The sequence below is a fragment of the Jeotgalicoccus sp. S0W5 genome (assembly GCF_011634875.1).
GTDB classification, from domain to species: domain Bacteria; phylum Bacillota; class Bacilli; order Staphylococcales; family Salinicoccaceae; genus Jeotgalicoccus; species Jeotgalicoccus marinus.
The window spans coordinates 725,348-776,378 of the sequence record NZ_SIRQ01000003.1 but is presented as its reverse complement, the minus strand read 5'-3'; the positions used below and the strand labels follow the sequence as shown (position 1 = coordinate 776,378).

Sequence of the window (51,031 nt, the reverse complement as noted above, 5' to 3'; positions counted from 1 at the left end):
GGAATGAGCCCTTATAGGGCTGAAAAAAAGCCACCCGTTATACGGGTGGATACTTACTTACTCAGCGTCCTCAGAAGACTCGCTATCTTCGCCTGATTCAGCATTTTCACCGGACTCACTGTCGGTTGATTCTTCATTTTCTTTACTAGGCTCTCCAGCATTTTCTTCTTCGGCTGCTGGATCTTCAGTTTGAGCGTTTTCCAGTGCTTCATTCGCATTTAGGAAGGTGTCTTCAATATATGTTTGAATTTCTTCATTTTCAAACTCTACTTCATATTCTTCTAGAAGATCTTCATATGCTTTTAGTGCTTGTTGTGGATCTTCTTGAATGCTCTGGTTAACAAGTTGCGCCTTAATTGTGTTTAATTCTTCTTTTGGTGTATCTTCCAGTGTGGCATCTTCACGAAGTATAATATGGTAACCAAACTGTGATTCGACTGGTTCTGAAATCTCACCAGCTTCTAAATCAAATAGTGCAGTTTCAAATTCTTCAACCATTTGTCCTTCTGGTACATAACCAAGGTCACCACCATTTTGTGCACTACCTGTATCATCTGAGTTTTCTTTAGCAAGTTCTTTGAAGTCAGCACCTTCATCTAATTGGGCTTTCAGGTCATCTGCTTTTTGTTTTGCTTCTTCTTTAGTCAAACTTTCTTCCGCGTTTTCTTCATCTTCTGCGGGTGCTTCGCCTTCTTCACCGAATGAAACGAGAATGTGAGATGCTTTTCTGACATTTTCAAATGCTTCTTCATCAGTTATTTCTAAGTAATCCGCAAAATATAAATCGTTATATGCGTTAGAAATGCGCTGTTGTTTATAAGAATCAACTGTCATTCCTGGTTGAGATTGTTGTAACATCATGGAAAAGTTTTCTTCTCCACCATATTGTTCAATTTCTTCTTCTACTTGTGCTGTTAACTCTTCTCTATCAATTTCTTCTGAGTACTTATCAGAAAGGATTTGGTCTAATACTAATTGGAAAGTCTGATTAGCGACTTGATTCGTACCAATTTGATTTAATACATCGTCTGTAGTAATATCACCAGCTTTACTTGAAGCTAGAACATCTCCGTATTCAACTTCACCTTGGTCTGTATTTTCTTCAGATTCATTACTTTCACTGCTATCATTACTACAAGCAGCTAGACTGACCAAGCCAATCCCTAAAATAAAAGGTGCTAATTTCTTCTTCATCTCAAATTCTCCTCCTAGTTGCATATACAAGAAATAATATAACACACAAAAAAGGCAGCATACAAACGTAAGCTGCCTGATGTTTAAATAGTCTGTTATTTTTCTTCAGTTTCCGATTGATCTTTCTTACTTGGTGGGCCTTCTAAAGCGCCATCTACACGGTTTTGAACATTTTCAATATTAGTCTGTAAACGTTCAATATTTGGGTTGATGTCTGCTTGGAAGTTAGAAATCATCGTTTTAACTTCATCTCCAAGTGTTGAGAAAACCTCACTTGATTCATGCTTTGTTTTAAGGAAAGCATTTTTGATTTCGTCACCTTCGATTTTTAACTGATTAAGACCTGACTGTAAATCATTAGTGCCAGATGCTAATGAATTTTGTAAGGCTTTACCGGACTTAGGAGCGTTCAAGAATGCAATAAGTAAACCTCCAGTTAATCCAACAGTAAAGCCGACTCCGATATTTTTAAGTTTCATATTATACACCTCTCATTGTTTCTTACATACCCTGTCTCGGCGTTAGTTATGCATTTAATGAATTTTTAATTGCATCAGCTACTTCACTGCGAACATCGGTAGAGTTCTCTTCTTCAGGTAAGTCAACCCACTTATAACCAAAACCATCATGTGCTTCTTTATATCTCGGGATGATATGGAAGTGTAGATGGAAGACTGATTGTGATGCGTAAGCACCGTTGTTTTGAACAACGTTAAGTCCGTCAGGGTTAAACGCGTCTTTGACTGCATTAGCCACTTTTGTGACAACCTTGATTACTTTTGCACCTGTTTCATCATCTAGGTTGTAAATATTTTCTATTACTTTTTTAGGGACGACAAGTGTGTGCCCCTTAGCAACTGGAAAGGCATCCATAAATGCAATGACATCATCGTCTTCATAAATAATATTTGCGGGTACTTCTCTGTCGATAATTTTTTCAAAAATAGTCTTAGTCATCTCAATATCCTCCATAGCTCTCTTTATGATATAGTTTTACTTAAGTATCAGTATACAAATAATTAGAACGATTTAAAAGGAAGTCAAACAATGGTCTTAAATATAAAAAATCTAACAGGTGGCTATTCAAAGGAACCTGTCATTCATGATATTTCATTAGATATAAAACGTGGGGAAATCATTGGTCTCATTGGTTTAAATGGTGCCGGTAAAAGTACCACAATTAAACATATCTTAGGTCTATTAAGACCGCATTCCGGATCAATAAAGGTCATGGAACGTACATTAGAAGATGATGTAGAAGCTTATCGGCGACATCTAGGTTATATCCCTGAAACTCCAATACTCTACGAAGAGTTAACACTTAAAGAGCACATCAATATGACAGCGATGGCTTATGGCCTTACACCTGAACAAGTTGAAGAAAGAAAGGGTCCACTTTTAAAAAGATTTAGGCTGGATGATAAGGAAGATACATTTCCTAGTCATTTTTCCAAGGGGATGAAACAAAAAGTTATGCTCATCTGTGCCTTCATTGCTGAACCAGATCTTTATATTATAGATGAGCCTTTTTTAGGGCTAGACCCATTAGGAATTGAATCACTTATTGAACTCATGATTTCTGAAAGAGAAGAAAACCGATCAATGTTAATGAGTACACATATTTTATCGACAGCTGAACGATACTGTGATCGATATATCATAATAGATAAAGGTCGTAAAATTGCCGATGGTAATTTAGAGGAGTTAAGAGCGTTAACTCACTTGCCGAATGGGACGCTTGATGATGTCTATATCAAACTCACTGGTGGTAATCACCATGAGTAAAGCGTTATTTGAAGGACGAATGACCGAAGACATCAAATTAAGGAGCTATTATGGAAAGTTTATATTTAACAGTCACTTTTTAGTATTTTTAATGATTGCTGCAGGTGTCATGTTATATACCTTACTCGGCTTGAGAGAAACTCTAAGTCCAGGAATACACATTGATTTAATCTGTGCGATTGTACTTTCCATTTTTATAAACCCAAAATATAGAAGTTTATTAAAAGAAGCGGACATGTTGTTCTTACCACCTTATGAAAAGCATATGACTGCCTATTTTAAACGGGCAGATATTTACAGTTTGTCACTCGGTATTGTTCCGCCAATTGCAGTGTCTATTGCAGTAATGATTCTCTTAACAATTGGTCATGACCTAACTCATATTATCCTCTTTTTCTTTGTTGCATTGATCTTGTACTTCAATACGTTTTCGATTAAGAGATTAGCAGTTAATACTGAGCTGAAAAAGTGGATGGTAAATTTAATTTTATTCGTATTAAACTTTGTTAGCTTATTTTTAATTCAACAGCATTCATTGTTCATTATTTTAGCACTCGCTATTGTTGTCCTTAGTCAAGTCAGTGTGAGGAAAATACGTTTTAAGACCTTATCATGGTTGAATTATACAGCCTATGAACAAGAGGAGTCACACGCTTATTTCCAAGTGGTCAGCATGTTTACGAATGTAAAACAAATTGATAAGAGCTTTAAGCGACGCGCATATTTAGATCTATTATTACCAGATATGAAGGGTGAAAAGTTTAATAAGAAAAATATGTATGAGTATCTATTTTACCGTTCTTTTCTAAGAGATCATGATTTACCTATGATTGTGCTTAGAATTATCATATTATTCTTTATCATTATGTTTTGGATTTCAAACTTTTATATTTCACTCGTATTTTCACTGTTTGGTATTTATATTATTGTCTTGCAGATGTCTCAAATTTATACGAATCAAGCCTATCTTTTATGGCCAAAAATATGGCCAGTAAATCGTTCATACATTCAAGATAGTTACATTAGGTATTCTCATAAAATGGTTCTATTGATATCTATAATCTTCACATTAATGTTTATTATTGTAGAATCTGAGTATTTTTATATAGGACTATTATTCCCGTTATGGGGTCATGTGTTGAACAGATTCTTATCAAGATCAATTTACAAAAAAGAAGAAGAACTAAGTGATTAATCACTCAGTTCTTCTTTTTCTTCGTCAGAGAAGACATTTTCATTAATTGTGTAATAGGTTTTAGATGATAAGAAATCTCCAAAGAGCGACTCTTCTGTACGGAATTTTTTAAGAGCCTCTGTTGTCAGGTATTGTTCGTGAATATCCGTATATTTAAAGTCATCGTAAATAGATAAGTCTGCCCATTTAATTAGTATCATATAAGTTTCTTTTTTCTCATTGACCCCAACACGATATGCAAGAACGCCATTTATGTCAGCTAATGCTTTCGCTAAATCTAAAACATGTGCACGGAGTGAGTGGAATCCATCTCCTGCAGAAGGGATATAATACATTGTCATCGGTCCATCTGCATCGAGACCACCCATATTTTCAAAAATCTCATATGTCATTTTAGTGGAGAATACTGAGTCTTCATTATTATCTTCATAGTACAAAATAGCATCAGTACCTCTTGAGCTAATGGATGTTTGGTCATATTTCTCATGAAGAGATGTTAAATAATCTAATGTGCCTGTTGTTAAATGCAAATACAATTTCTTCACCTCATAAAGTCTTATTAATTTTTATATACCTGCTCAATAGTGACTTTAAACATAGTCACAAATAGAACGAATTTTTGACAACTTCGAGCTAAATAATAATAGTTCTAATGAATGTGATAAAATACTATAGTGTATAAAAAAATATTAATAGGGGGAAACACTGTGTTTAATGATACTATCATTCGGGCAGCGCGCGGCGAGAAAACAGAGCATACGCCGGTTTGGTTTATGAGACAGGTTGGGCGTTCACAGCCAGAATATAATAAAGTGAAAGAGAAGTATTCACTGATTGAAATTACTAAACAACCTGAACTCACTGCCTATCTAACTGCGACACCAGTAGACAACTATAATGTTGATGCTGCGGTACTTTATAAGGACATCATCACGCCACTTGCACCAATTGGAATTGATGTGGATATTAAAGCTGGTATTGGTCCAGTAATAGAGAATCCGATTCGAACAATTCAAGATGTAGAAAAACTAGGAGAGCTAGACCCCTTTAAAGACTTAGATTATGTATATAAGGCGATCCAAATTCTAACTCAAGAAAAGTTAAATGTCCCTTTAATTGGCTTCTGCGGTGCACCGTTTACTGTAGCGAGCTATATGATTGAGGGCGGTCCATCAAAAAATTATCACAAAACTAAAACAATGATGTATACACAGCCAGAGCTGTGGTTTAAATTGATGGATAAGCTAGTTGAAACAAGCATTACTTACTTAACAGCACAGATTAAAGCAGGTGCTGGCATTATTCAGATATTTGATTCATGGGGTGGTGCCCTTAATAAAGCTGACTATAACTACTATCTTGCACCGGGTATGAAACGTATTATTAAGGCAGTAAAAGCACAAAATGTGCCAGTTATCATTTTTGGAGTCGGTGCAAGTCACCTAGCTACAGAATGGGACAAATTAGGTAGTGACGTGCTTGGACTCGACTGGAGAATGTCAATTACTGAAGCACGTGAACTTGGAATTACTAAAGCTTTACAAGGAAACTTAGATCCAGCGATTCTCTTATCCGACTGGAATATTATTGAAGAACGTGCCAAGAAAATTGTTGAAGAAGGGCAAAGAACAGGGCACATCTTCAACCTTGGACATGGGGTATTCCCAGAAGTGAATCCAGAAGTACTAAAACGTTTAACTGAACTAGTACACACATATAGTAAAGGACTGTGATTTTAAAATGAGTGAAAAAAAAGCATTATTAGTTATGGCGTACGGAACGCCTTACAAAGAATCGGATATTGAACCATACTATACGCATATTAGACATGGTAGAAAACCAAGTGAAGAAGCTTTACAAGACTTAAAGGATCGCTATGAAGCAATCGGTGGTATTTCTCCTTTAGCAGATACAACAGAACGCCAAGCAAATGCATTAGTAGAAGTACTGAACAAACAAAGTGATGATGAGTACGAGCTGTTTATTGGCTTAAAACATATTCATCCTTTCATTGAAGATAGTGTAAAAGAAATTAGTGAACGTGGAATTAAAGAAATTCATACGGTTGTTTTAGCACCGCATTATTCTAATTTCTCAGTCGGTTCTTATAATAAACGTGCCAAAGAAGAAGCTGAAAAATATGGTATGACGGTTAAATCTGTCGAATCATTTTACGAGCAAACACCATTTATAGATTTCTGGGTGGATGCTTTAGAAGGTACGTTTAAAGAAATTCCTGAAGAAGAACAGAGTAAAACTGCAATTGTTGTGAGTGCACACAGTTTACCTGAGAAAATTAAAGAACATAATGATCCGTATCCAGACCAATTAGTAGAGACTAAGAACTTATTAAAAGCACGATTTAATAAAGGTCATTACTTTGTAGGTTGGCAGTCTGAAGGGAACACGCCTGATCCTTGGTTAGGGCCAGATGTTCAAGACCTTACTCGTGAATTACACAAAGAACATGGATTCGAACATTTTGTTTATTTACCACTCGGTTTTGTATGTGAACATTTAGAAGTACTTTATGATAATGACTATGAATGTAAGGTCGTAACTGATGAAATCGGTGCAACTTACCATAGACCGACAATGCCGAATACAGATGAACGCTTTATTCAAGCGATGGTAAACGAACTCGTTAAACTTTAATTTAGATAGTCAGGATGTGTAATAATGAAAAAAGTTGCCATAATCGGTGCAGGTATAACAGGCCTCTCTGCAATGTATTATCTTTTAGAAGAAAGTAATGATTGTCAGGTAGAGTTATATGAGGCGTCGAATCGAGCGGGTGGTAAAGTCAATACACATATAAAAGATGGCTACACAATTGAATTAGGACCAGAGTCTTACCTGGCTAGAAAAACAGTAATGACTGAACTAGCAGAGAAACTAGGGCTTCATACGACATTAGTAAGGAATCAGACAGGTCAAGCATATATCTATGCTAAAAATCAATTGTACCCTGTACCTAAGGGAACTATGTTAGGTGTTCCTTTAGAATTTAAATCTTTACTTGATACGGACTTAGTTTCTTGGCCGGGTAAATTAAGAGCGACGATGGATTACTTTAAAACCGCCTTACCTTTATATAAAGATATTTCTGTTGGTGAATTCTTCAGAGCTCGGCTTGGGAATGAAGTTTTAGAAAATATGATTGAGCCACTCTTATCTGGTGTTTACAGTACTGACATTGATCAATTGAGTTTAATGTCGACTTATCCAAATTTTAAAAAGACTGAATCGTATTACGGTAGTTTGATGAAGGGGCTTAATTTAGAGCGAAGAAATAAACCACAAGCACCGAAAACGAAAGTCGGGCAATTCTTGCAGTTTTCAGGTGGCTTACAGTCCTTTATCGACCGCATGGTAGAAGTAAACGAGGAACAGGGCGGTAAAATTCATTTCAATAGTGATGTTGAGGCAATCACTAAAAATGATCATGGCTATACCTTGACTGTTAACGGTGAAACAAGTGATTATGATGAAGTCATCGTTACAACACCGCACTTCCAATATAAGCGATGGTTTGATGATAAGGAATTTGAGTACTTTAATCACATGCCGGCAACGAGTGTTGCAACTGTAGTCATGGCCTTCGATGAATCTCAAGTTCAAAATGCTATTGACGGTACAGGCTTCGTTATCAGTCGTAACATGGACACTGTAATTACTGCTTGTACTTGGACGAATAAAAAATGGGCACATTCCACACCTAAAGGTAAGGCTTTATTAAGAGCTTATGTTGGACGACCAGGTGACTACATTGTTCATGAACGCTCGGATGCAGATATTGCTAGATTGGCTAGAGAAGATCTAGATAAGATTATGGATATAAAAGGTGAAGCGGAGTTTGAAATAGTGACGCGGATGCCATATTCCATGCCAAACTATATTGTCGGCCATAGGCGAATGATCGATGATATACAGTCTTATGTTAGTCAAACCTATCCAGGTTTACATTTAATCGGTGCTTCCCACTATGCAGTAGGGCTACCGGATTGTGTTCAGACTGCTAAAGATACTGCAGAGAAAATAATGAAAAAGTAATGTGATTTTATGGCCTGTTTCTATTATAATTAGTAACAGGTCATTTATTTTAAACAGGGGGAAATACAAATGAAATTTATTTCAAATAATGACATCACAGATCCTATGATTAACCTGGCAATGGAGGAGTACATTTTAAGAGAAATTCCAACAGATGATTCTTATTTTCTTTTTTACGTGAACCAACCTTCTATTATCATTGGTAAAAATCAAAATACCATAGAAGAAATTAATGTACCTTATATAGAGGAACATGGTATCAAAGTTGTCCGTAGAGTTTCAGGTGGTGGGGCAGTATACCATGATGAAGGTAACTTGAATTTTAGTTTTATTACTGAGGATGATGGAGATAGTTTCCATAACTTTAAGAAGTTCACCCAGCCGATTGTAGATGCTTTAAATGATATGGGTGTTAAAGCTGAATTATCTGGCCGTAATGATATAGAAATTGAAGGTGGCAAAAAGGTATCAGGGAATGCGATGTTCACACAAAAAGGTCGTATGTTCTCACATGGTACTTTGATGCTTGAGAGTGATATTTCAGAGGTACAAAATGCCTTGAAAGTAAACCCTAAAAAGATTCAGTCTAAGGGCGTAAAATCTGTTAGCGCTAGAGTAGGGAATATCAATGATTACTTAGAAGAGAAAATCGATATTGAAGAATTTAAGAAGAGAATTTTATCGAACATATTTGGTGGCTTAGAAAATGTTGAAGAATATAAGCTAACAGATGAAGACTGGGAAAAAATTAATAAATTGTCCAAAGAGAAATATCAAACTTGGGAATGGAACTATGGTAAAAACCCTAAGTATAATTATGATAATTCTCATAAGTACGACGCTGGATTATTAGATGTACGTTTAGAGGTAAATGGTGGACGTATTGAGCATGCCAAAATCTTTGGAGACTTCTTTGGTGTAGGGGAAGTCATCGATATTGAAAATCGATTAATTGGTGTTGAACATAATAGAGCAGCAATTGATCAGGCCTTGTCTGATATTGATATCAGTCATTATTTAGGACGTATTACTAGAGATGAATTTTTAGACTTAGTTTCTTAAAAGTATTTAGTACTGTAGAGTGGGAATATATATGATAAAAGCACCAAATTCTCATTAGAGAATTTGGTGCTTATTTATGTAAATTCTATAGTTGTTTCATTAAAGTTGTATACTTATTAAATTTTTCTTCGTCTTTTTCTATAAGTGATTCTTCGATTTTACGGGAATATAAGTCGTAATTAAAACGGTACATTGATTCTTGTAAAACCAAGTCTGCTGATAAATCATTTATAGTATTAAGAAAGCCTCTTAATTGATTGGCTGGATATACAGGTCTCCCCATAATTGATAACCCCTCTCGATTACTAACTTAATTAAAGTATACACACCATTCTCAATTAGGTCAATGATAATGAGAATCGTAAAAGCAAATTTTCTGACAAGTATGTGATAAGTTAATATAACAGTATTTAATAATAGTTAACAAAATTTAAAATATATGTTATATTATTTTTAAGTAAATAATTTGGAGGTCCCATGACAAGACAACACTACACTATAAATGATAACACTATGTATGTAGTTGCGAAGGAAGATGGCCGTTATGTTGAAAGTACAATCTGTGAGCTATATGGTGATCCTATTAAATGTCTTAGAAGTCCAAATAAAGTGATTGAATATAACTGTAAACTCCATTCTCAAAGCTATTCAGCTAGAAAAGAGTTGTCTAGAAGTTTGACTGAGATCAGGTCTAAGCACCCGATAATTATCGATTTATTTGCATCATATATTTATTTTTGTACACATTCAGATAGGGTGCAGTCTAACAGTTGGTTCAATTTAAAGTACATACAAAATTATTATCCCTATAGAGGACAAACCTTAGTCAAGTTTGAAAATAATGAGGAATTAGTAGTGGATATTTCATATGCTTCTTATAATAAGCAATATTTAAATGCAGTGAAATTATATTATAAATTCAATCTTGAGAAGGAGAAATATTATAAGAAAAATCAAAAGCGTGAAGCATCGTTATATAGACATCAATCAAAAGAAGAAGATGATATGTTATATATTAATGAAGCTGCCAAGGCAACTTATATCAAATTGATGAGAAGCATAGATGAAATTAATACAATTAATTGAGTTTGAAGTTATAGTTAATACATTCAACAAAATTGTAAACTTTTCTTATTTAATATTAATTTATTGTTGATATTGTTTAGCTGAGTTGTTATAATAAATATTGTTCGTTTGAAAGATACATAATATTCCACAGTAGCTCAGTGGTAGAGCTATCGGCTGTTAACCGATCGGTCGTAGGTTCGAGTCCTACCTGTGGAGCCATTATGGAGATGTACTCAAGTGGCTGAAGAGGCGCCCCTGCTAAGGGTGTAGGTCGCGAAAGCGGCGCGAGAGTTCAAATCTCTCCATCTCCGTTCATTAAATACTTAAACCCCGTTAAATCATCGTTAAACGTTGATATGACTCCATCTCCGTTCATTAAATACTTAAACCCCGTTAAATCATCGTTAAACGTTGATATGACGGGGTTTTATTATATTTGCATGAATGATTAGAAGTGATTAAAGATGAGTAGAGTTGGCAACAAATTGACAACATTGTCGTTGACAAGCAGATTCTGACAATCGCCTGTCAACTTATGTCGTTTGGCATCGTGTTTAATATATTTAAAGCATTGCTTTCATCATTCTCATATGTTTCTTCAAATATATGATTGTACACATCTAATGTAATTCGAATACTTTTGTGTCCTAATCGTTTACTAATGTAATGAATAGATACTCCATGATTGTAAAGATAACTACAATGAGTATGTCTTAGTGCATTTATTGTAATCTCTTTATCGATGCCAAGATACTCTCTTGCACGACTGAACATATCATTCGCAGTCCTGTATGCAATATTAAAGATATATTCTTGCTGATCTAATTCCATTGCTTCTATCTCATGTTTAATATGTGCCATATCATTGCTTGCCAGTGTAATAGTCCTTGGTGATGCTTCTGTCTTTGTACCATTTAAAAATAGTTTGTTGTTCTCAAAGTCGAAGTATTCATATTTAATGGTGTTGACTTCACTAAAGCGACCGCCTGTCACGTGTGAGATGAACAATAACAATGCACTTTTCGCACGTTTATTCCTAAAGTATTCCTTAGTATCTACATATTGTTGCAGTTGCATATACTTATATTCTTCCTTTTTAGGAGCCACTGTGCCCCAAACCTTCGCTCTATATGTTGGATTGCGTGGAATCAATCCATTGTAGACCGCATCTTCTAAACATGCTCTTACCTGTTGGTGCATCTTCAACACACTATTCTTAGTCAAACCTTCTGCGTAGTGATTGATAAATGACTGGTACTGATCTTGGTCTAAATCTTTTAGCCGCATATTCGGTGGAAAGTAATCTTCCATTTTCTTTAAGGTACTGATAAAACGGTTGTATGATTTATCTGATACGATATTCAGCTTATATGTGTCTACCCAACGCTCGTAGTAATCAAATAGAGATTCATTGGAGCTACTATCTACACCATGAGCTACATCAGTTATTATTTTCTGTATACGTGCTTGTGCTTCCTTCTTAGTCGCAAAACCTTGTTTTCTATACCGTTTGCCTTGATAACTAAAATTGTATCCCCACTTACCATTTACCTTTTTAGGTTCCATTCTATCCCTCCTAAAACTCTATACCAGACACTTTAGAGTGATTGACTAGCATGTCTATCCTTTTAAGTGCAACGTCCTCACACACGCCAAAATACGCCATTAAATCCGTTGCCTGATAGAGTCTGTTTTTGGTGATTAACTTTTCTGGCATCTGCAAGAGTAGTCCAAACTTTTCAGCTTCTGCTTCTTGGTACTCGTTGTATGCTCTAGGCATGTTGTGCTGTTGAGTCGCATGTAAAAACATGTGTCCTGCTTCATGACAAAATGCTTTAAACATCTCATTCCGTTTATCAAATTTAAGCCCGATAATGTCTACACCTGCTTTCTGTACATAAAAGTTAGATTGGTGATTGTAGAGTATGTGTACATCAAACATGTACGCTAAATGTTCTATGTTCAGATCGTGTACATCTAATATGGATAAATCCACGATGTCATTTACTTTCTGTTCGATTCTCATGCAAAAACCCCTTCATTATAGAACGTATGTTCGGTTTAAAGTTTAAAAAATTACTGACCACAAATGGATACTAGTGGTCAGCTAGTGTGCTATTATGAAATTATAGGATGCTGGGCGCTCGTGGATAGGTTATTGTTTTTCTACTCACTATCTATGCGTTGCACTTTCTGATTACTTTTATGAAATTCATCAGCTTAGCTCAAGGTTGCCATATCAATATGACTTAGGTTTCCCTTGAATTCACCCAGTACTCAGCTTATTATTACTAATAAGCAGGGCATTTATTACCACGAATTGGCGATAATCCACCATTTGAATTTATCTCATAGTTTCTTAACGTAGATGCTGTTTGTTCTATTAATTCGTCAATATTATTTCTTGCATTATCTTTCATTGCATCAATCCCCTTCATCATGTCGTCAACTTGGAGAGTTTGATCAACTGACTCAGGGCTAATCAATTTTGTTACCGCTACGGTTTTTTATCCGTGGCTTCTTTGTGTTTCCACAAAGCTCAGCATATGTGTTCATCCTATAACTGACCACTGTATAACCAATGGTCAGTTGGTTGAAAAATTATTGTAAATTGATAATCCCTGTTTGAGTTCCAAATATACCTGACTGTACTTGTAGTTGTTTAGTCTGACTGTCTACAACTTCTTGTGTTACATCATAGACAATTAGTGCATCACGTGAAGATCCTGGATTCAATTCTTCTGCAAGCAATCCAAGATTATCAGGACTGATTGCTTGGTTAGCATAAGTAGAAGCAACGCTGTCAGGTTCATATACTGTTTCACCATCTACAATTTTGAAATACTCACTCATCATCGTGATAGCTTCATTTTGATTGTTCGTGACAGTTACGTCTAAAACAAGATAAGTGTCATTTGCATTAGATGTCATTACATCACCAACTGAATCTTGTTGTGTGACACCGTGAACTGTAAAGTCTAGGTCGTCAACTGTTAAAGTATCTCCAATTCCCACTGTTTCAACAGCTTCATTTTCTTCGACAACTTCTTCATCTTCAGATGCAGATTCTTCTTGTTCACCGCTTTCAGTTTCTACCTGTTCTTCTGACTTACTAGATGTATTTTCATCAGTTTCTTCTGTAGCTTCTTCTGGAGTCGTATTAGTAGCGTTATCCCCACCACCTAATATCGCACCACAAGCGCCTAATAGAATGAGTACACCGAAAATGATCAATACCCACTTCAAACACCCGCCACGTTTTTTCTGTGACTTCATTTCTTGCTCTGACATAACACAATCCTCCTATAATTCTAATATATGTAAAATTTCTTTATAAATAATAGGGCAATGCCCTGATTATCTCATTTTATAGACTTATAATGTTTTTATATTTTGAATGTGTTTCTTTATTAACTTTGCCTTTTTGACCGTTGTTTTAAATGATAAATGTCTGTTCCCAACAAACAGTTTTAGTATATTAACATCTATTTCAACTGAAGAAAGTTTGTGTATTGGCATAATTTCTAAAGTCATTCTTTTTCCTAAAGAAATAAAGTGAACATTTAAACTATCGATTATCATTAGACCATTTGTAATAGGTGTCCAGCTACTGAGCATTCTTATTTCTTTTTTGCCTTGTTCGATGTGATCTATAAACATTACAGGATTTTCTGAATTAGAATGTTTGTTTATATAGTGTTGGAACTCAGCGGTGTTGAAATATTTCTTATTAGACGATTTGTGAATCAATAGGTCTTCGTAGATATAAAAATTCTTTGATGCTCGTTTAATAAAATATTGAGTTTCAACAAAGTTGTCTAAAGATTCTAAGTCGCTTGTAGGTTCAGCATTTTCATTGTTTTGGGAATGGGAAGTAGTGCTTCCAGTAATGAACTTTTTCCAATCCACGTAAACACCTACTTATTTTTATTCTTCTGTTTATATGATAGAAACTCTATCTTTTCATTAATCTCTTTAATTAATTCCTGCTTAACTTCTTCAGGCAAAGCATCAAATGCTTCTTTATCCTCAAACATGAAGGCATCAAAATCATCTGATGATTCTTTAGGAGTTCTACCATTTAATTCATCTAATGTTATATCGAAGTAATCAGCTATTTTAATCTGCATTTCATTATCAGGTGTTCTTCTATTCTGCTCATAAGATGAGTATGTCCCTTTTACGATTCCTAATATATCAGCCATATCCTGTTGAGTCTTTTTCTTACTTTTTCTAAGCTCGACTAACTTATCGCCAATCATAGGTTCCACACCCTTTCTAAATAGAAGTATATCAAATTGTATTACGTTTTGTAGTAGTTAGTATAAAAATATTACGAAATGTTGTATTTTACGCTTTACAAGTACAACGAAGTGTTATATATTATAAATACAACGTAACGTTGTACTAAGGAGGTGACTAAATGGAGAAGCTTAAAGAGTTACGTGAAGAAAAAGGATACACCCAAGATAGTCTAGCGAGAGAAGTAGGTCTATCTAAAGGTACAATATCAAGCTATGAGCAAGGTTTAAGAGGTATTACGGTACCTAGTGCAAAGAAACTAGGACAAGTTTTAGGTGTCGAATGGCATATTTTTTTTGAAAATGAGGTAAGCGAAACGTACGACAAAGTTAATTAGGAGGGATAACATGAAAAAGTTATTAGTAATAGCAACTCTCTCAATCGCAGTTGCAGCTGTTATCAAGAGAGTTACTGAGAAGAAGAAAACGGCTCAAATCAAACTGAATTTAGGAAACGGAGATTATAAAACATTTACAAAAGGTTTCGTAGATCCAAACCAACAAGATGATATCCATAATTTCGCTAAAGCAATAAGAAGCAATATAAGTAACTTTAAAACATTAGCGAATGACTCTCTAAAGAAGTCTGAACAATTAGATGAATCTTTAAATGAATTGAGTGATTTTGTAAAGAAAATGACTAAATAGAATATTCCTTACCACAGTTGGAACATTTTAAAAGGTTAGATTCTACATTAATTGTTCCTTTTTCACCACAGTTAGAACATTTTAATTTCTCACTTTCTTTCATCATCGAAGCTTTGTACTTATCTATTAGATCGTTCGAGAAATTGTTGAGGCTTCTACTCAAATCATTCATTTTACGCTTTTTGACCATCATTATCACCACCTTCATAAGGTGAGTATAGCAAAGAAAGGAAGTAACAAATGAACTCTATTATACAAATCGAAAATAAAGAAGATTTCGGTCTTGTCGTAAGTAGCAGAGTCGTAGCGGAAGAACTTTCAAAAAGACATGACCATGTAAAAAGGGATTTAGAGAAAATTTTAATATCCCCAGATGTGGGGGCATTGATTTTCGAATCAGAATACAAAGATTCGAGAGGTCGTACCCAAAAAGAATATCTTTTAACCAAAGACGGCTTCACTTTATACATGTTCAATATTCAAGGTCATAACGATTTCAAAATGAACTACATCAATAAATTTAATCAAATGGAAGATGAGTTGAAGAACAATGCACCGAAACTTCCTACAACGTACAAAGAAGCATTATTAGAACTCGTTGCTAAAGAAGAAGAAAACGAACAACTGAGATTAGAAACAGAAATTAGTAAACAACGCATTAATGAATTGAAACCTAAGGCAAGTTATTACGACAAGATATTACAAAACAAAAGTTTAGTAACTATCGGGCAAATTGCAAAAGATTACGGAATGTCAGCTCAATCATTAAACAAACTTCTACATGATTTAAAGATTCAATATAAACAATCTGGACAGTGGTTACTTTACTCAAAATATCACAGTAAAGGATTAACTCACTCAGATACTACTGAAATTGAACATAAAGACGGTAGCACATCTGTAAGAATGCACACGAAGTGGACTCAGAAAGGCAGACTTTTCTTGTATGACCTTCTTAAACAAAACGAAGTATTACCAATGATAGAAAGAGAGGCATCTTAAGTGGATAACCAACAAATTAAAACCCTAAAAGAAATTAAGGACAGTATTCCACGAATCATATGCGATAGAAAAGATATCTATGAAATTTCAAATGAACCAATCGGAAGTGAATCAACGAAATTAACAAGAGAAGAGTGGTTAGAAGCCCACCTTCAATATGTGATGGATTCTATCGAAGTTATGTTTTATGGAGAATTAAAGCAATTTAGCTCAAAGGAGAAAGAGCAACGCTTAAAAGAGGATGGTAAGGACTAGCGACCAACTAGCCTTACCAATGAGTTATCAGTTATGCGACTAACTTAATTAACTCTAAATAGAGTATAACGACTAATCAAATCAACAATCAATCATAAATAAATGACTGGAGGACAATTCATGGCGAATGTAATTGCAAGTTATAGACAAAGAAACAACTTAACTCAACAGGATGTAGCGAATGAGCTACACGTTGATAAATCATATATCAGTCGAGTAGAGAGCGGACAAAAACCACTCACACAGATGATGTGCAGTGCAGCTCTAAATAACACTACAGATGCTCAGATGCTTAATGATGTGGCGTATGAGATGACTGAAGGTTATGCACAACCGACCGCATCAGACAGAGTATACGACGGTCACAGACTGGCGTTCATGTACCGCATTGAGCGTGAAATAGAGGAGTTTATGAGTGTACTCAAGGCAAATCGTTTAGACAAACATCCTGAACATACAACTGATCAAGAACTTGAAGGACTCAAGCTCATGATAGCTGAATTACAAGATGTGCTGTTTGAAGGTACAAGCTTTGTAAACTGCCTAATCAATGATTACGGACTCACACCACAACAACTCAATGCGAATCGAGATGCACGTCTGAAGATGCAAAGGAGGATATAAACATGGCGATAACAGTAGTAGAAGTTGATGAGCTCAAACCGATGATTGCAGAGATTGTACAGTCCATCGTTAGCCAAAAACAAGATGAACGATTATTCATCACGCCAAAAGAATTTGCGGAAGAAATTGGGCTCACAATGCAGTACTTCAAAGACCACTTGCTATATGAAGAAAAATTCCAAAAAGCAGTGATTCAGAAGGACAGAAAAATCTATATCAAACGAGAACTCGGTAGGCAGTTAGCAGTCGATATTCTCGACAAATACAGGAGGTAAGCATATGAAAAAAGACTTCATGTACGCAATCATTTTAGCGATCGTATTCACGTCCGCACTATTGATTAAAAGTCATTTTGTAGATCCAGTCGTTAACGAAGTTTACGCAGATATTTACGGAATAGAGGAGGTTGGACATTGATGTTTGCAACTAATCAATTCTTAGCAGAAGAAAATGGAAACTTAAACGTTGAGTTGGAAAATTCACAAGACGAAATCAGTAGTCTTAGTGATGAACTACATGAAGTTGAACGTGATTTCGAAGATGTACAAGGCAAAGTGAAGTACGCACAGAAGAAGCTATTAATACTACATTCACAAGGTGATGTATCAAATCGAGCTTACCTGGTATTGAAGAAGGTGTTAGAGGATGCGGAATACTAAAGTAACTATCGAAGAATTAGCGGAAATTGTACCTGATTGCATGAAAAAACGACCGGTTGGCAGACCAGTCGTTAAGAAAAAATACTATAACAATATTTTAACACAGGAAGTGAAATCATGGCAGAACTCTTAAATGTAAAAGATTTAACGCATGAAGAATGGCTTAGAGAACGTAATACGGGGCTTGGTGGTAGTGATGCAGGTACTGTGCTTGGTGTGAACAAATGGAAGTCAAAAGCTCAGTTGTTCCTTGAAAAAACCAATCCTGAATTAAGGAAAGATATCGATAACGATTATATCCACTTTGGGAACATTCTTGAAGATGTTGTCGCAAAAGAATTTGAAAGAAGAACTGGTAAAAAAGTCAGACGTGATAACCGTATGTTAAGGCATCCTAAGCACGACTTTATGTTAGCAAACCTAGACAGAGTAGTCGTTGGTGAAAAGGCATTACTTGAATGCAAAACTACTTCTCAATACAACAAAGAACTGTGGGAAGGCGATGATGTGCCTGCACAGTACTTATGCCAGGTACAACATTATCTAGCTGTCACAGGCTATGAGAAAGCCTATATAGCAGTGTTGATTGGTGGTAATAACTTCGTTTGGAAAGAGATTGAACGAGATGAAGAGCTGATCAACATCATTATTGAAGCTGAATATGACTTTTGGCACAACAACGTATTAGCGAATGTAATACCTGAAATAGACGGTAGTGGTGCAATGACGAGTTTTATTAATCATATGTATTCAGAAATAGATGATGAACAAGTTGAGTTGTCAGAAGATGCGGACACACTAATTCGTGCGATTGAATCATGCAAGTCATCAATTAAAGAAACGAAAGAACTTCAATCTAAATACGAAAACCAACTCAAAGACACCTTGAAACACAGTACTAAAGGTGCATCTCAAAATTACATTGTAACTTGGAAACCTCAGACTAGACGAACACTCGATAAGAAGGCACTTGAAGAAGAATACGGCAAAGACACTTTAGACAAATATACAAAAGAAACTGAATCAAGAATTTTAAGAATCAAACAAATCAAGGAGGAACAATAATGTTTAAGCCGATTAAGGACTATGAACATTTATACCAAATAAATGAAAATGGAGATGTTTATAGTAATACGAGCAAGAGGCTTATCAAACCCTATATAAATCAAAGTGGTTACTTAATGATTGCTTTATCTAAGAATTCAAAAGCTAAACATCTTTTAGTTTCTAGATTAGTAGCTTCTCATTTTATAGAAAACCCTGATGATAAAGAACAAGTAAATCACAAGGATTGCAACAAGTTGAATAACCACATTTCAAATCTTGAGTGGGTTACTCATTTAGAGAACATTCGTCATGCTGTCGAAAAAGGCAAATATGTTTTATCTGACGAGCGAAGAGCGTTAGCTGGTAATTGGTTCAGAAAGAAAGTTGCTCAAGTTGACAGTGAAGGAAGAGTGATTAAGGTTTTTGACTCTGAAATAGAAGCATGCAATCACTTTGGTGTTCACAAAGGAACAATTTCTAGATATATCAGTGGTGTAAGAAAGAACAAAGAACTTAAATTCAAATATTTGGAGGAGATTAAATAATGAGTACAAATGAAAGTCTAAAACAACAAATAGCAACTCAAAAACAAAACGAAGTAGCGAACAACAATAAACCAAAAACGATAGGTGATTACATCGACCAAATGGCACCTGCAATGGCACAAGCATTACCGCAACACATGAGTATTGAGCGTATGACAAGAATGGCGACAACGGTTATTAGAACAACACCACAGCTAAAAGAAGCTGATGTATCGAGCCTACTTGGTGCAGTGATGCAATCAGCACAACTTGGACTTGAGCCTGGACCAATGGGCCACTGCTACTTCTTACCATTTAGAAACAACAAAAAAGGTACAACTGATGTGACGTTCATCATTGGTTACAGAGGAATGATTGACTTAGCAAGACGATCAGGACATATTCAATCAATTTATGCTCATGCAGTTTATGAAAACGACGAATTTGACTACCAATTAGGCTTACACAGTGATTTGAAGCATGTACCAGCTGAATCCGATAGAGGACAATTCAAAGGTGCTTATGCAGTCGCTCACTTCAAAGATGGTGGTTATCAATTCGAGTATATGCCGAAGTCAGAGATTGAGAAACGCCGAGCGAGAAGTAAAGCAGGCAACAGCAAATACAGCCCTTGGGCAACTGATTATGAAGAAATGGCTAAGAAAACAGTCATTCGTTACATGTGGAAATACCTACCTGTATCTGTAGAGATGCAACAAGCAGTATCACACGACGAAGGTGTAGGTAAGAACATCAAGGATATTACACCAGATGATGACAGCTATGTAGATATGCCTGAAATCGTAGCAGATTACCCTCAAGAAGAAGGTGCGACAGATGAATCAAATTAATTTAATTGGAAATTTAACAGCTGATCCCGAATTAAAATACTCACAAAATCAAAATGCTTACGTCAACTTTAATGTTGGCGTACAGCGACCTTTTAAAGATAAGCAATCAGGGGAGTATCAATCAGACTTCCCAAGATGTAAAGCATTTGGAAAGACAGCGGAAATAATCTCAGAACATTTCAGTAAGGGTTCAAAGATTGGAATTACAGGTTCTGTACAGACGGGACAATACCAGGATAAAGACGGAAAAACAGTGTTTACAACTGATGTGATGGTAAATCAAGTGACATTCGTTGAACGTAAGCAACAAAGTACAAATAACTATCAACAATCTAACAACGTACAAGCAAACCAGACTACAGGTAGCAAACCATCTTATGAAGATAATCCGTTCCAGAATAATCAAGGACCAGTAAATGTACAGGATGATGATTTGCCATTTTAAGAAAGGATGAATTCAATGGCTCAACGCAGAATGTTTAGTAAAAGAATCACTGAAACCGATACATTTTTAGATATGCCGATGTCTACTCAGTGCTTATATTTCCACTTAAATATGAGTGCTGATGATGATGGATTTATCGGAAATGTTAAGACAATAAAACGAATGGTTGGTGCAAGTGATGATGATTTAAAAATACTTTTGAGCAAAGAATTTTTGATTCCATTTGAAAGTGGAGTAGTCGTTATAAAGGATTGGAAAATCCATAATTACATTCAAAAAGATAGATATAACGAAACGATATATAAAGAGGAGAAATTAAGTTTAATAGAGAATAAAAACCGACAGTATCAACGTTTAGACGGCATGGATACAAAATGTATACAAAATGTATCCAGTTCGGATACACAGGTAAGGTTAGGTAAGGATAGGTTAGGTAAGGATAGGTCAGAGGAAGAAGAGCAAAAACCATCTGCGGCTGCTACTCTCTTAGAAAATTACTTTGGATCAATTACTCAATTCATGATGGAAGATGTTGAATACTACAAAAACTACTTCGATGACTTTAAAAAAATACTTGAACTAACTATCGACATATCTAGACAACGTGGTGTAAAGAACTGGAAATACAACAAGAGCATCTTAAATGACTGGAAAGGCCATAACTTAAAAACTGTTGAAGATATCAAACATCATGAGAATAGAAGTAAAGTCAATAAGTATAAAAATCAAGTCACACACGAACTACCACCAGAGCAAGAAGAACAGTATAAAAAATTAGGTTTCTAGGAGGTTAGATTAAATGGAATTAGCGCAGTACATGCAGTACGCCAAAATGAAGGACTCAAAAGTTGAGTTTACTGGTGAAAATTGCGAGACCTGTAAACGACCGTTAAAGAAACTTACGAAGTATTTTCAAGATGGTACAGAAGAAACCACAATCACTGGTTGTATATGTAAAGCGACTGAAAAAGTAAATGCAATACAGAATGACTTGAACACTAAGAAGTTTATCAATGCATCTGTGATTGATATTGAGTATCAAAATGCACAGTTTGAGGATTTAAACGTTGATACAGACCAACAAGCGAAAGCGATTGAAGTTGCTAAAGACTATATTAATAACTTTGACGATAAGCTAAAAAATGGTCGTGGACTAGTAATACAAGGCTCATTCGGAACTGGCAAGACCTATCTGTCAGCAATTATCAGAAACGCATTGATAAAAGAGAACTACAAAGTACTTTTCATCAAGTTTGCGGATTACTTCGACATGATGGTGACCACATCAAAAGATACAGACGGTAAAACGGATGGCATTTATTACATGGCTAAAGATGCTGATCTATTAATACTCGATGAAGTCAACGCTGAACAGAACAACTGGGAAGCAAAAGAGCTGTACAAGATTACTGATGCTCGTATGAATAAGAGTACGATTTACACGACCAATTATTCAAGCAAGGACTTTAAGAAGTCTATGAAGATGAATCAAATCTTTACACGGATGATGAACCGTAAAGACACCATCATCTTGAACGGTAAAGACTACCGAATCGGAGGATAAAGTTATGCGACTAACTGAATTAGACTTACCTGTCAGTCCAGAGATGGCACTGGCAGGAAAATTGGAACGACGTGAGACCATCACAAAAGACGATATAAGCGCTTTGGAGTTGTTTGGGGAAGGTTGGATAGATTTCTTATTGAGTAAGCCACAATCGACTGTAAGGGCTAAATTAGCGGATGTATTGGTGTATTTATGGAGGGATAGCGATGACGGGCTTACGAGATTTGAGCAAGAAACAACGATCAATTGCTAAATCTAACGGTATTAAAGATAAAACGTTATCTAATCGGTTGCACTCTGGTTGGGAAGTAGAACGAGCAATTACCCAGGCACCGCTAGTTTATACAGGTGGCATGAATTATAAAGGGAATCACATCACAAAAACACAACGTGAACAAGCGAATGCAATTGGTATTAGTGATGGATTGATTCAGTGGAGACTAGAAATTGGTTGGACTGTAGAACAAGCAGTTAGTACACCTGTAAGGAAATACAAGAAAAAGAAGAAGAGTAAGAACATAAGTAATCAAGAAGTATTTGAAGTGATAGGACGTATTAAATACTACAACTCAATAAACGCACAAACGCCAATGGTGTATCCGAAGAAAATGGTGCAACAGCTGAATGAAATGGGTTACCAGGTTGAAGATGTCAAAGCGTTAGCGTTTTAAAGAAAGGTGAACGGCATGAGTAGAGCAATAAGGAAAACGAGAATATTTGAAATTTATGATAACGGACGTTTGTTGATGGAAGGCTCAACAAGTGAGATTGCACAACAAATTGGGCGTAGTCAAGGTTATGTCACTAAATTAATCAGAAAGCCTACAGAACGCTATACAATGCGTGAAGTCGGTACTAAAGAGCAAGTATTCGCTTTTTACATCGGTGAGCGATTTATCGCAACTGGCACATTAGATGAAATCGCAGAAGCCAGTGGCGAGACTCTACAGACTTTAAAGTTTATACGCTCAAATGTTGCCGAAGAACGCAACTTGCATAAAAAATTAATCGTTTTGGAAGGTGAGACAGTGATTCAACGTAAAGGGATAAAAGAAAAACACGCACCAAAAACCGTCAAGGAACGTAGAGAACAGATTCAAGTATACAAAACTAGACCTGTTGCACCAGTAGTATGGAAACCGTCTGAGTACAGTAAGCATTTATTCGATCAGTGCTTCAAGGGGTGGGGCTGATGGCTAAAGTATTGAATTTGTACATGCGTGGTACAGAGCCTGTCGGTACTGCTACTTTTGATAAGGCTAAAAACGCCTACAAGGTAGTCTACAACGAATCAATTTACTACGACAATGAATTTATACCTTTAGAAGATTTTGAAGAATACAAGAACAATAGGGGGCTCAATTCATTAGCTGGTGAACAAGTAACTTTGGAGGACTTGCTATGAAGCAACTAACGATATATGCAAGCAGTGAAGGCACTAAGAACTTTGTGGAAATCGGTAACTACGATGGTTTGAGTTACGTAGGAGAGAATCCTTACAATTACAACTTTATTAGAATCCATGAGAGTGATGATAAAAATAATTTTCTACATCACATTCCGAAAAGGTTTTATGGAGATTTATTAAGTAAGTTCGAAAAACTTTATATAGACCGATTTGGAAATCAACTTAGTTTAGACGATCTGCTATGAAAAAGACATTTGACATTTGCTTAATGAATGATGACTGCACATACGTGACACAAACAATTAACGGTGCGAAGAACATAATCGTCACAGAACGTATTGAACTAACACTTAACGAGCTAGAGAACATCATAAATCAAGCTGAGAAAATCGCTAAAGGTAAGTATGGTTTTGATGTGTATTACAGACGAGCGGACAAGTTGCACAAATTGCATACAAGAGATAATTCGCTTGCTTACTGTAACGACACCGTAAAGGCAAACGAAAACGCATTAAGCCATGCGAGAAAGATATACAATCCTGCAAGTAAAGCAGAACAAATTACAATGTTTTAGGAGGTACTACATGCAACAACTCGAATTATTCACCGAAAAACAATTCGGCTTCAAGTACCGTAAGCGACTGTACAACGCTAATCAGAATTACATGTACACCGCAATACCGATTGAAGAAGGTTACAAGCTCGTGCCTGTGTCAGTCTTGTTGAAAAAGAATACAGAAATACTTTATCTCAGTAAATCTGAGTATAAACAATTCATCTCTGATCGTGAGCTTACAGAAGTGATACCGAAAGAAGTGGCGGAAAGGGTGAGCGTATGAACCTAATCATCAGAACAGTCATTGCCGTAATCCTCTTAGGACTCATTTTAAACACTGTACAGAGCCATACAGACGATGCGAGGTACGAAGTTCTATTAGATGACTATGAAGCCTTACAGGAAGCATATGACAAGTTATACGAAGGCTATAACGATTTGCAACAAGACTACTCACGTAAAACAGAACAGATTGAGTATTTAGAGTACAGAATAATGAGTGATGATGAGATTAGCGAAGAATTGAAACAAGAGATTAAAGAGAATGTGCCTGAGGAGGACGAGTAAATGGATAACAAAAGAAAAATTGAACATATATCTGAATCAATCAAAGCTATTGTAGGGTCGAGTAATGCGATAGGAGAAACAAATTTTGATAATCAATCTAATGAAAATTTAGGTGTGAAAGAAGAAATTACTTGGTTACTTATAAACGATTTATTAGATTCAGTAAAAAATATTGATAGCCACCTGTATTCAGTTAATAACAATGGCAAGAAAGCGGTAAATGCTTTAAAGAATATGAGAGATGTGATAAATGAAATTTTGGAAGATTATGAGGAGGACAACTAAATGTTAAAGACGATTAAGAGGTTTGTACATTCATTTATAGTTTGGTACTTATTCAAATGCGGTGGAGCTTTTCACCACGGTAAGTATGACAGTGGTGAAGGTAAATACGTTGTAATAATGACTGAGAAAGACTATCACAATTACACACACAGAAAATTTTAAGGGAGGACAACTAAATGTTAAAGACGATTAAGACGACTAAACAAATTGATTTTTTCGAATTAGTTAAAGGAGTCCAAGCAGGAATTTATAAACATGGGGACTATCGAGTCATTGAAAGAGAAGAAGGTTCTGTTTGGATAGATTTAGGTGGATTTATATTAGAAGAGGTAGACAATAAAATTTTGTACACGGATTTATTTGAGGTCGAAGTCGAAGAACCGATTACGGAAGATACGGTGTTTGAAGTTTTAGTAGAATTGAACATCAATGGCTGGGTTTTTACTTACGACGAACATGCATACACTATAGCTGAAATCAAAGACGAAGAAACTAACTGTATACACGCTCTAATCAACGGACGTCTAGAACTCGTGTGGGAGTGTGATGAAGAATGAGTTATGAATTTAAAGAAGAGATACTTTTAGATATTGGGACAGAACCTAACTGTAATTATGAAAGTGAATCTAATAGATACTACGATAAAATCGATGAAATCGACCACGTATACGCACAAGCTGCCAAAGCTGACGAGTACGAAGCGAAGGCGAAGGCGTTTGATGAAATTTTAAAAGTGTTTGAATCATCGCCAACTAAAGATTATGCACACCTATGGCTTTCTGAGGATGTAGTAGAAATCATATGTAAGTACAAAGGTCAGCTACCATGACTCAAATCGGACTCGAACTCATTTTTATATTCAGTCTGTTTGTCGGCTCGGCAGTAACGTTGGTAGGTATGTTAGGTTACGCAATATTTAAATGGTGGAGGAATGGATAACATGAATAAATTACAAATCAAACAACTCAGTGAATCGGCTACATTGCCGACTAGAAGTCACAAACACGACGCTGGCTTAGACCTATACGATAGCGAGGACACTCTAGTCACTTACACACATGCGAGTGTTATACCAACTGGTATCGCAGTCAACATTCCACCAGGTTATGAAGGACAGATTAGACCACGATCTGGTAAGTCGTCTAAAACGAATCTAAGAGTGATTCTTGGCACTGTGGATAGTGGGTATAACGGGGAAATTGGTGTTATAGCAGACACATTGAACAAGTCGAATTATCTAGTTAAGAAAGGTGAAAAGATTGCACAGTTAGTTGTCTCACCAATCGCTTTACCAATTCTAGAAATAGTAGACCAATTCGACACTCAGAGTGCTAGAGGATCTAACGGCTTTGGTAGTACAGATAAGGAGGTTAAGTAATGGAATTATATATAGTTAAAGTCAAAGACTTATTTTTATCAAATGAGTGGGAAAGTATTGGTGCTTATCATCTAACTTCGCAACCACAAGAAAAAGGCATTAAGTTTTATGAGGATGAAGCAACCGCTAATTTTATAGCAGATAAGATGAACGGAACAGTCATTTCTCTATCCGAAAATAACGAGGTGCATCGGTAGTGCCTGGTTCGACGGAACAGACCAGTGGAGGTAAGAGTATTTTAGATAAGGTAAAAGAGATATTAGGACGTGATAATGATGATTGACTTCTACGTAATGGGTACACCAGTTGCCATGCCACGACCAAGGGTAGTAAGGACACCGAGTGGTAAGACGAGGACATACAACACAAGTAAAAGTACAACGTATAAGCAGATGATTAAGATACATGCGAAGAATGCCATGAATAAGGCTCACAAGCACATCACAGAGCGCCCGTTGAAGGTAAGTATTACATTTGTATTCGCACCACCGAAAAGCTACACCAAGAAGAAATTAAAGGCGATAGAAGAAGGGGCTTTGTATTACACAAAGAAGCCCGATCTCGATAATCTTGCTAAAACCATACTAGATGCATGTAACAATGTTGTATACAGGGATGATTCACAGGTAGTGACACTATCGCTGAACAAAGAGTACGGACACGCTGACCACGTGAAAATTAATATACAAGAGGTGTAGATGATTTATGAGTTATGCGACTAAAAGATATTCAATTGAAAAGATTATGGATTTAATAAATGATTATCCATATTACATCTCTAGAATTAATGAATTAAGGAAGAATTACCAAGGTGTAGTGAGTGGTGGTAATATTGCTCAATATGGAATAGAAGCAACACTACCTAAACCGCAAGGGAACAATAGTGATCCAATACAGAATGAAGTACAAAGATTGCTCAGAATGGATAAAGAGTTATCAAGGTTAGAGCATAAGGTTTTATATGTTCAAAATAGAATGGACAGAATACTGGATGAGAAGATGAATAGTGTGTTCCATTTGAGATTATGTGGAAAAACCTATAAGGAAATAGCGAATGAGCTAAATTTATCATCTCAAAGAGTGCATCAGATTATGAAAGAAATATGCTACTTACTGCAAGACTAGAAAAACTTGATAAACTTGAATTATTAGAAAAAATCGACTAAATAATGAATTTTAATCTAAAATTGAAGGCGGGTCGGAGTGGTAAAACACCACTGAGTAGACCAAACAGACTCACGCCATGAGTCCTCCCTCATATAGAACGCAAGACATCACATTACGTGGTGTCTTTTTTGTTTGTTATTTGAATACTGTCAAACATACTTTCACATTTATTAGATAGAGGTTGTGTTGGCAGTATTGAAGTAATAAATAAATACAAGGAGGTGATGAGATTGGCTAGGAAAAGTTATTACGAAAGATTAGAGATTGATGACAAGTTAGATCTAGTAGAAGGATGGAAAAGAGATGGACTAACTGATGAGCAGGTCGCTAAGAATTTAGGTGTTTCTTGGAACACGGTGAAGAAGTGGAAAAAAGAAGAAAAAGCTTTTATGACTGCCATAAAAACGGGTAAGGAACAAGCTGACTATCAATTAGAGAACGCTTTGCATAAGAGAGCAACTGGTTACTACTACGAAGAAGAAACAGTAACTAACCAAGGCGAGATTGTAACTGTGAGGAAGTATGAGCACGCCAATCCGACATCCCTCATCTTTGCATTGAAGAATAGATTACCTCACAAGTACAGAGATAGAGTCGAGCAATCGATTGAACATACAGGAGAGGTGAGTTTTGTTGACGACATCAATTAAGATATCAGAACTTATTCCTAAAGCGTTCCATACGTTCTGGAAAGCATCACTAGATCCAAACATACTCAACGTTGTATGCAAAGGTGGACGTGGTAGTGGTAAGTCGTCAGACATTGCTCATGTAATTGTACAGATGCTTATGCGATATCCAGTTAATGCAGTAGGCATACGTAAGATTGACAACACGATTGAGTTATCTATCTTTGAACAGATTAAGTGGGCTATATCAGAACAGAAGGTAAGTCATCTGTTTAAAGTGAATAAATCACCGATGAGAATTACGTATTTACCTCGTGGCAACTACATGGTATTCAGAGGCGCTAAAGAGCCTGAGCGTATTAAGTCATTGAAATCAGCAGAGTTCCCTTTCGCTATAGCGTGGATAGAAGAACTTGCGGAGTTTTTAACAGAAGATGAAGTGACGACCATTACTAACTCACTGCTACGTGGTGAATTGGATAATGGTCTTTTTTATAAATTCTTTTACTCGTATAACCCCCCGAAAAGGAAATCTAGCTGGGTGAATAAAAAGTATGAATCAGCGTTTATCGCATCAAACAGCTTTGTACATCACTCAACTTACTTAGACAATCCTTTTATATCAAAACAATTCATCGAAGAAGCAGAAGCGACAAAAGAGCGTAATGAACGTAAATACAGACATGAGTATTTAGGCGAAGCGATTGGCTCAGGTGTTGTACCATTCGATAACTTAGAATTTAGAACGATTACAGATGATGAGTTAGCAACATTTGATAATTATCGTTATGGAAATGACTTTGGATATGCAACTGATCCGAACGCTTTTGTCGTCTGGCACTATGACAAAAAGAAACGAATGATATATGCAATTGATGAAATATATAAAGTGAAGATGAGCAATAGGGAGTTAGCTCAAGAGATTATTAAAAAAGGTTATCAAGATGAGTACATCTTAGCTGATAGTGCAGAGCCTAAGAGTATTGATGAATTGCGTAAGCAACATGGTATTCGTCGTATTAAAGGTGCTAAAAAAGGCAAGGACAGCGTAGAGTTTGGTGAGCGTTGGTTAGACGACTTAGATGCAATTGTCATTGACCCGAAACGTACACCGAACATCGCAAGAGAATTTGAAAACATTGACTATGAAACAGACAAAGATGGCAATGTGAAACCAAGATTGCAAGATAAAGATAATCATACGATAGATGCAACTCGCTATAGTTTAAGTCTTGATATGAAAGCACCAACAATGAGTATTCTTAAATAAGGAGGGATGGCATGGATCCATTTACTACACCACACGATGAAGTATTACTTGCAGGTGTTAAGCCTGAACATGAAACCCAAGAAGAAATGATTATACGATTACTTAAACAACATCAACATAATGTAAGGATATATGAGACTGGTCAGAAATATTACGACAACAAAAATGATATTAAAGATAGAGATGTACCAAAGAATGCTGAAGGTGTACCTGATTACGATAAGCCAGACTGGCGAATTACACACCCAATACATGCGAACCTAGTAGACCAAAAGGTTGGTCATGCTCTCACCAATCCAGTGAGTTTCAAGCATAAAGACGAAAGTGTTACAAAGAAAATAAATGAGCTACTCGGCTATGAATTTGATGATGATTTGAACGACATATTCATTGCATCGTCTAACAAAGGCATTGAGTGGTTACATCCATTCGTAAATGAAGATGGCGAGTTTAAGTTCATGCAGATACCTGCAGAACAAATCGTACCAATCTATGCAGATAGAAAAGAACGAGAGTTAGAAGCAGTTATACGTAGTTACACATACGAACGTGAAAGACGAGTGGAGTACTGGACTAAAGAAGATGTCACTTACTACATCTATCTAGACAATCGACTTCATTTAGGTTGGTATCACGGAATGGATGAGAGTAACCCTACAACACACCTAGACGACGTTAGTTGGGGAAGGGTACCATTTATACCATTTAAGAACAATTCTCAAGCAGTGGGCGATATATGGCGTTACAAAGCGTTGATTGATGCAATGGATAATCAGACAAGTAACGTACAGAACACGTTTGATGAAGCGACTGAATTAATCTATGTATTAAAAGGTTATGAAGGTGAAAATCTATCCACGTTTATGCGGAACTTAAAACACTATAAAGCCATTAATGTTGATGGTGACGGTGGAGTAGACACGATTCAGATTGAAGTACCTGTTAAATCGTCAAATGAGTGGCTAGAGCAGTTAAGAAAGTATATCTACGATTATGGTCGTGGGATTGATTTCCAACGCCAGAGCCTAGGAAATAGCCCGTCTGGTATAGCGCTAAGATTCTTGTATTCAGACTTAGATTTAAAAGTGAAAGACTTAATACGTAAAGCAATACCATCAATCAAACAGCTGCTATGGTTTGTATTTGAGTTTTCAGATGATAATGGTGAGATTGCCAATGAAGTGGAAATTTCCTTTAGCATTAACCGCATGGTCAATGAATTAGAGCAATCTCAAATCGCTAGTATGTCACAAACGCTTATCAGTCAAGATACAATCATTGAGAATCATCCGTGGGTATCAGACTTGGAAGGCGAAAAGGAACGTATGGAAAGTGAAGATGACCGAATTGATACAGAACTTCCAATAAAGGGAGTTGAGGATGATGAATTGGAATGATTTAGGACGTCAAATTGATGTGCTTATCGGAATGACTGAGAACAGCATCAATCAACAGTTACAATCAAGAATTAATGAGATTATTTCAATGTATGAGTCAATGGTTAGTAGTTATTCTGAAGAAGAAAGCTTAGAAAATCTGAATAAGTACAATCGTTTACAGAAAGCAATTAAACAAGTTGAACAAGACATTACAAAAGATTATTCAACACTATATACTACAATCGCATATGCTCAAGTATTGGCATTTATCCATTCGACATTGGGTAGTGCTTTTTTATTGTCTGGAATGACTGGAATTGTTCCTGTAATTGCATTTCCTATGTTATTAGAGCTTAAAAAATTTCTTAAACGAGACACCGAAGAATTCGACTTACTCAATACTTTATCTTCTCACCGAACAAGCATGTTAAGAGAAGTCAAAGGTACACTAAATTCTGGAGTCATTAACAATGAAAGTCCACGTTCAACTAAATTAAAGTTAAAGCGTATAGCGAATAAGTATACTTCAAGAGTACAAAAAGTTTCTACTCATGAAATCGGACGTGCTGAATCATTAGCGGAAATAGAACTTGGTGATAAATATGAGAAAGCTATTGAACAGTTAAACAAAACGGCTGAGAAAGCGCCAAAAGGCTTTAAATTCGACGATAAAGAACGTGGCAAACGTTTTGTTGATGAAGGTAGCAAGTTAAAACGTATTTGGATATCTCAGCGAGATACTAGGGTACGTCCTACTCACGTTATCTTAGATGGTCAAGTTGCGGATTCAGAAGGTCTGTTTTACTCTAAGTCAACTGCAACCTATGGTAAAGGTCCTCGTATGATGATAGGTATCAATCAGATGCAAGAAAACATGGGGTGTAGATGTTCGGTAGGTTATAGAGTGAATGGAATTGAGTTAGATCATATGGACGATGAATTTTTAAGCGAAGAACATCGAGATGTATATGAACGTACTTCATTTGATGAATATCAAGTTTGGTTGCAATTCAATGAAGATAATATTGCACCTGATTACTACGAACAGTTATCAAAGCGTATGATGTGGTACAAAAATGCATCAATGAACACCGAAGAACGTACTCAACATAATTTAATGACTGATGCAAAACGTTTTAGACAAATGGTACAACGTGGCTTTCATAAAAAGAAAGATGGCAGTTGGGGATATTAATATGGTATGGAATGAGGCAACAGTATTCCTTGTCATCATGACAGTTCTTAGCTTGTTATCTGCGATTAACGTAATTTCCCAAGGCGACTACTTTCAAGGTATGTTGCTTATTTTTATTGTCATTTTGTTAGTCATTCTAATAAGGATTGCGAGTTGGGAGGTCTAATAATGAAAGACAAAATCGAACAGTACCTAAAAGATATTGCAAAGAACACGGCTGAAATAACTAAAGAGTTGAAGAAAATAAACAGAAGTAAGCCTATGATTAATATGAAAATTGGTGAAAAGCAACGAGAAGATATACAGAAATGGAAAGAAGAAAAAGGAATATAAACCTCTGAAGGGAGTGATGCTTTATTAACACAAGCACGAAAACTCATTAGAGGAGGTGGTCTGCCATGATGATAAGAGTGGCAATATCTTGATAGTCATACATTGACTCGTCCTAGATAAGACGTTAAAAGGTCTATTTTTAATGCTCGCACAAGCGTTATTGTGCAAACCTCGTGCAGGAGAGAGACCTGCGATAACAAACAACTGTAAAGGATGATTATAAATGCCAATGCAAAGAGAATTTCTTAGAGGACTTGGACTGGAAGAAGAAACGGTAACGAAAGTAATAAATGAACATCACAATAATATTGCGGAAATGGAAAAGAAGGCGAATGATTACAAAGCTGAACTCGATTCTGCGAATGATGAACTTAAAAACCGTGACGAACAGATTGAAGACCTTAAGAAATCAACAACGAACAACGAAGATTTACAGAAACAGTTAGACGAATACAAAGCCAATAACGAGAAGTACGAACAAGAATTACAGAGTACACGTTTGAACAATGCAATCAAGTTGGCAGTAGCTAAAGATGCGAATGATCCAGACGATGTACTAGCGTTGCTAGATAAATCGGACTTAGAGCTTGACGGTGACACAGTGAAAGGTCTTGACGACAAAATCACTGCTTTACGTGAGTCTAAACCTTATCTATTCGAGCAACCAAAAGGTAAGACAGGCAGAACGCCACAAGATGGCAATCCTCCACAGTCTATGACTAAGGAACAAATTATGGGCATGACAGACCCTATCGCACGTCAAAAAGCGATTAAAGAAAATATGAATCTATTTAATTAAAAAGGAGTTTTAAATATGACAAAGAACAAACAGTATGATTTAAAGTACAAATTAAACATTCAACACTTTGCTGCACAAGACTTTCCTGAGCAAAACTTACAAACGGTAGCAAACCTAGATAACTTCCGTGAGAAGTCAATTGATTATGTATACCGCTTTGAAGAATCACTACGTGACTTCCAAAGAGCAATCGGTATCTCACGATTAATGCCAGTGCAATCAGGTATGAAGATTGAATTACTTGGTAAGCCAACTGTAGAACTGGCAGACGGTAACGTACCTGAAGGTGAAATCATTCCACTTTCTAGAGTGACACCAGCTGTCCTTGAAGAAAAGAAAATCACACTTAAAAAATATCGTAAAGCAACTTCTGGTGAAGCAATTCAAACTTACGGCGCTGACCAAGCAGTCGCTTACACTGATGATGCACTTGTAAAAGAAATTCAAAAAGACATTAGAACAGACTTATTTGACCTTGTACAATCGGGTGAAGCTCAAACTAACCTGAATGAAGCGAATGGGCTACAAGGTGCACTAGCGACTTCATGGGGTGCATTACAGACTGTATTTGAAGATGACACAATCCGTGTTGTTGTATTTGCGCATCCAATGGATGTTGCACAAGCAATTGCAGACAAGCAATTAACACTTGAATCTTCATTTGGTCTGAACTACTACACAGATGTGACAGGTACTATCGTGTTTACTTCTACGCAAGTTGCACAAGGTAGCGTATATGCGACTGCATCTGAAAACTTAGTGCTTGCTTACATCAATTCAAGTACTTCTGATGTGGCTAGACAGTTCGGTCTAACTTCTGATTCAACTGGATTCATTGGAATGAAACACTTCTTGCACGACGAATCATTCACTCAACAGACATTAGCAGTATCAGGTATCTTAATGTTCCCTGAACGTCTTGACGGTGTGGTGAAAGTCCCTTTAGCAGCAGCGACGGGGGAGTAATCGCACAGGCATCAGCGCCTGATTACAGTGAGTATACCGTCGCAGAACTTAAAGGAATGTTAGATGAAAGAGGAATTGAATATTCTTCTAGTGACCTAAAAGCAGACTTAATTTCACTGTTGGAAGGATAGGTGATAAAAATGGATGCAGATAAAGTGAAGATTATTAATAAATGGGCGCTCGATGACACATCTAAGGATGCAAGCATTGAAGCGCTCATTCCACATTATGCAGGCGTTGCATCAGAATACTGTAATCAAGTATTCATAGAGCCTTATCCACTCACTGTGCAGGAGTTTATCGCTAAGATGATTGAGTTCCACAATCCAGGGCTTTCGAGTCGGTCAATGGGTACAGTTAGCTACTCTTTTGATAATGAATACGAAGATAAGCTATACAAGCTACTCAAACCGTATAGAAAGGTATCGTGGGGTGGTAAATAATGTACTTGGATGAATTTCCTCACACAATCATAATCGAGCGTACAGAGCGTATTGTGGACGACACAGTCTATCCACCAAAAGAAGTAGTCAACACATCCACACACTATTTAAAAGCGTTCATGGACACGCCTAGTACATCTCAGCAAGCGAATTACCATAGTTTAGATATACGTCTAGATAGAGTTCTGTACGTGCCTTACGGCTCGGATATTACTCGTCTAGACGTTTTTATTTACGATGGTGAACGCTATGAGTTTGTTGGCGACCTACAAGATCAGGGCGGTCAACATGAAATTATGTCTGCACCTGTGAGGAGGCTTGCCAATGGCTAGAAATAAACTCGCAAGTGCTTTGAAAGCTTTTAGTGACAAAACTATTGCTCAAACCATCAAAGGTGTTGAGACCACTCGTGATATCCACTACAACGAAACTCGTAGAAGAATTGCTGTAGATACAGGCGAGACACGAGAAGGAATCACTAAAACTGCAGTCACACGAAGTGGGAGTACTATCTCAGCTGAGGTATTTGTGCTAGGTATGGTTCCTATTTGGCTTGAGTTTGGTACAGGTATCCATGCTGTATCAGGCGGTGGTGGCTCACGTGCTAAGAAAATTCCGTGGACTTACTACAAAGATGGCAGATTTTATACTACCTACGGTATGGTTGCACAGCCTTTCTGGTTTCCATCACTTGATATCACAGGTCAGTATTTCAAAAACTACTTTAGTAATTAGGAGGTGATTGTATGAGTAACTGGGTATCTGCTCACGAGCCGTTATATAACGCTTTGTTTAACCACTTATTGCAGTCACCGCTAAAAGCTAAAGTGACTGGTATATACGATGGCATGAAGATGGATTTGATTAAACCTTATGCAATTGTTGGGGAAACAGATGTAATCGAATCTGAATCATCTACAGGCATGCATGAGGACATAGCAGTACAAATGCATATATACGCTGATAGTAAACCTGAGTGTCGTGAGTTATTAAGAATGTTGAAGTATTACGCTAAGCAAAAGCCATTCAGTTTTGATGGCTATGAAATAACAAAAGTAAGACTATCAAACGAACAAGTGATGAATGATATAGACAATAAGACATCACATGGTGTTTTGAGAATTGTTTATACCGTTCGTCACAAACTATTATTTGAAAGGATGAGTTAAATGGCAGTAGATAAATGGACATTACTTGGTATTCCTGCAGATGTACCGACTGCAGAAGCGACTGCAGAAAATTATGTACTAACTGGTACAAGTGAGTTTTCTCATGAAATGGAAAATGAATTAAGAGAATCAATCAAAGGTAATCGTAAAGATTGGAGTGGAGGTGTTGTTGAAGAAACAATCTCAGTAACATTCCCTTATGACCCAACATTCAGAGCTGATAGAGATTTTAAAGAAGCATGTAAATATGGACGACAAATGCGATTCTGGATTATCGATAACACTTTAATTGATACAGGAGAAACTGCTACACATAATTCAACATTTGCATATGTTATTCCTGAATCACGTTCACTTTCTGTAGATGATGAAGAAGATAACATTGAAGTATCGCTTAAAGTTAAGCTGAATTCTGCTGATGGAGAAGAACCAAAACTTCCAGACGAAATCCTAGATCCATCATTAGCAGGTCAAGTTGCTTACGAAACTATTGGTCAAGAGACAGGCGATTTAGAAACGGTAGACTCACAAAACGTTTAATTATAGGGTGGCGTATGCCACTCTTTTTTATTTATCTATTTTGAAGGGATTTGTAAAACATGACTGAATCAATTACTGAAATCAGAATTAATGACAAGATTTTTAAAGCTAAAGGTACTTATTTATTTGGTAAAACGGCTAAGAAGTACGCTACTAATGAAGTAGACGAAGAAACAGGTAAAAAGTTAGAAACCGATGGCGTAACTTCCATATTCATGGGCTTAATGCAACAAGATCCAGATAAACTCATTGAATTTTGGCATAGTGCCACTTCTCATTATTTAAAAGAACAACCGTCTTTTGAAGAAATTGCAACAACAATTGAGGACATTGCAGCTGAGACGGGTGATTTAAAACCATACTTCGTTGGTGCGCTACGCATGTTAAATGAAGATGGTTACTACAAGGGAAAATTGCAGACCCTTTGGTTTATGATGAAGCGTTCATCTCAGACGAAGAAAGGCGAAGACAAAGAGAAAGCGAAGGAGTCTCAGGAACTGTTCGTGGAACTGTACGAGGAAATCACGGGCAATCCGCCGTACGAAATCAAGGCTTAGACTTTGATTATGTAATCGAAAAGACCATACAACTAATCGGTTATATTCCTGTACCTGAATTAGAACTCCTCACTCCACACGAGTGGGAACAGATGATAAAAGGTGCTAGACATAAACGATTAGATGGTTTAGAGGATATGCGTACACAATCAATCATGTTCGCTCAATTAAATAATGGTAAGAATGTTAAACAAATTAGTAAGAAGATTGAAGAAGAACGTGCGTTGATTAATCAATCTAAATCAAGCTATGAGTATGATAAAAAACAAAAACGTAAGCATGCACGTGCCACTAGAATGGTACAACAAAAAGCATTGCAACGTTGGCTAGATAAGAAAAAATCAAAATAGATAAATAAGAAAGGAGTGGGGCGATGGATGATGTATCAAGGTTTGTAGCTGAAATACAAGCTGATATTAGAGACTTTGAACGTAAGTTGAAACGTGCGCAAGCTCAAGCAGCATCATTACAGGATGAAGTTGAAGTAGAAGTTGATGCGGACATTAGTCGCTTCAGACGTGGATTGCTACAGGCAGAAGCCATGTCACGTATTTTTTCACGGAAAAATATTGAAAAGAATGTTGTCCTTAGATTCAAAAATGCTAGACAAAATTTAAGAAACTTCGTCACAGAAGTAGATAGAATGAACGATAACTTCCAAAACGAACTCATGAGACTAGCGAAAATGATTTCTGCAGTTGGAACAGTGCTAGGTAACATGGTACGTGGAACATTGGTTGCATCATTCAGTGCTTTAATACCGATTATTGCAGGTCTAACATCAGCGGTAATGGCGTTAGGTAATGCAATTGGTGTGACTGCAGGTAATTTAGCAGGTTTCCTCGGTGCAGTTGGTATAGCATTTGCTGGTGCTGCTGCATACGGTGGTTTGGTTGCATCTGTACTTGCTAGATACAATGATGAAGCTTTTGAAGCAACTGAAGCATCTAATGCTTTCACTAGAGCGTTAGATAGTATTAAAGCGACTTGGAATGGAATAGTTGATCAGAACATCGACAAGATATTCATGCAAATGGGTCAAGCAATATACACTGCTCAATTCGCATTGGAAGGTCTAACACCATTCATAAACCAAGTGGTCGATTCCATGACGAGAATGACAAATGAGTTGAAAGCATTCGTGCAAGAGTCTCCGACAATGCTTAGGTTTTTTGACAATATGAACTCAAAAGGTACAGCAGTTTTTGAGAACATAATTCGTGGACTAGGACGATTCGGACAAGGTCTAATCGATATGGTCAACGCCGCAATGCCTTTAATTGAATGGGTAGCAGAGGGTTTCAATAACTTAGGCACTCAATTTGCTGAGTGGGCATCAAGAATGGCAGAAACGAATGGTTTTCATGATTTCATAGCGTATGTTCAAGAGAATATGCCTAAGATTGGTAAGATATTTGGTGACTTTTTCCTAGGAGTTATCGATTTATTCGCTGCATTCGGTGAGAACAGCTCGACAGTTTTAGATGGATTACAAAATATGATGGAACGCTTTAGAGAGTGGTCGTCCACAATTAAGGAATCAGACGGATTCCAAAAGTTTATCGACTATATCCAAACTAATGGACCAACTGTAGTAAGTTTGATTGGAAACATCGTGATGATGGTTGTCAACTTCGCAACTGCCATGGCACCGATTGCACAGATTGTATTAAATGTTGTGACTGCAATTACTGGATGGATATCTGAATTATTCAAAGCGAATCCAATTGTTGCACAGATTGTAGGGTTAATTACAACCTTAGCTGGTATATTGATGATATTAGCTCCAGCATTCATATTTGTAAAAGAAACTTTAATTCCTTTTATAGCTACTTTATTCAGATTTTTAAAGATAGGGACTTTAGTTAGAGGGGTAATATCCCTACTAGGTAAAGGACTTTCTATGCTATTAGGTCCAGTAGGATGGGTTATAACTGGAATACTTTTATTAGCTGAAGCCTTTGTTACTCTTTATCAGAATGTCGAAGGATTCCGTAATATTGTAAACACAGTTTGGGAGTTCGTGACCACATTCATTCAAGAAAGAATTGCATTAATCATTGAAACCTTTAATCAATTTAGAGAACAAGGACAGGGAATATTTGAAGCAGCTTGGAATACGATTGTTACGATCATTTCTGAAGGATTGGCTCAAACTTGGACTGCAATCACGACTTGGATTTCAGAAGTTATTACAGCATTTATTGAGTGGGGAACTGGAGTTGTAGAAAGCATAAGAACAGCTTTAATGGCTTTTGGTTTAATTATTCTCACAAAATTACTTGAAGCTAAAACCGCCTTTACAACATGGATTTCTGACATAATTACAGGTATTATCGATTTTGGAATAAATTTAGTGACTACTATTACTAATGCATTAATTCAATTCGCTACTGCAATTTTGACTAACTTAACGACTGCATACAATAATTTCATCACTTGGATAACTAATGTCATAACAAGCATTATACAATTCGGTGTAAATCTAGTGACCACAATCACAACAGCATTAGTTCAGTTTGCAACTGCAATTGCGACAAATCTCGCTACAGCATTTACAAACTTTACAACGTGGATAGCGAACGTGATTTCTAGCATCATTAGCTTTGGTGCAAGCATCATCAGTAGTATCGCTTCAACAATGGCATCATTCGTGTCCAGTATTGCAAGTGGTTTAGCGAGTGCGATTAGCTCGATTGCATCATTCATCGCATCTGGAATCAGTGCAATCATCAGTTTTGGAGCGCAAATTGTCTCCACTATCGTTAGTGCGATGGCTAATTTTGTGAGTTCTATTGCTAGTGGAACAGCTAATGCTCTGAGTACTATCTCAAGTTTTATCGCATCAGGAATCAGTGCTATCGTGTCCTTTGGGGCTCAAATCGTGTCTGCTATCATATCTGCAATGTCAGAATTTGTGTCTGCTATCGTTTCTGGTGGTGCAAATGCGGTGAGTGCAGTAACAACTATGGGTAGCAATATTGTATCCGCAGTCGCTGGTTTTGTCGGTGACATGGTTAGCGCAGGTGCTGATTTAATACGTGGTCTTGTTGACGGAATTAAAAGTATGGCAAGTTCAGCTATAAACGCTGCTAAAGGTGTTGTTGGTGATGCCATAGCAGGTGCTAAAAACTTACTCGGTATCAACTCTCCATCACGTGTATTCCGTTCATTTGGTGAATATACAATGCAAGGTCTACAAATAGGTATTGAACGCATGGGTAGTCGTGCAGTCGGTGCAGTCACAGATGTGGCTAGGGATATGACAAACTCGTTTGCACCGGACTTAACGACTACCGCTGATATAGATAGTCAGATTGGAAACTTCAACCGTGAGCTACGCAGTACAGTGGATGCAGACATCCAATCCGGCATTGAAACACAACGCCCACAAGTCAATGTGACTGTACGAAATGAAGGCGATGTTGAGATGATCCGAAGTTATATTCAGGAAGAAGATGGAATAGATGAAAGTTTAGCATTCTAGGAGGTGCTTATAATTTTTGTAGATGCAGAATTAATTAAAAATGGCACGAGTTATCTTGTGTCGAATAACAAACTGACGGGCACCTCACTAGAGGTGCTTTCTTTTGTAGTTGGTGGAATACAACAGAATCAAACGTTTAACGACGGTATAGACGGTCGTAGCAGACTGTTTGCTGGTAGTGAAGATAAGTTTAGGAAAATCACTTTAAACATTAAGGCTGATGCGTATGACATTCACGACATATCACATTTACGAAACGCAATAAATGAATTGTTCGATGGTGAATTTTATATTCGTGAGAAACGAATAAAATCAGTCGATGTGGAATATGAGTCGCCTGGTCAGAAAACAGGGGAACTTAATTTTGGTGAACCTGAATATGTGAATGGACAACAGCACAAAGTGGTTAAGGTCAATGCAATCGACCACGAAGAACTACTGACGAATGAATTTGTGATTGAATTGGAAACAACAGACTTACCTTATGGCGAGAGTGTATACACCACTAAAGAATTAAATGATACAGGCTTAAGTGCTTTAGCTGAGAAGTACGGACTTGTCGATAACATTGATGACGAAAAAACGCAGTATGTGTTCACCGAAAAAACATTCAGCGTTTGGAACGCAGGCAATGTGACGGTAGAGCCTGAAAGCATGTATATCTACATCACGCTAGGCTTAGTGACCACAGACGGATCGTTGAAGTTCACAAATAAAACAACGGGTGAAACGTTTGCGTTTAACAAATCGGTGACTAATCGGAATATATATCTGGACGGTATGAACATTATGGAAGGTACTGCAATCAATGCGTTAAGGAATACGAACAGGCAACGAATAAGACTTGTACCAGGAGTGAATAACTTTGAAATTACAGGGGCAACGTTTAGTCAGATTACCGTTAGTTTTAAATTTTATTATATGTAAGGGAGGAGGATTTTAAATGGCTTTTATTTTTGGAAGTGTATGGGATAGACGTAATAGAAATGCGCTAAATGAATTATCTAAAAGTGTTGAACGTCAAGGAATATCCATTCAAGATTTAGTTGCTAATGGACAATTGACACCTGCGCAGTATGCGACGTTGATACAAACTGTCAACGGACTATTAAAAAGTGGCGAAGTCGGTTACTACGATTTAAATAATAGTTTAAGAAGTAACGTTGATTCTATTGCTGACAAAATAAAAAAAGGGCAAGTGACCGCTGATGATTTTAACAAAAATGGAAGACTGCTTGATAGTACATTCTTTACATCTGATTTTTTAGCACAATTAAATAATGGCACTATCGAAGCAACTAATCTACTGGATGATAGTGTAGAAAATAGACATCTTGTGAATGGCGCAGTTGATTACGAGAATATATCGGATGACGGAGTAGAGGGTTTAAACTTTGAATCTGCTATACGTGAGTTCTATGGTGTCAATAAAAACTTGATATTGAATCCGACCGGAGAATTGCATCTCACCACATACGCTTCTCAAGTTGAAGATATATACTATCATTCATTACAATCTTCAAGCAGCCCATCGGGGTCACTGACTAATGATAAGAAGATAGTTTTAGCCCCTCAAACAGGTTATTTTTTCTATCGGTTAAAAGTTGTCGGTGAATTGTTAAACAAAAGAGTGGTAAGTTTTATTGTTCAAAATTCAAATCCCGAAGCAACTATTGGCATACGTTTTTTAGACAGTTCATTCACACAAATAGGTGGCGCGATTTATCCGAGTAGAAAAGACTTTGGTATATATGGTATAGAAAATATAACTGTCCCTTCAAACGCTAATGTCATTGAATTTAGAGCAGATAACAGGGGAGGATCTTTAAGCGCCACTATTACAAATCCTATTGTGATGGCATCTCCAAGAATAAATTTAAGAGATGGATATATCAATGAATTGGAACAACACTTAGAAAAAGTTGAAGCTGATTTAGAAAAGTATAAAATCGATGATGCAGACAAGTTACCACCGATTAAGGTTAAAACTCCAAATAATTTCAGTCTTAAAAATACTGAAATAAGCGACCGAATTTATTACGATGGTAAAGATACTTTTATGACGGATTATGACGTTTCAGAAAGTAAACGTAATTTAGGAACGACTTACTATGTAGACTTTGAAAACGGTGTAAACAGCGCAGACGGTCTAACTCCTCAAACTCCTTTTAAAACATATGCTCAAGCTATTACTAGAGCTGATGTTGGTGAAATAAAATTAAAAGGCGGCAATCATTACAGATACAACGCCGCTTTGCCTGCTGTCAATAAAAATATTAATATATCTAGTTATGATGGTGTGGCACGACTAATTGCGACCAATAAACCAAGTTGGGTAAAAACGAGCGGATACAAAAATGTGTATCAAACCGAACAAAAAAACACGCAAAAAGTGGTCGATTTAAGGATCCCTGATGGCGATGGATATTTAACTTACGAACTTGTAAATTCAATATCCGAAGTGAATAATACTACTAATTCATTTTATGTAATAGATAACACGACTTATATTCACGCTAAAGAACAACCCGACAATAATGATGTATTACCATTAATCTCGAATCAAAACATCTTGACGACAAATGATATTACCTACCTGTATTTAGAAAACATCGAAGTAATCGGCGGACAAAGGCCTGTCCGTACAGTAGCTAACGGAATCAGATTTTACGCTAAAAATTGTAAATTCCTTCACGGTTTACAAGTAAACGCAAACGGTCTTGAAATTGTAGGTGGGGTATCATCTGTATGCCAAAATGTTATCGCTGCTAAAAATCCGATGGACGGATTTAACTACCACATGGGTACTGGCGGTAGCAAGCCTTATATGAATGAAATTGGTTGCAAAGGTATAGACAATGGAGAGTTAAAAGGTACAGGCGGAAGCCGATCTGATAATGGCTCAACGCTTCATGATGGGCTCAAAGGTATTAGATTAAATGGTTACTATGGTTATAATGACGGTGGTAACATCGCTGATGTCAATGCAGGAACGGAATCATGGAATCTGAACTGTATCGCATTTGATTCTTACCAGGGCTATGACATTATAGTGAACGGTGGCGCTAAGATATTCCTTGATAACGTATCTACAATAGGTAGTGCCAAGAGTATTATTTCACAAAGTGTCGACGATGAAGTATACATCCGCCGTGGTGAATTTGGGAATAAAGAAATAGCGGGTACTGAAATTAGTTATTAGAAAGCGAGGTGAACCACTATAACATTTTTAACAGACCTACAAGGCAATGAACACGCCATCACCGCAGTTAAAACGATGCACTCGGAAGTCAACGGCGATGAGGATATTAAGCTGAAGATTTACAAACAGCGAAACAGCAATCTCGATTTAAAATCTATATCCGAAATGTGGACAGTCACGCAGGATGACATCGAGTATAAAATCACGTATATCAAGCAAATAACAAACGGGAATGGCTTTCACTTAGATGTGAGGGGTATTCCTCTTTTTTATGATAAATTCCGCACAAGCATTATTCATTACCTGTATAACGGCTCACTGACGGCAGTAGACTACTTCACACGAGTGTTTGATGGCACAGGTTATAATTTTGTTCTCGTCAATCCTTCTTACGCTGAACAGTGGGAGGGCTTCGGCAAGGGTCAGACACGTATGGAGCTGTTTAAAAAAGGGTTAGATCGTTACGGCTACGAATTTTACATTCAAGGAAAAACGATTTACCTAAAGCATCAAATCGGGAATGATACGAACTTTGAATACCGCTACAAACTGAACGCTTCCAACGTATCGAAAGCAGTTGATGCCAGCGCACTCATCACACACATTAAAGGTTTCGGAAACTTTGAAGAAGGCGAAGAAGATTACTTAAAGAACGCTAAGCTCAAAAGCGAGAAAACTTCCCCACTTGCAGATATTGTAGGTATCCGTGAGCCGAAAGTTTTTAAAGACGGACGTATTACGAGCAAGGACACGTTGGATGCACGATTACAGAAAGAAATAGACGAATCGCTGTACATTACCGTTGAAGCGACCTTGCACGATGTTCGTAAAATGGGATATGAAACAGCCGTCCCATTGAAAGGTGACAGAACATTCCTAGTCGATGAGCGGATTGGGTTCGATGCCGAAATACGTGTGCAGTCCGTTACAACAACGAAAGACGAGCGTAACCGTATTACTCAATGTGATGTAGTATTCGGCAGTGCCAACGCAGGCAAACGATTTAAAGCGAATTTATCTACAGTTGCAAAAAATATGGCGGATTTACTTGCAGGTAAAATACAGCTACCGTTTGATGTATTAGAAAGTATGTCGAAAGATTTACTGCTGAAAATACAATCGGTAGACAGTGAGTTAAAGCTCGATAACGGCATATTTGCAATCGACAAAGCAAATCCGAACAACATTCTCGGCTTAAACAGTGCTGGTATTTATATATCCACAGATGGTGGCAAGACTGCTCCAACGGTTATCAGCGCAGACGGTATTGTGGCTAACGCAATTACGAGTGGACAGATACTCACTCACTTAGTCCGAGTTGTCGGGACAAAGGGTTTATTCAGCATTGATGGCGATGTGGCGAAGTGGACAGATGCGAGTGATTTAAATCGATATACGGAGATAACACCGCAAGGCGCACACTTCCGAAACGGGCACGTTAGAATATCCACATCTAGTGGGCGTGACGTTATCAATAACGGTTTCATACTGCGGAATCCCGCTGTATCGTGGACATACCCACACTCTTTCGGTCCCGATGTTAGGCAAGGAGATGGAGAGTTTTCTAAAAACTATATTCTCACTTCAAGCAACCAGTACCAGACCGGTGGCTTCTTCAGTTTCAGTCATGAAGCGCGTTATTTACGCGTGTACGTTACGTTGAACACTCTATCATCAGCACCGGCAGCTCGAGCGAGATTACGTATGCTCAATCAATATTCAAACGAGCAGAGGACGACATTAAATGATGATTTAGAATACGGTAGCAGATTATTGATGGATATAGGCGAACCACTAGATTATGGAGTGCGTAGATATTGTTATGTTGAGTTCAGAAAAGAAGGCGATGGAGACACTGTAGCCGGAATGCGTATAAATACAAGGGAACAAACTGACTTTCCATAAGGAGTGAATCAAATGGGATTAACGATGAATAAAGACCCAAACACAGGTATTGAATTAGAGGGATTATATTACCGATTAGACAAGATAAACTTTAATGATTTTAACTTCCAGGTAGTAATTACAGGGTATGCCAGTCAAAAAGCGCATCAGGAAGGACACTTGCCTATCGCACAACCTAGAGCGGTAACGTGGGACTACTCAAAAGAAGATTTATTGAATGTGAATATATTTGAATACGCTTATACGATGCTTAAAACGCACGAAGATTTCAAGAGTGCAGAAGATGTGCTAGAGCCTGCGGAATAACCGTGGGTTTTTATTATGCAGAAAGGGGTGTGATTGGGATTGAAAAGAAAATGAGCTATGCCGAAACTATCGCTAGTATTATGTTGTTCGCATCTGGGTTGTTCACTATCGAACGTGGCATATTTTGGATAATAGAAAACGGCAGATCTATATCAGATTCTACTTTGTACACCACATTGAATTATGCGATGCCGTTATGGTGTTGGGGAGTCATTTTTACTTTGAGCGGTTTATTAGTCATCGGAGCCAGTTTGAAACTTCCGAAAAGAAATACAACTATTAGTTTTGCATGGTTTCTTTTAATCGGCGGACTCGGTTCATCAGTCGCTTACTTTATCATTACGATTGCAGGGTTCGGGAATGCCGTCAATTGGCTTACACCCGTGCAGTATATTACTTTGAGCGGCATGAATGGTATGTTGGCATTTTTAGGAGGGTTGCGTGTGTGGCAGATGAAAGGTATGTATTAAGGCATGAGTTAGAACAAACAAAAGGTACTCTGCACAAACGCATTAATCAGGTGGATAGCAAGCACGATGATAAGCACAGTGATTTGAAGTTGCTTCTGCATACTTTTATGGAAAGTCAGAAGCCGTTGAATAAGACGTTGGAGAGTATCGATGGCAAGATGGAAACATTAAATACAACAATGGCGGGCTACAAAGATCGGATTGTTGATATTGAATATGTGCAGAAGGATCAGAGCAAGAGACTGAAAGGCATCGAAGAAACACAAAAGAGTAAGAAAGACCAAAACACAAAAATAATTATTGCGCTGATTGGTGCGGTGTCCACATTAGGGGCGGCTGCATTTGGTCTAGCGCAATTCTTTTTTTAGGGGGGGGGTGAACTATTGATGGAACGTGAACAATTCACTGTAAGCGAAGGGAAAATTAAGAAGAAGTGAAGAACGATAAAATCAAAGGACTTATTCATCAAATTCTTGGAGTGCTATTCGCATTCTCCGCATTTGCTGGTGTAGCAGGGTTTGGCTTGGATTGGTTAAACGAAGAATTTATCAATTCATTCGGTCTATTATTGTATGCTGTAGCAGGATTTGGATATACAGCTTACACAATCTATAAAAATCATTTTAGCGGAAAAAAAGCGCAAAAGCAGAATGAAGAACTCAAGAAAAAAGGTTTGAAGTAGACATCTTAACAAACGTTGAGGTGTCTTTTTTATGCGAAAAATAAGGAGGAACGAATATGGCAGACCGTAAAGCAGAAGAAGTTGAAATCGAAGAAGGTATCGGCATTGAAGAAGTTCCCGAAGAAGGTTTTGAAGTCGAAGAAGTAGCGCAAGGCGAGTTTATCGGACTTCCAGAAGATGAAGCAGAAGAGGACGTTATGCCTGAAGAAACTGACGAAGTGGTCAATCACGATGAGTAGCTTTATCGAAGAAGTTAAACGGAACATTCCTTCAAATACGAAAATATTACCGTCTGTAATCGTGGCTCAAGCGATTTTGGAATCGGCACGTGGCAAGTCGGAATTAGCTCGTAAAGCGAATAATCTATTCGGCATTAAAGGTAACTACAACGGTCAATCCTACACCGTTCATACAAAAGAATATCTGAACGGTAGATGGACGACAGTCAACGCTGAATTTAAGAAATATCCGAGTTATCGTGAATCAATCATTGATCATGGTAACTTTTTTACGTCCACACCTTGGAGAACGCAGAACTATAAAAGCGTATTGAACGCTAAAGACTATAAAACGCAAGCGAGAGCGTTGCAGTCGTCGGGGTACGCTACTGACCCTCAGTACGCAAACAAGCTCATTAACTTAATCGAAACAAATAACTTATCGTCACTTGACGGTAATAATGGAGGTAATAGCGTGGGATATACGATAGTAAACATGATGAATCCAAGCATGTATAAATACAATGCGCCATATTCAATGCAACCGCTAGAAGTCTGTATACACAATACAGCGAACACAGCGACTGCTAGAAATGAAGTGGCGTACATGAACCGTACAGCTAATTACACATCATTTCATGTAGCAATTGACGACAAGGAAGCAGTACAAGCAATTCCATTTAACCGTAATGCTTTCGCAGCAGGTGACGGTGCAAATGGACGAGGTAACCGTAGAGCAATACACATCGAAATTTGTTACTCATTGGACGGTGGTAACAATGGTCATCAATCTGCTAGATACCTTAAAGCAGAAGAAAACGCAGCGCTTTATACAGCGTATGTACTTCACCAATATGGTTGGGGCGTTGATAAAGTTAAGAAACACCAAGACTATTCAGGAAAGTATTGCCCACATGTTATCTTAGCGAATGGTAAGTGGAACTGGTTTAAAAACCGTGTCCAAGCGCACCTTAACGCAATTAAAAAAGGCTCATCTAGTGCGTCTAAGAAAACGACTTCTAAGCCGAAAGTGAGTAAGAAGCCACAAGGCGTTAGTGAAAAAGGATGGAGCTTCGCAGGAACATTTGAAGCATCTGAAACGATCGTTGTACGTCGTGGGTACAAGTCTACAGGCGCACCACGTCTACACTTAAACAAACCAGTCGCAAAAGGTAGCTACTTAAAACCAGGCGACTTCATCAACTTTGACCACGTATGGTTCGCTGATGGGTATTGGTGGGTACGCTTTAAGTATCCAGGAAGAAAAGATAGTAACTACTACTTTGTTCCGCTTGGTGTTCGCAATCCTGCAGTATCGTTTGGTAAAGCGAAATTATGGGGTAAAATTACGAAGTTAAGTACGAAGAAGGATTCTAAAGTATTAGATTGGCACAAGAAGAACGCAATAAAATAACAACATCATAAACAAGTGATTTACTACAAACAATATAGTGATTTAACAAACCCCTCGAACAGTTACTGGAATGGCTGTAAGAGGGGTTATTTTTTATGCCATTTTTAAGATTTTCGCAATTTCTTATTCATAGATTGCGATGAAAATCTGTTATTTTTTCTATTTGTAGTCTAATATAGATATTGATAGAAAGAATATGGAGGCGAAAAATTATGAAAACCATTGAGGTGATTTTTCCAGCTAATATCGGGGATATGTCAGGAACTAAGGCGAACACAATTAGAAGTGTCATTGACAATGTTCTTGAACCCTTACAAAGAGATGTGACACACACATCAAAAAAATTAGATTTCAATATAGATGTAAACCCACAAACTTTTAGAATTGGCACAAGTACAGGAATCGAAGAAAGTTTTCTTGATACTCCTGCATCAGAAATTATTGCAAAAGTGACAAGCGAAATATTTAAAGCTCTACTACATGACTACACAGGAAATGTGGAAGTAGTTTACACAGTTACCAATGAGTTGAATTACAATTGGATTGAAAATAGAACTCAGCTCTCAAACGTGGATGGAATCAAATATTCAGGGTATAAACTATCTTATCAGAAAGATGGTTTCCTGGGTGATGTTTTAGTTCAACCTGATTATAACCAAGGTCTTGAAAAAGATATTAAAGAAACATTTTTCCAAGCTATTATGAGAAACTCTAATTTAGCCAATACAAACATAAAAGACTCTCAAGGTATAGAAGATAATATCAGTGAGATTATTCGAAGAATTGAAGGTGTCTATAAAGACGCTAGTAAATTTTTGAGTGATGATGTACTATGAACGCACTGAAAAGAAGAGAAGAAATTTTAACGAAAATAAAACAAAAAAGAGAAAAACAAAAAACTGACACTTTTAGAGAAAAAAATAAAAACAAAAAGTATAGTATAGATTTTAATAAAAATATATATGATGAATTACTATTCCGCAGTAGGGAGGGAGATAAATGAACAATCCCAACCCTAATACTAAAGCTTTCTCTATTAGAACATCTGACGGCATTACCGCAGATCAAATAGATGATTTATCATACGTGGACACCAATTTTTTGCTCGACTTAAACAACAAAAATTCTAAACACCATTCATATTGTACGGATTTTGTTGCGTTAATGGAGGAAAATGATAAATTTATCGCATATTCAAGTTGGGTAGAGAATGAACTGAGTAGAATTTTAAGACTCCAATATGCAAGAACATATTATAAAATTGATAGAATCAGCGATATAGATAAGCTGCCTTTAACAGATAGACAACTCATAAATCAAACTGCATTTTCTGAAGCTGAACAATTAATATCTTCACTTGATCATATGTCTCTTAATGTAGGATCTCCTAGCAGTAGCGCTAATGAAGAAGCAAAGAATATAAGTATCCAATCAGGAATGCAATTTGATGACTCTCTTCACATCTCAGTTGGTCTGGAAAATGGCATCAATAGTTATATCACAAGTGATGGAGGCTTCTTAGATTTTAGAAACGGTAAAAACAATATAAATATTTATGGGGCAAGCCAAACTATAAGTGACCTATATAAAAAAGAGCCTGATAAAAACAGACTAAAATTCGAATTTTAACCACCTCACAGCAGGTGGTTATTTTTTTTATCTTTACACACCAAACATACGTTCTATATAATTAAGCGTGAGGTGATTATATGGACTATCGTGAGCTTCCACAATCTGAGTTGAATAATAACATACCCCAGGGAAGAACAATGGTAAAATGGGCACCATTTGCAACCATGCCTGAGCAGTATGAAAATGTAGGCAAGATGATTGAGTCACAAATGTACATGCCAGAACCTTCATTAACAGAAGACTTATTGCAAGCCTTAGAGTTAAAGTTACGTGACCTATTAGATTGTAATGTCATATTGCGTTACTGGAGTGGTGGATATGAGCACCAGATCGAGTGCAAGGTAGAGCATATAGACAACTGGAGTAGAGTGGTTACAGTTAGTGAAGGGGCTAACTTAATATATGTAGAATTTAAGCATATTTACGAGGTAAGACGGTATGATTATATTTAGCTGATATAGACGAACATTTAATAATTCGTTTGTATGAGCGAATGTGGTATAATATAGATAGCTATAGCATAAGTGTCAGCTGTGTCCCAGAATGGGGTAGGTAATAGGTACTTAAATGAACCTGACTGAGCAATCACATGTTGACACTTTAAATTTCCAACAAAGTATACAAAAATAGCGTTCATGAACAAAAACCACCTGGGAAGAGGTGGCTTGTCAAAAAAAGCGGTAGTATAGGGAACTGAGTTTTGAATTTAAAAGTTTTAAGCTTGGCAATATATTGTCAATGAATGCATGAAAGCCTTGATATACATGACTTGTGAACTCCCTCCATCTCCGTTC

79 protein-coding genes and 2 tRNA genes are annotated in these 51,031 nt (G+C 37.0%); 70 read left to right on the top strand and 11 right to left on the bottom strand.

All coding sequences use genetic code 11. The features are described 5' to 3' along the window. Positions 1-57: 57 nt before the first annotated feature. The 3 genes from EYB29_RS06415 to EYB29_RS06405 form a co-directional block, all read right to left on the bottom strand. A complete protein-coding gene (locus EYB29_RS06415) occupies positions 58-1,194 on the bottom strand; it encodes a peptidylprolyl isomerase (protein WP_026866583.1) in 1,137 nt (378 codons plus the stop codon). 95 nt (positions 1,195-1,289) lie between these two features. Next, positions 1,290-1,673, bottom strand: coding sequence for a YtxH domain-containing protein (locus EYB29_RS06410; RefSeq protein ID WP_051220478.1), 384 nt, complete (start codon positions 1,671-1,673; stop codon positions 1,290-1,292). Positions 1,674-1,719: 46 nt separating this feature from the next. Then, a complete protein-coding gene (locus EYB29_RS06405; RefSeq protein ID WP_026866584.1) occupies positions 1,720-2,151 on the bottom strand; it encodes an HIT family protein in 432 nt (143 codons plus the stop codon). A gap of 90 nt (positions 2,152-2,241) precedes the next feature. Between EYB29_RS06405 and EYB29_RS06400 the strand changes: the two genes are divergently transcribed. Both EYB29_RS06400 and EYB29_RS06395 read left to right on the top strand, forming a co-directional pair. Next, on the top strand, positions 2,242-2,979 hold the full coding sequence (locus tag EYB29_RS06400; protein WP_166626894.1) for an ABC transporter ATP-binding protein: 738 nt from the start codon (positions 2,242-2,244) through the stop codon (positions 2,977-2,979). Then, positions 2,972-4,174: an ABC transporter permease gene (locus tag EYB29_RS06395; RefSeq protein ID WP_026866586.1), complete on the top strand. Its 1,203-nt coding sequence runs from the start codon at positions 2,972-2,974 to the stop codon at positions 4,172-4,174. The genes EYB29_RS06400 and EYB29_RS06395 overlap by 8 nt, the downstream gene beginning before the upstream one ends. Here the strand turns inward: EYB29_RS06395 and EYB29_RS06390 are convergent. After that, a complete protein-coding gene (locus EYB29_RS06390) occupies positions 4,171-4,719 on the bottom strand; it encodes a hypothetical protein (protein ID WP_166626893.1) in 549 nt (182 codons plus the stop codon). The genes EYB29_RS06395 and EYB29_RS06390 overlap by 4 nt on opposite strands. Before the next feature lie 162 nt (positions 4,720-4,881). Between EYB29_RS06390 and hemE the strand changes: the two genes are divergently transcribed. The 4 genes from hemE (at position 4,882) to lplA (ending at position 9,289) form a co-directional block, all read left to right on the top strand. Then, complete coding sequence (gene hemE, locus EYB29_RS06385; RefSeq protein ID WP_026866588.1) at positions 4,882-5,907, top strand: uroporphyrinogen decarboxylase; 1,026 nt, start codon at positions 4,882-4,884, stop codon at positions 5,905-5,907. Between the two features lie 7 nt (positions 5,908-5,914). Continuing rightward, positions 5,915-6,829, top strand: a complete 915-nt coding sequence (gene hemH / locus EYB29_RS06380; RefSeq protein WP_026866589.1) for a ferrochelatase — start codon at positions 5,915-5,917, stop codon at positions 6,827-6,829. A 24-nt stretch (positions 6,830-6,853) separates the two neighbouring features. Further along, a complete protein-coding gene (gene hemY / locus EYB29_RS06375) occupies positions 6,854-8,227 on the top strand; it encodes a protoporphyrinogen oxidase (protein WP_205710595.1) in 1,374 nt (457 codons plus the stop codon). 69 nt (positions 8,228-8,296) lie between these two features. After that, a complete protein-coding gene (gene lplA / locus EYB29_RS06370) occupies positions 8,297-9,289 on the top strand; it encodes a lipoate--protein ligase (protein WP_026866591.1) in 993 nt (330 codons plus the stop codon). Positions 9,290-9,374: 85 nt separating this feature from the next. On the opposite strand, the gene EYB29_RS06365 is transcribed toward lplA, so the two are convergent. Next, positions 9,375-9,572, bottom strand: a complete 198-nt coding sequence (locus EYB29_RS06365) for an IDEAL domain-containing protein (RefSeq protein ID WP_026866592.1) — start codon at positions 9,570-9,572, stop codon at positions 9,375-9,377. A 194-nt stretch (positions 9,573-9,766) separates the two neighbouring features. Between EYB29_RS06365 and EYB29_RS06360 the strand changes: the two genes are divergently transcribed. The 3 genes from EYB29_RS06360 (at position 9,767) to EYB29_RS06350 (ending at position 10,668) form a co-directional block, all read left to right on the top strand. Next, positions 9,767-10,375, top strand: coding sequence for a competence protein ComK (locus tag EYB29_RS06360; protein WP_051220479.1), 609 nt, complete (start codon positions 9,767-9,769; stop codon positions 10,373-10,375). A gap of 126 nt (positions 10,376-10,501) precedes the next feature. Continuing rightward, positions 10,502-10,576 (top strand) — tRNA-Asn (locus EYB29_RS06355). Between the two features lie 4 nt (positions 10,577-10,580). Beyond that, positions 10,581-10,668, top strand: a tRNA-Ser gene (locus EYB29_RS06350). 217 nt (positions 10,669-10,885) lie between these two features. Here EYB29_RS06350 and EYB29_RS06345 read toward each other — a convergent pair. From EYB29_RS06345 to EYB29_RS06325, 6 genes are all read right to left on the bottom strand, one after another. Further along, positions 10,886-11,923, bottom strand: a complete 1,038-nt coding sequence (locus EYB29_RS06345; protein ID WP_166626892.1) for a tyrosine-type recombinase/integrase — start codon at positions 11,921-11,923, stop codon at positions 10,886-10,888. A 10-nt stretch (positions 11,924-11,933) separates the two neighbouring features. Further along, a complete protein-coding gene (locus tag EYB29_RS06340; RefSeq protein ID WP_166626891.1) occupies positions 11,934-12,383 on the bottom strand; it encodes an ImmA/IrrE family metallo-endopeptidase in 450 nt (149 codons plus the stop codon). 265 nt (positions 12,384-12,648) lie between these two features. Further along, the gene (locus tag EYB29_RS11645; RefSeq protein ID WP_256370653.1) at positions 12,649-12,777 is read right to left on the bottom strand and encodes a hypothetical protein; all 129 of its coding nucleotides are present in this window, start codon (positions 12,775-12,777) and stop codon (positions 12,649-12,651) included. 181 nt (positions 12,778-12,958) lie between these two features. Further along, complete coding sequence (locus tag EYB29_RS06335; RefSeq protein WP_240921836.1) at positions 12,959-13,648, bottom strand: DUF4352 domain-containing protein; 690 nt, start codon at positions 13,646-13,648, stop codon at positions 12,959-12,961. Positions 13,649-13,732: 84 nt separating this feature from the next. Continuing rightward, a complete protein-coding gene (locus tag EYB29_RS06330) occupies positions 13,733-14,266 on the bottom strand; it encodes a hypothetical protein (protein ID WP_166626890.1) in 534 nt (177 codons plus the stop codon). A gap of 8 nt (positions 14,267-14,274) precedes the next feature. Further along, complete coding sequence (locus tag EYB29_RS06325; RefSeq protein ID WP_166626889.1) at positions 14,275-14,619, bottom strand: helix-turn-helix domain-containing protein; 345 nt, start codon at positions 14,617-14,619, stop codon at positions 14,275-14,277. A 161-nt stretch (positions 14,620-14,780) separates the two neighbouring features. Here EYB29_RS06325 and EYB29_RS06320 point away from each other — a divergent pair, with 161 nt between their 5' ends. The 61 genes from EYB29_RS06320 (at position 14,781) to EYB29_RS06020 (ending at position 50,689) form a co-directional block, all read left to right on the top strand. Continuing rightward, entirely contained in the window at positions 14,781-14,996 is a 216-nt protein-coding gene (locus EYB29_RS06320; protein WP_166626888.1) for a helix-turn-helix transcriptional regulator, read from the top strand. Positions 14,997-15,006: 10 nt separating this feature from the next. Continuing rightward, positions 15,007-15,306: a hypothetical protein gene (locus EYB29_RS06315; protein ID WP_166626887.1), complete on the top strand. Its 300-nt coding sequence runs from the start codon at positions 15,007-15,009 to the stop codon at positions 15,304-15,306. Positions 15,307-15,546: 240 nt separating this feature from the next. Continuing rightward, positions 15,547-16,308 carry a phage regulatory protein/antirepressor Ant gene (locus tag EYB29_RS06310; protein ID WP_166626886.1) on the top strand — a complete coding sequence of 254 codons (762 nt, stop codon included), beginning with the start codon at positions 15,547-15,549 and terminating at the stop codon, positions 16,306-16,308. Beyond that, a complete protein-coding gene (locus tag EYB29_RS06305) occupies positions 16,309-16,563 on the top strand; it encodes a hypothetical protein (RefSeq protein ID WP_166626885.1) in 255 nt (84 codons plus the stop codon). Between the two features lie 120 nt (positions 16,564-16,683). After that, positions 16,684-17,187, top strand: a complete 504-nt coding sequence (locus tag EYB29_RS06300; protein WP_166626884.1) for a helix-turn-helix domain-containing protein — start codon at positions 16,684-16,686, stop codon at positions 17,185-17,187. 2 nt (positions 17,188-17,189) lie between these two features. Further along, complete coding sequence (locus EYB29_RS06295) at positions 17,190-17,462, top strand: hypothetical protein (RefSeq protein WP_166626883.1); 273 nt, start codon at positions 17,190-17,192, stop codon at positions 17,460-17,462. A 4-nt stretch (positions 17,463-17,466) separates the two neighbouring features. Then, complete coding sequence (locus EYB29_RS06290; protein WP_166626882.1) at positions 17,467-17,604, top strand: hypothetical protein; 138 nt, start codon at positions 17,467-17,469, stop codon at positions 17,602-17,604. Beyond that, complete coding sequence (locus tag EYB29_RS06285) at positions 17,601-17,846, top strand: hypothetical protein (protein ID WP_166626881.1); 246 nt, start codon at positions 17,601-17,603, stop codon at positions 17,844-17,846. Before EYB29_RS06290 ends, EYB29_RS06285 begins: the two co-directional genes overlap by 4 nt. Further along, on the top strand, positions 17,833-17,979 hold the full coding sequence (locus EYB29_RS06280; protein WP_166626880.1) for a hypothetical protein: 147 nt from the start codon (positions 17,833-17,835) through the stop codon (positions 17,977-17,979). Before EYB29_RS06285 ends, EYB29_RS06280 begins: the two co-directional genes overlap by 14 nt. Beyond that, positions 17,964-18,911 carry a YqaJ viral recombinase family nuclease gene (locus EYB29_RS06275; protein WP_166626879.1) on the top strand — a complete coding sequence of 316 codons (948 nt, stop codon included), beginning with the start codon at positions 17,964-17,966 and terminating at the stop codon, positions 18,909-18,911. The genes EYB29_RS06280 and EYB29_RS06275 overlap by 16 nt, the downstream gene beginning before the upstream one ends. Further along, positions 18,911-19,438: an HNH endonuclease gene (locus EYB29_RS06270; protein ID WP_166626878.1), complete on the top strand. Its 528-nt coding sequence runs from the start codon at positions 18,911-18,913 to the stop codon at positions 19,436-19,438. Before EYB29_RS06275 ends, EYB29_RS06270 begins: the two co-directional genes overlap by 1 nt. After that, the gene (gene recT, locus EYB29_RS06265) at positions 19,438-20,268 is read left to right on the top strand and encodes a recombination protein RecT (protein WP_166626877.1); all 831 of its coding nucleotides are present in this window, start codon (positions 19,438-19,440) and stop codon (positions 20,266-20,268) included. Before EYB29_RS06270 ends, recT begins: the two co-directional genes overlap by 1 nt. Continuing rightward, positions 20,255-20,713: a single-stranded DNA-binding protein gene (locus EYB29_RS06260; protein WP_166626917.1), complete on the top strand. Its 459-nt coding sequence runs from the start codon at positions 20,255-20,257 to the stop codon at positions 20,711-20,713. Before recT ends, EYB29_RS06260 begins: the two co-directional genes overlap by 14 nt. Before the next feature lie 15 nt (positions 20,714-20,728). Next, positions 20,729-21,499 carry a DnaD domain protein gene (locus EYB29_RS06255; protein WP_166626876.1) on the top strand — a complete coding sequence of 257 codons (771 nt, stop codon included), beginning with the start codon at positions 20,729-20,731 and terminating at the stop codon, positions 21,497-21,499. A gap of 13 nt (positions 21,500-21,512) precedes the next feature. After that, on the top strand, positions 21,513-22,277 hold the full coding sequence (locus EYB29_RS06250; protein WP_166626875.1) for an ATP-binding protein: 765 nt from the start codon (positions 21,513-21,515) through the stop codon (positions 22,275-22,277). A 4-nt stretch (positions 22,278-22,281) separates the two neighbouring features. Then, positions 22,282-22,533, top strand: a complete 252-nt coding sequence (locus EYB29_RS06245; protein WP_166626874.1) for a hypothetical protein — start codon at positions 22,282-22,284, stop codon at positions 22,531-22,533. Beyond that, a complete protein-coding gene (locus tag EYB29_RS06240; protein ID WP_166626873.1) occupies positions 22,487-22,951 on the top strand; it encodes a hypothetical protein in 465 nt (154 codons plus the stop codon). The genes EYB29_RS06245 and EYB29_RS06240 overlap by 47 nt, the downstream gene beginning before the upstream one ends. Positions 22,952-22,966: 15 nt before the next feature. Then, the gene (locus tag EYB29_RS06235) at positions 22,967-23,473 is read left to right on the top strand and encodes a hypothetical protein (protein ID WP_166626872.1); all 507 of its coding nucleotides are present in this window, start codon (positions 22,967-22,969) and stop codon (positions 23,471-23,473) included. Continuing rightward, entirely contained in the window at positions 23,473-23,685 is a 213-nt protein-coding gene (locus EYB29_RS06230; RefSeq protein ID WP_166626871.1) for a hypothetical protein, read from the top strand. Before EYB29_RS06235 ends, EYB29_RS06230 begins: the two co-directional genes overlap by 1 nt. Continuing rightward, positions 23,682-23,933, top strand: a complete 252-nt coding sequence (locus EYB29_RS06225; RefSeq protein ID WP_166626870.1) for a hypothetical protein — start codon at positions 23,682-23,684, stop codon at positions 23,931-23,933. The genes EYB29_RS06230 and EYB29_RS06225 overlap by 4 nt, the downstream gene beginning before the upstream one ends. Then, positions 23,930-24,262, top strand: a complete 333-nt coding sequence (locus EYB29_RS06220; protein ID WP_166626869.1) for a hypothetical protein — start codon at positions 23,930-23,932, stop codon at positions 24,260-24,262. Before EYB29_RS06225 ends, EYB29_RS06220 begins: the two co-directional genes overlap by 4 nt. A 10-nt stretch (positions 24,263-24,272) precedes the next feature. Next, the gene (locus EYB29_RS06215; RefSeq protein ID WP_166626868.1) at positions 24,273-24,527 is read left to right on the top strand and encodes a hypothetical protein; all 255 of its coding nucleotides are present in this window, start codon (positions 24,273-24,275) and stop codon (positions 24,525-24,527) included. Beyond that, a complete protein-coding gene (locus EYB29_RS06210) occupies positions 24,524-24,811 on the top strand; it encodes a hypothetical protein (RefSeq protein WP_166626867.1) in 288 nt (95 codons plus the stop codon). Before EYB29_RS06215 ends, EYB29_RS06210 begins: the two co-directional genes overlap by 4 nt. Then, positions 24,812-25,096 carry a hypothetical protein gene (locus tag EYB29_RS06205; protein ID WP_166626866.1) on the top strand — a complete coding sequence of 95 codons (285 nt, stop codon included), beginning with the start codon at positions 24,812-24,814 and terminating at the stop codon, positions 25,094-25,096. Next, the gene (locus EYB29_RS06200; protein ID WP_166626865.1) at positions 25,097-25,258 is read left to right on the top strand and encodes a hypothetical protein; all 162 of its coding nucleotides are present in this window, start codon (positions 25,097-25,099) and stop codon (positions 25,256-25,258) included. Between the two features lie 14 nt (positions 25,259-25,272). After that, the gene (locus EYB29_RS06195; RefSeq protein ID WP_166626864.1) at positions 25,273-25,653 is read left to right on the top strand and encodes a hypothetical protein; all 381 of its coding nucleotides are present in this window, start codon (positions 25,273-25,275) and stop codon (positions 25,651-25,653) included. Further along, the gene (locus EYB29_RS06190; protein ID WP_166626863.1) at positions 25,650-25,925 is read left to right on the top strand and encodes a hypothetical protein; all 276 of its coding nucleotides are present in this window, start codon (positions 25,650-25,652) and stop codon (positions 25,923-25,925) included. Before EYB29_RS06195 ends, EYB29_RS06190 begins: the two co-directional genes overlap by 4 nt. A gap of 111 nt (positions 25,926-26,036) precedes the next feature. Continuing rightward, complete coding sequence (gene dut / locus EYB29_RS06185) at positions 26,037-26,474, top strand: dUTP diphosphatase (protein ID WP_166626862.1); 438 nt, start codon at positions 26,037-26,039, stop codon at positions 26,472-26,474. Further along, entirely contained in the window at positions 26,474-26,671 is a 198-nt protein-coding gene (locus EYB29_RS06180; protein ID WP_166626861.1) for a hypothetical protein, read from the top strand. The genes dut and EYB29_RS06180 overlap by 1 nt, the downstream gene beginning before the upstream one ends. A 78-nt stretch (positions 26,672-26,749) precedes the next feature. Further along, positions 26,750-27,172 carry a RusA family crossover junction endodeoxyribonuclease gene (locus EYB29_RS06175; RefSeq protein WP_166626860.1) on the top strand — a complete coding sequence of 141 codons (423 nt, stop codon included), beginning with the start codon at positions 26,750-26,752 and terminating at the stop codon, positions 27,170-27,172. Between the two features lie 7 nt (positions 27,173-27,179). Then, entirely contained in the window at positions 27,180-27,599 is a 420-nt protein-coding gene (locus EYB29_RS06170; RefSeq protein ID WP_166626859.1) for a sigma factor-like helix-turn-helix DNA-binding protein, read from the top strand. A gap of 272 nt (positions 27,600-27,871) precedes the next feature. Then, positions 27,872-28,291 carry a helix-turn-helix domain-containing protein gene (locus tag EYB29_RS06165; RefSeq protein WP_166626858.1) on the top strand — a complete coding sequence of 140 codons (420 nt, stop codon included), beginning with the start codon at positions 27,872-27,874 and terminating at the stop codon, positions 28,289-28,291. Continuing rightward, positions 28,275-29,540 (top strand): PBSX family phage terminase large subunit, encoded by a 1,266-nt coding sequence (locus EYB29_RS06160; RefSeq protein WP_166626916.1) that lies wholly within the window; start codon positions 28,275-28,277, stop codon positions 29,538-29,540. Before EYB29_RS06165 ends, EYB29_RS06160 begins: the two co-directional genes overlap by 17 nt. Before the next feature lie 11 nt (positions 29,541-29,551). Then, complete coding sequence (locus EYB29_RS06155) at positions 29,552-30,937, top strand: phage portal protein (protein WP_166626857.1); 1,386 nt, start codon at positions 29,552-29,554, stop codon at positions 30,935-30,937. After that, on the top strand, positions 30,924-32,114 hold the full coding sequence (locus tag EYB29_RS06150; RefSeq protein WP_166626856.1) for a hypothetical protein: 1,191 nt from the start codon (positions 30,924-30,926) through the stop codon (positions 32,112-32,114). The genes EYB29_RS06155 and EYB29_RS06150 overlap by 14 nt, the downstream gene beginning before the upstream one ends. Position 32,115: 1 nt before the next feature. Beyond that, a complete protein-coding gene (locus EYB29_RS06145) occupies positions 32,116-32,280 on the top strand; it encodes a hypothetical protein (RefSeq protein ID WP_166626855.1) in 165 nt (54 codons plus the stop codon). A gap of 2 nt (positions 32,281-32,282) precedes the next feature. Further along, on the top strand, positions 32,283-32,447 hold the full coding sequence (locus EYB29_RS06140) for a hypothetical protein (protein WP_166626854.1): 165 nt from the start codon (positions 32,283-32,285) through the stop codon (positions 32,445-32,447). Between the two features lie 223 nt (positions 32,448-32,670). After that, positions 32,671-33,246 carry a phage scaffolding protein gene (locus EYB29_RS06135; RefSeq protein WP_240921835.1) on the top strand — a complete coding sequence of 192 codons (576 nt, stop codon included), beginning with the start codon at positions 32,671-32,673 and terminating at the stop codon, positions 33,244-33,246. 15 nt (positions 33,247-33,261) lie between these two features. Beyond that, positions 33,262-34,212 carry a phage capsid protein gene (locus EYB29_RS06130; protein ID WP_166626853.1) on the top strand — a complete coding sequence of 317 codons (951 nt, stop codon included), beginning with the start codon at positions 33,262-33,264 and terminating at the stop codon, positions 34,210-34,212. Then, positions 34,212-34,343 carry a HeH/LEM domain-containing protein gene (locus EYB29_RS11640; RefSeq protein ID WP_166626914.1) on the top strand — a complete coding sequence of 44 codons (132 nt, stop codon included), beginning with the start codon at positions 34,212-34,214 and terminating at the stop codon, positions 34,341-34,343. The genes EYB29_RS06130 and EYB29_RS11640 overlap by 1 nt, the downstream gene beginning before the upstream one ends. 9 nt (positions 34,344-34,352) lie before the next feature. Continuing rightward, the gene (locus EYB29_RS06120; protein WP_166626852.1) at positions 34,353-34,655 is read left to right on the top strand and encodes a phage head-tail connector protein; all 303 of its coding nucleotides are present in this window, start codon (positions 34,353-34,355) and stop codon (positions 34,653-34,655) included. Continuing rightward, positions 34,655-34,987, top strand: coding sequence for a phage head closure protein (locus EYB29_RS06115; RefSeq protein WP_166626851.1), 333 nt, complete (start codon positions 34,655-34,657; stop codon positions 34,985-34,987). Before EYB29_RS06120 ends, EYB29_RS06115 begins: the two co-directional genes overlap by 1 nt. Then, complete coding sequence (locus EYB29_RS11710) at positions 34,980-35,390, top strand: HK97 gp10 family phage protein (protein ID WP_166626850.1); 411 nt, start codon at positions 34,980-34,982, stop codon at positions 35,388-35,390. Before EYB29_RS06115 ends, EYB29_RS11710 begins: the two co-directional genes overlap by 8 nt. Before the next feature lie 11 nt (positions 35,391-35,401). Further along, positions 35,402-35,824: a tail completion protein gp17 gene (gp17, locus tag EYB29_RS06105; RefSeq protein WP_166626849.1), complete on the top strand. Its 423-nt coding sequence runs from the start codon at positions 35,402-35,404 to the stop codon at positions 35,822-35,824. Continuing rightward, a complete protein-coding gene (locus tag EYB29_RS06100) occupies positions 35,825-36,364 on the top strand; it encodes a hypothetical protein (RefSeq protein ID WP_166626848.1) in 540 nt (179 codons plus the stop codon). 59 nt (positions 36,365-36,423) lie between these two features. After that, positions 36,424-36,921 carry a tail assembly chaperone gene (locus tag EYB29_RS06095; RefSeq protein WP_166626847.1) on the top strand — a complete coding sequence of 166 codons (498 nt, stop codon included), beginning with the start codon at positions 36,424-36,426 and terminating at the stop codon, positions 36,919-36,921. 92 nt (positions 36,922-37,013) lie between these two features. Continuing rightward, on the top strand, positions 37,014-37,271 hold the full coding sequence (locus EYB29_RS06090; protein ID WP_166626846.1) for a hypothetical protein: 258 nt from the start codon (positions 37,014-37,016) through the stop codon (positions 37,269-37,271). Positions 37,272-37,294: 23 nt separating this feature from the next. After that, positions 37,295-40,408, top strand: a complete 3,114-nt coding sequence (locus tag EYB29_RS06085; RefSeq protein WP_166626845.1) for a phage tail family protein — start codon at positions 37,295-37,297, stop codon at positions 40,406-40,408. 3 nt (positions 40,409-40,411) lie between these two features. After that, a complete protein-coding gene (locus tag EYB29_RS06080) occupies positions 40,412-41,335 on the top strand; it encodes a phage tail family protein (protein WP_166626844.1) in 924 nt (307 codons plus the stop codon). A 16-nt stretch (positions 41,336-41,351) separates the two neighbouring features. After that, a complete protein-coding gene (locus EYB29_RS06075; RefSeq protein WP_166626843.1) occupies positions 41,352-43,610 on the top strand; it encodes a hypothetical protein in 2,259 nt (752 codons plus the stop codon). A gap of 18 nt (positions 43,611-43,628) precedes the next feature. Beyond that, on the top strand, positions 43,629-45,515 hold the full coding sequence (locus EYB29_RS06070; RefSeq protein ID WP_483299982.1) for a phage tail protein: 1,887 nt from the start codon (positions 43,629-43,631) through the stop codon (positions 45,513-45,515). Between the two features lie 12 nt (positions 45,516-45,527). Beyond that, positions 45,528-45,821, top strand: a complete 294-nt coding sequence (locus tag EYB29_RS06065) for a hypothetical protein (protein ID WP_166626841.1) — start codon at positions 45,528-45,530, stop codon at positions 45,819-45,821. A gap of 251 nt (positions 45,822-46,072) precedes the next feature. Further along, positions 46,073-46,291: a hypothetical protein gene (locus tag EYB29_RS11475; protein WP_205710594.1), complete on the top strand. Its 219-nt coding sequence runs from the start codon at positions 46,073-46,075 to the stop codon at positions 46,289-46,291. Further along, on the top strand, positions 46,267-46,659 hold the full coding sequence (locus EYB29_RS06055; RefSeq protein WP_166626839.1) for a hypothetical protein: 393 nt from the start codon (positions 46,267-46,269) through the stop codon (positions 46,657-46,659). Before EYB29_RS11475 ends, EYB29_RS06055 begins: the two co-directional genes overlap by 25 nt. 65 nt (positions 46,660-46,724) lie before the next feature. Continuing rightward, positions 46,725-46,973 (top strand): hypothetical protein, encoded by a 249-nt coding sequence (locus EYB29_RS06050; protein ID WP_166626838.1) that lies wholly within the window; start codon positions 46,725-46,727, stop codon positions 46,971-46,973. A gap of 56 nt (positions 46,974-47,029) precedes the next feature. Next, a complete protein-coding gene (locus EYB29_RS06045; RefSeq protein WP_166626837.1) occupies positions 47,030-47,212 on the top strand; it encodes a hypothetical protein in 183 nt (60 codons plus the stop codon). Further along, positions 47,205-48,605, top strand: coding sequence for a glucosaminidase domain-containing protein (locus EYB29_RS06040; RefSeq protein ID WP_166626836.1), 1,401 nt, complete (start codon positions 47,205-47,207; stop codon positions 48,603-48,605). The genes EYB29_RS06045 and EYB29_RS06040 overlap by 8 nt, the downstream gene beginning before the upstream one ends. A 212-nt stretch (positions 48,606-48,817) precedes the next feature. After that, entirely contained in the window at positions 48,818-49,441 is a 624-nt protein-coding gene (locus tag EYB29_RS06035) for a hypothetical protein (RefSeq protein ID WP_166626835.1), read from the top strand. Continuing rightward, positions 49,438-49,608 (top strand): hypothetical protein, encoded by a 171-nt coding sequence (locus EYB29_RS06030; RefSeq protein WP_156889146.1) that lies wholly within the window; start codon positions 49,438-49,440, stop codon positions 49,606-49,608. The genes EYB29_RS06035 and EYB29_RS06030 overlap by 4 nt, the downstream gene beginning before the upstream one ends. Beyond that, positions 49,605-50,234, top strand: coding sequence for a type II toxin-antitoxin system VapC family toxin (locus EYB29_RS06025; protein ID WP_026866637.1), 630 nt, complete (start codon positions 49,605-49,607; stop codon positions 50,232-50,234). Before EYB29_RS06030 ends, EYB29_RS06025 begins: the two co-directional genes overlap by 4 nt. Before the next feature lie 80 nt (positions 50,235-50,314). Further along, positions 50,315-50,689: a YolD-like family protein gene (locus EYB29_RS06020; protein ID WP_166626834.1), complete on the top strand. Its 375-nt coding sequence runs from the start codon at positions 50,315-50,317 to the stop codon at positions 50,687-50,689. Positions 50,690-51,031 lie beyond the last annotated feature (342 nt).

Excerpts from the sequence above, each read along its gene's own strand:
- EYB29_RS06415 (WP_026866583.1), bottom strand. The coding sequence starts at position 1,194 with ATGAAGAAGAAATTAGCACCTTTTATTTTAGGGATTGGCTTGGTCAGT.
- EYB29_RS06410 (WP_051220478.1), bottom strand. The coding sequence starts at position 1,673 with ATGAAACTTAAAAATATCGGAGTCGGCTTTACTGTTGGATTAACTGGA.
- EYB29_RS06405 (WP_026866584.1), bottom strand. The coding sequence starts at position 2,151 with ATGACTAAGACTATTTTTGAAAAAATTATCGACAGAGAAGTACCCGCA.
- EYB29_RS06400 (WP_166626894.1), top strand. The coding sequence starts at position 2,242 with ATGGTCTTAAATATAAAAAATCTAACAGGTGGCTATTCAAAGGAACCT.
- EYB29_RS06395 (WP_026866586.1), top strand. The coding sequence starts at position 2,972 with ATGAGTAAAGCGTTATTTGAAGGACGAATGACCGAAGACATCAAATTA.
- hemH (WP_026866589.1), top strand. The coding sequence starts at position 5,915 with ATGAGTGAAAAAAAAGCATTATTAGTTATGGCGTACGGAACGCCTTAC.
- hemY (WP_205710595.1), top strand. The coding sequence starts at position 6,854 with ATGAAAAAAGTTGCCATAATCGGTGCAGGTATAACAGGCCTCTCTGCA.
- lplA (WP_026866591.1), top strand. The coding sequence starts at position 8,297 with ATGAAATTTATTTCAAATAATGACATCACAGATCCTATGATTAACCTG.
- EYB29_RS06365 (WP_026866592.1), bottom strand. The coding sequence starts at position 9,572 with ATGGGGAGACCTGTATATCCAGCCAATCAATTAAGAGGCTTTCTTAAT.
- EYB29_RS06360 (WP_051220479.1), top strand. The coding sequence starts at position 9,767 with ATGACAAGACAACACTACACTATAAATGATAACACTATGTATGTAGTT.
- EYB29_RS06345 (WP_166626892.1), bottom strand. The coding sequence starts at position 11,923 with ATGGAACCTAAAAAGGTAAATGGTAAGTGGGGATACAATTTTAGTTAT.
- EYB29_RS06340 (WP_166626891.1), bottom strand. The coding sequence starts at position 12,383 with ATGAGAATCGAACAGAAAGTAAATGACATCGTGGATTTATCCATATTA.
- EYB29_RS11645 (WP_256370653.1), bottom strand. The coding sequence starts at position 12,777 with ATGAAAGATAATGCAAGAAATAATATTGACGAATTAATAGAACAAACA.
- EYB29_RS06335 (WP_240921836.1), bottom strand. The coding sequence starts at position 13,648 with ATGTCAGAGCAAGAAATGAAGTCACAGAAAAAACGTGGCGGGTGTTTG.
- EYB29_RS06325 (WP_166626889.1), bottom strand. The coding sequence starts at position 14,619 with ATGATTGGCGATAAGTTAGTCGAGCTTAGAAAAAGTAAGAAAAAGACT.
- EYB29_RS06320 (WP_166626888.1), top strand. The coding sequence starts at position 14,781 with ATGGAGAAGCTTAAAGAGTTACGTGAAGAAAAAGGATACACCCAAGAT.
- EYB29_RS06315 (WP_166626887.1), top strand. The coding sequence starts at position 15,007 with ATGAAAAAGTTATTAGTAATAGCAACTCTCTCAATCGCAGTTGCAGCT.
- EYB29_RS06310 (WP_166626886.1), top strand. The coding sequence starts at position 15,547 with ATGAACTCTATTATACAAATCGAAAATAAAGAAGATTTCGGTCTTGTC.
- EYB29_RS06300 (WP_166626884.1), top strand. The coding sequence starts at position 16,684 with ATGGCGAATGTAATTGCAAGTTATAGACAAAGAAACAACTTAACTCAA.
- EYB29_RS06295 (WP_166626883.1), top strand. The coding sequence starts at position 17,190 with ATGGCGATAACAGTAGTAGAAGTTGATGAGCTCAAACCGATGATTGCA.
- EYB29_RS06290 (WP_166626882.1), top strand. The coding sequence starts at position 17,467 with ATGAAAAAAGACTTCATGTACGCAATCATTTTAGCGATCGTATTCACG.
- EYB29_RS06280 (WP_166626880.1), top strand. The coding sequence starts at position 17,833 with ATGCGGAATACTAAAGTAACTATCGAAGAATTAGCGGAAATTGTACCT.
- EYB29_RS06275 (WP_166626879.1), top strand. The coding sequence starts at position 17,964 with ATGGCAGAACTCTTAAATGTAAAAGATTTAACGCATGAAGAATGGCTT.
- EYB29_RS06270 (WP_166626878.1), top strand. The coding sequence starts at position 18,911 with ATGTTTAAGCCGATTAAGGACTATGAACATTTATACCAAATAAATGAA.
- recT (WP_166626877.1), top strand. The coding sequence starts at position 19,438 with ATGAGTACAAATGAAAGTCTAAAACAACAAATAGCAACTCAAAAACAA.
- EYB29_RS06260 (WP_166626917.1), top strand. The coding sequence starts at position 20,255 with ATGAATCAAATTAATTTAATTGGAAATTTAACAGCTGATCCCGAATTA.
- EYB29_RS06255 (WP_166626876.1), top strand. The coding sequence starts at position 20,729 with ATGGCTCAACGCAGAATGTTTAGTAAAAGAATCACTGAAACCGATACA.
- EYB29_RS06250 (WP_166626875.1), top strand. The coding sequence starts at position 21,513 with ATGGAATTAGCGCAGTACATGCAGTACGCCAAAATGAAGGACTCAAAA.
- EYB29_RS06245 (WP_166626874.1), top strand. The coding sequence starts at position 22,282 with ATGCGACTAACTGAATTAGACTTACCTGTCAGTCCAGAGATGGCACTG.
- EYB29_RS06240 (WP_166626873.1), top strand. The coding sequence starts at position 22,487 with ATGACGGGCTTACGAGATTTGAGCAAGAAACAACGATCAATTGCTAAA.
- EYB29_RS06235 (WP_166626872.1), top strand. The coding sequence starts at position 22,967 with ATGAGTAGAGCAATAAGGAAAACGAGAATATTTGAAATTTATGATAAC.
- EYB29_RS06230 (WP_166626871.1), top strand. The coding sequence starts at position 23,473 with ATGGCTAAAGTATTGAATTTGTACATGCGTGGTACAGAGCCTGTCGGT.
- EYB29_RS06225 (WP_166626870.1), top strand. The coding sequence starts at position 23,682 with ATGAAGCAACTAACGATATATGCAAGCAGTGAAGGCACTAAGAACTTT.
- EYB29_RS06220 (WP_166626869.1), top strand. The coding sequence starts at position 23,930 with ATGAAAAAGACATTTGACATTTGCTTAATGAATGATGACTGCACATAC.
- EYB29_RS06215 (WP_166626868.1), top strand. The coding sequence starts at position 24,273 with ATGCAACAACTCGAATTATTCACCGAAAAACAATTCGGCTTCAAGTAC.
- EYB29_RS06210 (WP_166626867.1), top strand. The coding sequence starts at position 24,524 with ATGAACCTAATCATCAGAACAGTCATTGCCGTAATCCTCTTAGGACTC.
- EYB29_RS06205 (WP_166626866.1), top strand. The coding sequence starts at position 24,812 with ATGGATAACAAAAGAAAAATTGAACATATATCTGAATCAATCAAAGCT.
- EYB29_RS06200 (WP_166626865.1), top strand. The coding sequence starts at position 25,097 with ATGTTAAAGACGATTAAGAGGTTTGTACATTCATTTATAGTTTGGTAC.
- EYB29_RS06195 (WP_166626864.1), top strand. The coding sequence starts at position 25,273 with ATGTTAAAGACGATTAAGACGACTAAACAAATTGATTTTTTCGAATTA.
- EYB29_RS06190 (WP_166626863.1), top strand. The coding sequence starts at position 25,650 with ATGAGTTATGAATTTAAAGAAGAGATACTTTTAGATATTGGGACAGAA.
- dut (WP_166626862.1), top strand. The coding sequence starts at position 26,037 with ATGAATAAATTACAAATCAAACAACTCAGTGAATCGGCTACATTGCCG.
- EYB29_RS06180 (WP_166626861.1), top strand. The coding sequence starts at position 26,474 with ATGGAATTATATATAGTTAAAGTCAAAGACTTATTTTTATCAAATGAG.
- EYB29_RS06175 (WP_166626860.1), top strand. The coding sequence starts at position 26,750 with ATGATTGACTTCTACGTAATGGGTACACCAGTTGCCATGCCACGACCA.
- EYB29_RS06170 (WP_166626859.1), top strand. The coding sequence starts at position 27,180 with ATGAGTTATGCGACTAAAAGATATTCAATTGAAAAGATTATGGATTTA.
- EYB29_RS06155 (WP_166626857.1), top strand. The coding sequence starts at position 29,552 with ATGGATCCATTTACTACACCACACGATGAAGTATTACTTGCAGGTGTT.
- EYB29_RS06150 (WP_166626856.1), top strand. The coding sequence starts at position 30,924 with ATGAATTGGAATGATTTAGGACGTCAAATTGATGTGCTTATCGGAATG.
- EYB29_RS06145 (WP_166626855.1), top strand. The coding sequence starts at position 32,116 with ATGGTATGGAATGAGGCAACAGTATTCCTTGTCATCATGACAGTTCTT.
- EYB29_RS06140 (WP_166626854.1), top strand. The coding sequence starts at position 32,283 with ATGAAAGACAAAATCGAACAGTACCTAAAAGATATTGCAAAGAACACG.
- EYB29_RS06135 (WP_240921835.1), top strand. The coding sequence starts at position 32,671 with ATGCCAATGCAAAGAGAATTTCTTAGAGGACTTGGACTGGAAGAAGAA.
- EYB29_RS06130 (WP_166626853.1), top strand. The coding sequence starts at position 33,262 with ATGACAAAGAACAAACAGTATGATTTAAAGTACAAATTAAACATTCAA.
- EYB29_RS06120 (WP_166626852.1), top strand. The coding sequence starts at position 34,353 with ATGGATGCAGATAAAGTGAAGATTATTAATAAATGGGCGCTCGATGAC.
- EYB29_RS06115 (WP_166626851.1), top strand. The coding sequence starts at position 34,655 with ATGTACTTGGATGAATTTCCTCACACAATCATAATCGAGCGTACAGAG.
- EYB29_RS11710 (WP_166626850.1), top strand. The coding sequence starts at position 34,980 with ATGGCTAGAAATAAACTCGCAAGTGCTTTGAAAGCTTTTAGTGACAAA.
- gp17 (WP_166626849.1), top strand. The coding sequence starts at position 35,402 with ATGAGTAACTGGGTATCTGCTCACGAGCCGTTATATAACGCTTTGTTT.
- EYB29_RS06100 (WP_166626848.1), top strand. The coding sequence starts at position 35,825 with ATGGCAGTAGATAAATGGACATTACTTGGTATTCCTGCAGATGTACCG.
- EYB29_RS06095 (WP_166626847.1), top strand. The coding sequence starts at position 36,424 with ATGACTGAATCAATTACTGAAATCAGAATTAATGACAAGATTTTTAAA.
- EYB29_RS06090 (WP_166626846.1), top strand. The coding sequence starts at position 37,014 with ATGATAAAAGGTGCTAGACATAAACGATTAGATGGTTTAGAGGATATG.
- EYB29_RS06085 (WP_166626845.1), top strand. The coding sequence starts at position 37,295 with ATGGATGATGTATCAAGGTTTGTAGCTGAAATACAAGCTGATATTAGA.
- EYB29_RS06075 (WP_166626843.1), top strand. The coding sequence starts at position 41,352 with ATGGCTTTTATTTTTGGAAGTGTATGGGATAGACGTAATAGAAATGCG.
- EYB29_RS06065 (WP_166626841.1), top strand. The coding sequence starts at position 45,528 with ATGGGATTAACGATGAATAAAGACCCAAACACAGGTATTGAATTAGAG.
- EYB29_RS06045 (WP_166626837.1), top strand. The coding sequence starts at position 47,030 with ATGGCAGACCGTAAAGCAGAAGAAGTTGAAATCGAAGAAGGTATCGGC.
- EYB29_RS06040 (WP_166626836.1), top strand. The coding sequence starts at position 47,205 with ATGAGTAGCTTTATCGAAGAAGTTAAACGGAACATTCCTTCAAATACG.
- EYB29_RS06035 (WP_166626835.1), top strand. The coding sequence starts at position 48,818 with ATGAAAACCATTGAGGTGATTTTTCCAGCTAATATCGGGGATATGTCA.
- EYB29_RS06030 (WP_156889146.1), top strand. The coding sequence starts at position 49,438 with ATGAACGCACTGAAAAGAAGAGAAGAAATTTTAACGAAAATAAAACAA.
- EYB29_RS06025 (WP_026866637.1), top strand. The coding sequence starts at position 49,605 with ATGAACAATCCCAACCCTAATACTAAAGCTTTCTCTATTAGAACATCT.
- EYB29_RS06020 (WP_166626834.1), top strand. The coding sequence starts at position 50,315 with ATGGACTATCGTGAGCTTCCACAATCTGAGTTGAATAATAACATACCC.